Origin of the sequence: Pseudomonas sp. BIGb0558, from assembly GCF_024807515.1 — a bacterium.
In the GTDB taxonomy this organism is placed as follows: Bacteria; Pseudomonadota; Gammaproteobacteria; order Pseudomonadales; family Pseudomonadaceae; genus Aquipseudomonas; species Aquipseudomonas yamanorum_A.
The window spans coordinates 57,169-113,714 of sequence record NZ_JANUEW010000001.1 but is presented as its reverse complement, the minus strand read 5'-3'; the positions used below and the strand labels follow the sequence as shown (position 1 = coordinate 113,714).

The window sequence follows — 56,546 nt, the reverse complement described above, 5'->3', positions numbered from 1 at the left end:
CCGGCGCGATGCTGGGCCTGGCCAAGAACAAATTGGGTGGTGGTGATTACTCGCAACTGACCAAAAGCGTACCGGGCCTGGACCAGCTCTCCGGCAGCAATTCCCTGGGCAGCCTCGGCGCCCTCAGCGGCATGCTCGGCCAGAGCGGCGGCAGCAAGACTTCGGGCCTGGACGGCGTGTTGGGTAACGTGAAGAACACCAACGACCTGAACACTGCGTTCAGCGCGCTGGGCATGGACAGTGGGATGGTTGGCCAGTTTGCGCCGGTCATCCTGAAATACCTGGGCGGCCAGGGCGCCAGCGAATCGGTGCTGGGCAAGCTGGCCTCGGCCTGGGGCACAGGCGGCTAAGGTCGCTCTGCGCGCAGTTGTTCGATGCGCGCATCCTTCTCCCTCCAGAGCTGGTTGACCCAGTTCTGGACGGTTTGGCGAAACGCCGGATCGTTCTCGTAATCCCCCTGCCACAACGCCGGGTCCAGCTCTCGGGTGCGGATATCCACGATCACTTTCGGCACCGCGCCGCTGATCAAGTCCCAGAAGCCGGGAATCTTTTCCTGTGGATAAACCACGGTGACGTCGAGCACCGCGTCCAGCTGTTCGCCCATTGCGGCCAACACGAACGCCACACCGCCGGCCTTGGGTTTGAGCAGGCGCTCGTAGGGTGAGTCCTGCTGTTTGCGCTTGGCCTGAGTGAACCGCGTACCTTCCAGGTAGTTGACTACCGTGACCGGCTGGCGCTTGAACAGCTCGCAGGCCTCTTGGGTGATCTTCAGGTCCTGGCCCGCCAGTTCCGGGTGCTTGGCCAGGAACGCCTTGGTGTAGCGCTTCATGAACGGGTAGTCCAGCGCCCACCACGCCAGGCCCAGGAACGGTACCCAGATCAGTTCCTTTTTCAGGAAGAATTTGAAGAACGGCGTGCGCCGGTTGAGGGTCTGGATCAGCGCCGGGATGTCGACCCAGGATTGGTGGTTGCTGATCACCAGATAAGAAGTGTCGCCCCGCAGGTCGTCACCGCCGCGAATGTCCCATTGGGTGGGAATGCACAGGGCGAAGATCAGCTTGTCGATCTCGGCCCAGGTTTCCGCGATCCACATCACCGCCCAGGAGGCATAGTCGCGAAACCGGCCAGGGGCCACCAGCTTGAGCAGGGCAAACACCATCAACGGCCCGAACAGTACCAGGGTGTTGAGCAATAGCAGGAATGTGACGAAACAGCCGGTGAGCAGGCGGCGCATAAGTAACTCTTGGAATCATTTTTGGCCCGCCATAATAAGCAGCTTGGGTCTAGAGGCCAAATCGCAGATGTGATGATGAATGTTTCACTTAAGGCCCGGTATGCTTAGGCGCCCAACTAAGCAGCGGTTTTGCGGTCTAGAATTCGCCCACTTATTTCAAGGAAACCTCCTACGTGAAATCCATCCTTGCCCTGCTAACGCTTGTAGCCTTGCCTGTCATGGCTGCCGAGCCGACCCTGTACGGTCGCTACGAATACATTCAATTGCCGGAAATCGGCGAGACCTTCAAGGCCAAGATGGACACCGGCGCGCTGACCGCCTCGCTGTCGGCCCGGGACATCGAGACCTTCACCCGTGACGGCGACGACTGGGTACGCTTCCGCCTCGGCGGCAAGGACGCCACCAACAAAGTGTACGAGCACAAGGTCTCGCGCATCAGCAAAATCAAAAGCCGCGCCGACGAAGATGACGACAAGGACGAAGCCACGGTAGCCAAGCGCCCGGTGATCGACCTGGAAATGTGCCTGGGCAACGTCAAGCGCACCGTCGAGGTCAACCTCACCGACCGCAGCAGCTTCAACTACCCGCTGCTGATCGGCGCCAAGGCCCTGCGTGAATTTGGCGCTGCGGTAAACCCGGCACGTCGCTACACTGCCGACAAACCGGACTGCTGATTGAGACCATGCCGCACATCCTGATTGTCGAAGACGAAGCGGCCATCGCCGACACGCTGATTTTCGCCCTGCAAGGCGAGGGCTTCACCACCACCTGGCTGAGCCTCGGCCAGGCGGCGCTGGCCCATCAGCGGCAAACCCCGGCGGACCTGATCATCCTCGACATCGGCCTGCCGGACATCACCGGCTTTGAAACCTGCAAGCAACTGCGGCGCTTCAGCGAAGTGCCGGTAATGTTCCTCAGTGCCCGGGATGGCGAGATCGACCGTGTGGTGGGCCTGGAGATCGGCGCCGACGACTATGTGGTCAAGCCGTTCAGCCCGCGTGAAGTGGCGGCGCGGGTGCGGGCGATCCTCAAGCGTGTGGGCCCCGGTGCGGCTCCGGCCGTGTTTCAGGTGGACCTGGAGCGCATGCAGATCAGTTATCGCGGCCAGGCCCTGAGCCTTACGCGCCATGAATTTCGCCTGCTGCAAAGCCTGTTGGAGCAGCCTGAGCGGGTGTTCAGCCGCGAACAGCTGCTGGACGCCGTGGGCGTGGCCGCCGACGCGGGCTATGAGCGAAACATCGACAGCCACATCAAAAGCGTCCGTGGCAAATTGCGCACCGTAGCCCCCGACGCCGAACCGATCCAGACCCATCGCGGCCTCGGCTACAGCTACAGCCCAGGCAACAGCTGATGCGCCTGGGGATCCGGTTCTTCCTGGTGTACGCGCTGTTTATCGGCCTGACCGGCTACTTCGTGCTCAGCACTGTAATGAAGGAAATCCGCCCCGGCGTGCGCCAGTCCACCGAAGAAACCCTGGTGGACACCGCCAACCTGCTGGCAGAAATCCTGCGCGATGATGTGAAGAACGGCACCCTCGGCCAGAGCCACTGGCCCGAATTGCTCAAGGCGTACGGCGAACGCCAGCCTGGCGCCAACATCTGGGGCCTGCCGAAAAACCAGGTCAACCACCGCATCTACGTCACCGACGCCAAGGGCATCGTGCTGCTGGATTCCACCGGCGAAGCCGTGGGCGAGGACTACTCGAAGTGGAACGACGTGTACCTGACCCTGCGCGGTGAATACGGTGCGCGCTCCACCCGCAGCGAACTGGATGACCCGGCCTCATCGGTGATGCACGTGGGCGCGCCGATCCGCGATAACGGCCAGATCATCGGCGTGGTCACCGTGGCCAAGCCCAACAGCTCGCTGCAACCGTATGTGGACCGCACCGAAGACCGACTGCTGTGGTACGGCGCCGGGCTGGTGGGCCTGGGCCTGCTGTTTGGCGCGCTGTTGTCGTGGTGGTTGAGTGTTGCGCTGCGCCGGCTCACGGCGTATGCCCAGGCGGTCAGCGAAGGCCGGCGTGCCGAGTTGCCGCACTATCGCGGCGGCGAGCTGGAGCAGTTGTCCACCGCCGTGGAACACATGCGCACCCAACTGGAAGGCAAGGCGTATGTCGAGCGGTATGTGCACACCCTGACCCACGAATTGAAAAGCCCGCTGGCGGCGATTCGCGGCGCGGCGGAGCTGTTGCAGGGCGACATGTCCCGTGACCAGCAGCAGCGTTTCGTGGGCAATATCGACAGTGAAAGTGCACGCTTGCAGCAGTTGATCGAACGCCTGCTGAACCTGGCCCAGGTGGAGCAGCGCCAGGGCCTCGAAGACCAAAGCAGCATGTCCCTTGCGACGCTGGTGGACGAAGTGCTCAAGGCCCAATGCGCGCGTATCGAAGGCAACAGGTTGCAGGTCGAGCAGTCGATTGCCGCAGAGGTGCAGGTGTACGGCGAGCCGTTCCTTTTGCGCCAGGCCCTGGGCAACCTGCTGGAAAATGCCTTGGATTTCACTCCGCCTGGCGGCACATTGCGGTTCAGCGCCAAGGCCTTGAATGACGGCGTCGAATTCAGCCTGTTCAACCAGGCCGAGCCGATTCCCGAGTACGCCTTGCCGCGCCTCAGCGAGCGCTTCTATTCGCTGCCGCGCCCGGCCAGCGGGCGCAAGAGCACTGGCCTTGGGCTGAACTTTGTCGAGGAAGTGATGAAGCTGCACGGCGGCTCATTGCAGATCGGCAACGTGCCGGGCGGTGTGCAGGTCAGACTGCATCTCCACACAGTCTCCACATTCCCTTCATAAATCCCCCTTAAGCGCCCGCCAGACTCTCCCCCATCAAAACAGGGAGAGCTTCATGAACCGCAATCTGCTTTTCAAACTGGGCGCCATCGCGCTGCTGATCGTGCTGTTGTTGATTCCGTTGCTGATGATCCACGGGGTGATTACCGACCGTCAGCAGCTGCGCGACGACGTGTTGCAGGACATCGCCCGCAGTTCCAGTTACAGCCAGCGCCTCAGTGGGCCGGTGTTGGTGGTGCCGTATCGCAAGACCGTCCGGGAGTGGAAGCTCAATGAAAAGCTCAACGAACGCTACGAAGAAACCCGTGAGGTGCGCGGTCGTCTGTATTTCCTGCCGGAGCAGTTTGCCCTCGACGGCCAGGTGCAAACCGAAGTGCGGGCCCGGGGCATCTACCAGGCGCGGCTGTTCCACGCCGACAGCCGTATCAGCGGGCGGTTTGTGTTGCCGGAGCAATGGGGCATCAAGGAAAACTTTGCCGATTACCGCTTTGACCCGGCGTATCTGGCGGTGGGTATCAGCGACATTCGCGGCATTGAAAATGCGCTGAAGCTGGAACTGGGCAGCCAGCAACTGGCGTTTTCGCCGGGCACCCAAGTGGCATGGCTGGGGGAGGGCGTTCACGTGATGTTGCCCGAGCAGGACAGCAAGAAACCCGCGCCCCTGGACTTCGCCTTCGACCTGCGCCTGCAAGGCACCGAGCAGTTGCAAGTGGTGCCGGTGGGCAAGACCAGTCAGGTCAAGCTGGCCTCCAACTGGCCGCATCCAAGTTTCATCGGCAACTTCCTGCCGGCCCAGCGTGAGGTCACCGCCCAAGGCTTTACCGCCAGTTGGCAGACCACGTTCTTCTCCACCAACCTGGAAGAAGCCCTTGCCGGTTGCCTGACGGAGCGCGGGTGCGACGACTTCAATGGACGCAGCTTCGGCGTGAGTTTTATCGACCCGGTGGACCAGTACCTCAAGAGCGACCGGGCGATCAAATATGCGCTGCTGTTTATCGCCCTGACGTTTGCCGGCTTCTTCCTGTTCGAGGTGCTCAAGAGCCTGGCGGTGCACCCGATCCAGTACGCGTTGGTGGGGGTTGCCCTGGCGTTTTTCTACCTGCTGCTGTTGTCATTGTCCGAGCATATCGGCTTTGCGTTGGCGTACCTGGTGTCGGCCAGTGCGTGTGTGTTGCTGATCGGGTTTTACGTGTGCCATGTGCTGCGCAGCGTCGCTCATGGGCTGGGGTTTTCGGCGGGATTGGCGGCGTTGTATGGGTTGTTGTACGGGTTGCTGAGTGCGGAGGATTACGCGTTGTTGATGGGCTCGCTGCTGCTGTTCGGGTTGCTGGGTACGGTGATGGTGCTGACCCGGAAACTGGATTGGTATGGAGTGGGCAAGCGATGAGCCGGTCGTTGGGGTTGCGGGAGGATCAGCAGGATGGGGCCCGATTGGTGGCGAGGATCAACGCGCTATTTCCTGCGGATCGAGTGCTTTTTGTGGCGAGGGAGCTTGCTGTGGTGAGGGAGCTTGCTGTGGCGAGGGAGCTTGCTCCCGCTGGGCTGCGCAGCGGCCCTAAAAATCGTGGGAGCGCTTCGCACTCCAGCGGGAGCAAGCTCCCTCGCCACAGCAAGCTCCCTCACCACTAGGAAGCCTTGCAGCAGGTCAGGCCGGTGGCTGGGTCTGGAGCATCGACGGGCGCTGACTCACCTCGGCATACCAGGCAGCCAGTCGTGGATGGCTCGACCGCCACTGCATGTCCGGGTGGCGGAAATCCAGGTAAGCCAGCGCACAGGCCACGCTGATTGCAGCCACGTCAAACGGCCCGGCCAGTTCGGCGATGGCGTCCTGTTCCAGCATGTCGAGCGCGCGGCGGATCTTGTCGCGCTGGCCTTCCAGCCACAGGTCCCAGTGTTTTTCCACCGGGCGCATGGCAGTTTCATAACGCACCAGCACGGCGGCATCCATGATCCCGTCGGCCGTCGAGGCCAGGGTCAGGCGGCGCCAGCGAGCCGGGCCGTCGCGGGGGATCAGCGGGGTGCCGGTGTGTTGGTAGTCGAGGTAATCGAGGATCACCCGGCTGTCATGCAACGCATTGCCGTCGGCCAGGCGCAGCGCGGGGATCTTGCCCAGTGCGTTGTCCAGGATCACATCGGCGTCGGGCGCGACCGGCGTCGGCACGCACGCATGCAGGGTCACGCGGTCCAGTTGGCCGGTCTCGTGCAACAGCACCCGTACTTTGCGCACAAACGGCGAGGCAGGGTTGTGGAACAACGTCATGCTGGGGGTGGACATGGGCATTCCTCTGTAGGAGCGAGCTTGCTCGCGAAAGGCGTCAACGATAACGCAGCGCGCCGGGTTTAACGCGGTGTTCTCAAGTTTTTCGCGAGCAAGCTCGCTCCTACAGCAGTGCCCATATTCCAATGACCGCCGGAATACCCAGCCCGACCCAGCTCAACGAATCCCACAACCCGTCCCCCAGCAACGCCGCAAACAACCCGGCCGCGCTCAGCAGCCCGATGGCCAGCGGAATGCCGAAGACCTTCCAGAAACTCGACTGTCTCGGCTTCATGACTTGCCCGCCTTGCGCCGCACCCGCCACAGGTACACGCCGCTGCCCAGGACGATGATGGTCAGCACGTCCAGCACCGCCCAGAGGATCTTCATCGGCATGCCGCCGTAGTCACCGAAGTGCAGCGGCTGCGACATGCCCATGGCGTCCATGTACCACGGGCGTTCGGCGATGGCGGTGACCTGCAGGTTGCTGGCGTCGATCAACACCGGTGTCAGCAGGTGCGACGTCAGGTGGGTGCTGCCTTTCATGAACACCGCGTAGTGATGCTCGCTGGAAAAGCGCGTGCCGGGGAACGCGATAAAGTCCGGCTCCATGCTCGGCGCGGCCTTGGCGGCAATCGTCAGCAGGTCGGTGGCGGGCGCACGCAAGGTCAGCGGCGGGGCGTTCTTGTAGGGTTCGATCATCGCGCTGAGGCTGTCGGTGCGCCAGGCGGCGATGATCAGGTCGGCGCAGGCGCTGATCACGCCGGTTACGCCGACCACCAAGGCCCAGGTCAGGGTCACCACGCCGATCAGGTTGTGCAGGTCGAGCCAGCGCAGGCGCGTGGATTTGTCCTGGCGCACCGTGGCGAACTTCAACCGGCGCATGAACGGCAGGTACAGCACCGTGCCGGAGATGATCGCCAGCACAAACAGAATGCCCATGAACGCCAGCAGCAACTTGCCCGGCAGCCCGGCGAACATGTCGACGTGCAGGCGCAGCAGGAACATCGTCAGCCCGCCGTTGGCCGCGGGTGTTTCCACGGCTTCGCCGGTGCGGGCGTCGAGCATGAAGGTGTGGGAGGCGTTGGGTTCGGTGCCGGCGGTGGCGGCCATGATTGCGATCACGCCGTTCTTGTCGTCTTCGTCCCAGGCCAGGTATTGCATGGCTTCGCCGGGGCGATGGGCCTGGGCCTTGGCCACCAGCTGTTCGAGGTTCAACTGTGGGGTGTCGGCGGGCATCTGTGCCAGCTCGGGCTCGTTGCCCAGCAGGTGATCGATCTCGTGGTGGAAGATCAACGGCAGGCCGGTGAGGGCGAGCAGCAGCAGGAATACGGTGCAGACGAGGCTGGTCCAGGTGTGGATGAAGGACCAGCGGCGGATGGTTTTGCTTTTCATTTTCTAGCCTTCAGACACACCGAAGCCGCCCACGGGGGCGGCCTGGTTGTTAGCTCAGTCGATTACCACTGGTAGGTGGCACTGGCGACTACGCTGCGTTGGTCGCCGTAGTAGCAGTAGGACGCATCACAGGTGGAAATGTAGTCCTTGTCGAACAGGTTGGTGGCGTTGAGTTTCACCGATGCGCCTTTGAGGCTGTTGTCCAGGCGGCCGAGGTCGTAGTGCACGGAGGCGTCGAACACGGTGTAGGCGTTGGCCTTGCCCAGCCAGGTATTGCCCTGGTCTCCATAGGTGTTGCCGGTGTAACGGGCGCCCGCGCCAATGCCGAAACCGTCGAGCACGCCGGCGTGCCAGGTGTAGTCGGTCCACAGGGACGCTTGCTGGTTGGGCATCAGTTGCAGGCGGTTGCCTTTGTATTGGCCTTTTTGTACTTCGGATTTGGCCAGGGTGTAAGCGGCGATCACCTTGAGGTTCTCGGTCACATCAGACACCGCTTCAAGCTCCAGGCCCTTGACCTTCACTTCGCCGGTCTGGTTGGTGATCGACTGGCCACCGGCCCCGAAGCTGGTAACCAGCACGTTCTTTTGGGTCAGGTCATACACCGCAGCACTCAGCAGGGTATTTGAGCCGGGCGGCTGATACTTGACCCCCATTTCCCATTGCTTGCCTTCAGTGGGTTTGTACGACTCGGTCGGCGAGACGCTGGCGTTGCTCGCGGGCTGGAACGACTCGGCGTAGGAGAGGTACGGAACGAAGCCCGAATCGAACACGTAACTCAGCGCAGCGTTACCGCTGAAATTCTTGCTGCGGTCGGTATTGGTCGCGTCGTTCTTGTTGAAGTACGTGGTGCCTTGGTGCACCCAGTCTTCACGGCCACCGAGGGTCAGGCGCCACTTGTCCAGGGCCATCTGGTCCTGGGCGTAGAGGCCAGTCTGGATGGTTTTCTGGTTGTAGTCGTAATAAGCGGTGGAGCGCGCCGGGCGCACCACCGGCTGGGTGTTGACCGGGTTGTAGAGGTTGACCGTCCCGCCGTCACCGAAGATCGACAGGTACGAGGTGTCGGTGCGCTGATGGTCCAGGCCGAGCAGCACGGTGTGGGTGATGTCGCCGGTGGCGAAGTCAGCCTGAAAATTGTTGTCGACGGCGAACTGGCCGATGTTTTCGTCCACATTGGTCGACGAGCGGCTGGTGTTGCCCTCGGCATCAATGGTCGAGAAACCGTAGGACCCCACGGTCAATTGCTGGAAGGACAACTCCGATTTGGTGTAGCGCAGGTTCTGCTTGAACTGCCAGGTATCGTTGAAGCGATGCTCAAAGGCATAGCCCAGCGCGTAGTAGGTGCGGTCGTAGTACTCGTAGTCGGGATCGCCCAGGTTCTTGTGATGAGACACGTCGCCCAGCGGCGATTTGATCTTGGTGCCGACAATCGGCAGGAACTGGCTGGTGGCGCCGGTATCGTCACGAGTGAACTGCGACAGGAACGTCAGCTTGGTGTCGGTATCAATATTCCAGGTCAGGCTGGGGGCGATGTTGTAGCGCTTGTTGTCGATGTGATCGACCTGGGTACCGGCATCGCGCACCACACCGCTGAGGCCGTAGAGAAACTTACCTTCATCATCAATCTTGCCGGTGCTGGCGAAGTTGATCTGACGATAGTTGTCGCTGCCGTACTGCACCTGAATGGCGTTGCTCGATTCAGCGCTTGGGCGGCGGCTGACCATGTCCAGCAGGCCGCCCGGTGGCGTCTGGCCGTAGACCGACGAGGCCGGGCCACGCAGCAGGGCGAGGCGGTCGAGGTTCCAGGTTTCCGCCTTCGGGTTGGCGTACACGCCGCGCGGTAGTGGCAGGCCGTCGAGGAATTGCGTGGGTTCGAAGCCGCGCACACGCATCCAGTCGTAGCGGGTGTCGCTGCCGTAGCTGGCGGACACAATGCCGGGCATGTACTTCACGGCGTCATCCAGGTTCTGGACGTTGCGGTCCTGCATTTGCTGACGGGTGGCGACAGAAATCGAGCGCGGCGCTTCCACCAGCGCGGTATCGGTCTTGGTACCGGCGGCGGTGCGAGACGCCAGGTATCCATCAACCGGCCCCCAGGCACTTTCCGCATCGGCTTGCCCGGTAATACTGGTCTCCGGCAACGCCACAACCCCATCCGGAATCGCTACCAGGCTGAACGTGCCTGCACTGCTCTGCTCCAGTTGCAGCCCGGTCCCACGCAACGCCTCGCGCAACGCGCCCTGTGCATCGAATTGGCCCTTCACCGGTGCGGAAGTCTTACCCGACGCCAACCCAGGATTCAGCGTCAGCGCCAAACCCGCCTGGCTGGCGATCTGGTTCAGCGTGGTGGCCAATGGTGCTGCCGGCAGGTTGTAGGCGCGCACGCTGGAGGCCTGTTCGGCGGCGATCAGCTGGGTGCTGGCCAGCGGGGCGCTGAGGGCTATGGCCACGGCTAACAGGCTGGGGCGCAACAAGGTGTCTAGCGTGCGGGACATACGGCGGCTCCTGAATGGAAATATTTCTCAATTGCCTATGTGCCGAACGAGATGCAAAAAGTGATAGGGCCCAATGAAAATAATTTCTATTTGGTCCGCATCGGTGGCTCCAGGCGCTATTTCCCGTAGCAGCTGTCGAGCCTGAGCGAGGCTGCGTTGGCAGCGCTGCCGAACCTTCGCCTGGCATCGCACTGAGTCGCGCCCGACGCAGCCTCGCTTAGGCTCGACAGCTGCTACGTGGCTATTGCGTGGGCGGCTTGGCCTTTACGGTGACCCACCACGGCGTGTGCTGCTCGATTTGCACCGGCAAGGTCGGCAGCAACGCGTTCAGCGCCAGGTTGGTGTCGTGCAGCGGGAAGCTGCCGGTGATCCGCAGGTCGGCCACCTGTTTATCCACACCCAGGTACCCGGTGCGGTAGCGGCTCAGTTCCTCAACCACATCGCCGAGGCGGGCGTTGTCCACCACCAGCATGCCGCGGGTCCAGGCGTCGGTGCCGGGGTTTACGGCCAGCATCGGGCCGAGGCCGTCGCGGCGCATCAGCACTTGCTGGCCTTCCTTGAAGACCTGCTCCTGGTGCAGCGCCTCGGGCTGCGCGCCGACGGCAGACTGCAACACGCTCAGGCGCGTGCCGTCGTCTTCGCGCTTGACGATAAACCGCGTGCCCAGGGCCCGCAGGCTGCCTTCGCGGGTTTCGACAAAAAACGGGCGGGCGTCGTTGTGGCCGGTCTCGACGAGGATCTCGCCTTCCTGCAACACGATCAGCCGGCGTTTCTCGTCGAAGCGTACGTCGATGGCGCTGTGGGTATTGAGGTTGATCACCGTGCCGTCGGCCAGCTTCAGGGTGCGCTGTTCGCCGGTGGCGGTGCGCTGGTCCGCCAGCCAATAGTTGAGCGGCAGGTAGCGCTGGCCGGCGAACAACACCAGGCCGCACACCAGCACCACACTGGCCAGGCCGCTGCCGAGCTTGCGAACACGGCGGCGAATGCCTTCGCGGGACTGCAACAGCGCCGCCCGGGCCGGGCCCGAGGCCACGCTGAAACGCTGATCGAGCATCCCCAACTGGCGCCAGGCCCGGGCATGTTCTTCATCGCTGGCCAGCCATTTGGCGAACTCTTCCTGCTCCACGGCGCTGCCGTCGCCCGAATCGAGGGACAGTTGCCAGGCAATGGCCGCATCGAGCACCCGCGCCGACACCGGCCTGGAACTGACCGGGCTCACAGCGGCTCGCCATACAGGGCGATGTAGCACTGGCGAATGCCCTGGGCCAGGTACTGCCGCACGCGGGGCACGGAAACCCCCAGGCGCTGGGCGATTTCGGCGTGGCCCAGGCCATCGAGGCGGTTATAGAGGAAGGCCGCACGGGCTTTGCTGGAGAGTTTGCCCAACAGGCGGTCGATGGCCTTGAGGTCTTCGAGGATCAGTTGCTGATCTTCCGGGGACGGGTGTTCGCTTTCCGGGATCAGCATCAGTTCGGTGAGGTAGGCCTGTTCCAGCGCAGCGCGGCGGAAGTAATCGAACAGCAGGCCCTTGGCGATGGCCACCAGGAAGGCCCGGGGCTCGCGGGGTTCGCGCAGTTCTTCACGGCCCAGCAGGCGCATGAAGGTGTCCTGGCTCAGGTCTTCGGCACGGCTGGGGCAGGCCACGTTGCGTCGCAGCCACGCCAACAGCCAGCTGCGATGGTCGCGGTACAACGCGCCAACAAGCTCACTGTGGGGACTTTGGATTGACGACAAGGCGACACCGATCGGAAAGTTTAAACTAACGAGAATTATTCGCGATTGTGGCAGAGGCGTCGTACGGGTGCAATTGGCGTTGGTCGGGTGGCGGCGTAATGACATCTTTTATGATGATGCAGCTTGTTGTGGCGAGGGAGCTTGCTCCCGCTCGGCTGCGCAGCGGCCGCAATCCAGGCAATGCATTCACTCAGTAGGAGAGCGGTGGGCTGGTTTTGGGGGCGCTTCGCACCCCAGCGGGAGCAAGCTCCCTCGCCACGATTATAAGGAGGGGGCCTGTTTGCGACGTTTCCATTGGCCAAGGCGCTCCTGCAAGGCCTTGGGGCTGTCGATCTGCTGCTGCCGGGCCCGGCTGAACAGAATCAACATCAACTCTGCCGTCGCCAACGCATCTGCACTCGCATGGTGGCGCTCGCCCACCTGCAGTTTGAAATGCCCGATCCAGTCATCCAGCCCGGCCTCGCGGATGTTCGCGTCGGGGCACAGCAGCGGGGCGATGTCGGCCACGTCCAGGAATGGGTGGTTCAGGCGATAGCCCAGGCTGTCCTTGAGGGCCCGGCACAGCATGTGTTGATCGAAGGGCGCATGGAACGCCAGCAACGGGCTGTCGCCGACAAACTCCATAAAGTCCATCAACGCTTCAGCCGGATCACTGCCCGCGGCAATGGCGCTGGGGCCCAGGCCGTGGATCAGCACGCTGGGGCTGAGCTTGGTCTCGGCCCGGTGCAGGGTGCGTTCGAACAGTTGGGAGAAGTCCACCGCGCCGTCCTCGATCACCACGGCGCCAATCGACAACACCAGGTCGCGATTGAGGTTCAGGCCGCTGGTTTCCAGGTCCACCACCACCCAGCGCTGGGCCCGTAGCGATCCGCCTGCCAGTTCCCGTGGCTTGGGCAGTTGCTCGACGCGCCGCTGTTGAGCCGCGTCCAGGCCCGGTTTGGCTTTGCGCAACCAGCCAAACAAACTCACAGCTGATACCGCAGGGTCAGGCTGCTTTGCAGGCGTTGGGCCTGGCGCAGGGATTCGCGCAGGATGCGGCGGTCGAGGTGGTTGAGGCTGTCGGGGTCGACGCGGTTGGAGTAGGGCAGGTTCTCGCGGGTTTGCAGTTGGTGCTGCTGCATGCGGGTTTGCTGGATGAAGTGGTAGGCCTCTTCGTAGGCCGCACCGTCGAGACGTTCGATGACTTCCCTGGCCACCAGTTGGCGCAGGCGCTCCAGGGTGTTGTTGGCGTGGATGCCATTGGCCAGGGCCAGCAGCCGGGCACCGTCGACAAAGGGCGTGAGGCCTTGCACCTTGAGGTCGAGTGTCGCCTTGTCGGCGCCTTTGCGCGTCAGCACGAAATCGCGGAAACGCCCCACCGGCGGGCGCTGGCGCAACGCGTTCTCGGCCAGCATGCGCTGGAACAGGCGGTTGTCTGCGACTTGATCGAGAATGCCCTGGCGCAATTGCTCGCACCCTTGTTCGTCGCCCCACACCACCCGCAAATCGAAATAGATGCTCGAGCCCAGCAGATTCTCCGGCGTGGCCTCACGAATAAACCCGGCAAACCGGCGCGCCCATTCGGCCCGGGACAGGCACAGCTCCGGGTTGCCGGCCATGATGTTGCCCTTGCACAGGGTAAAGCCGCACAGCGCCAGGCTCTGGTTGATCTGTTGCGCCAGGGGCAGCAGGCGGCCACGAATCTCGGCAGCCTCAGCGGCGTCTTTGGCTTCAAACAGAATGCCGTTGTCCTGGTCGGTATACAGCGTTTGCTCGCGGCGGCCTTCGCTGCCGAAGCACAGCCAGCTGAACGGCACGCCGGGGTCGCCCTTGTCGGCCAGGGTCAGCTCGATGACGCGGCACACGGTGTGGTCGTTGAGCAAGGTGATGATGTGAGTGATCTGAGTGGACGACGCCCCGTGGGCCAACATGCGCTCCACCAACTGGCCGATCTCCCCGCGGATCGCCACCAGGTTGTCCACCCGTGGCGCATTGCGGATGGTGCGGGCCAGGTGCACCAGGTCGACCCGTTGCAGGGAAAACAGGTCACGTTCGGACACCACCCCACACAGGCGCTGATCCTTGACCAGGCACACGTGGGCAATATGCCGTTCGGTCATGGCAATCGCAGCATCAAAGGCACTGTGGTCCGGCGTGAGGAAGAACGGCGCCTGGGTCATGTGACGCTCAATGCCCTGGCTGAAATCGCTGGTGCCGTCGGCCACCACCTGGCGCAGGTCCCGCAGGGTGAAAATCCCCAGGGGTGCCTTGTGCTCATCGACGATCACGATGCTGCCCACTTGCTGCTCGTGCATCTGCGTGACCGCTTCGCGCAGCGGCGTCAGCGGGCTGCAGGTCACCGGGTGACGCATGGCCAACTCGCCCAGGCGGGTGTTGAGCGAATACTGGGTGCCGAGGGTTTCCACGGCTTTTTGCTGGACCTGCTGGTTGACCTGATCCAGCAGGCTGCTCACCCCGCGCAGGGCAAAGTCGCGAAACGCGCTGGAAAGGGCGAACAGCTTGATAAAGGCCGGCTTGTTCAATTGCAGGCAGAAGGTGTCTTCGGCGGCTTTGTGCTCGGTGCGGGTCGCCCGCTCGCCCAGCAGCGCCGCCAGCGGGAAACATTCACCGGTGGTGATTTCAAAGGTGGTTTCTGCTGAATCCGGCCGCTCGCCCACCACGCGGCCCTGCTTGACGATGTAAAAGTGTTCCACCGGCCCGCCCGACGGCTTGAGGATGCTCTCGCCGGGGCCGTAGAAGCGCAATTGGCACTGCTCTACCAGAAAGGCCAGGTGGGCGTTTTCCATCTGGTTGAACGGCGGGAAACGTTGCAGGAATTGCAGGGTGCCGTGGATGTTCTGCAACACAGCGGTTTTCCCCGCTTGTGTGAAAGCATCAGCTTTACTCATACCTATGACCGCAGTTTTTTTGTCGTTATCGTGCCTCATGGTCGACTCCTGCGCTGCAGGTGCCCATTGGACGTAAGTCTAGGTAGCGAATTGCCCTCAACTACTAGGGAAAAACCTTACATGAATATCGTCCAAACCCCGTAGAACGCCCACTAGGCAAACTTTCCGACGAAGTGCACATTGTTCGCCCTTCCGGCGATGTCTGACTTCTGTGCTGGGAGATTGATTAGAACTGCCGAGAAACGTATGTCCGACCACGATATTTTGAGTGATGCCGAGCGCGAGGCCCTGAGCGCTGTTATGCAGGAGCCGGATTTGCCGCCACAACGTGTACTGATCGTGGATGACGACAAGGACGCGCGCGAACTGCTGGCGGAAATTCTTGGCCTGGACGGCATTCGCTGCATGACCGCCGACAGCGGCGAGGCGGCGTGGGACTTGTTGAGCTCCAGCAGCTCCATCGGCTTGCTGATCACCGACCTGCGCATGACGCCGAGCAACGGGCTGCAACTGATTCGCCAGGTGCGCGGGTCTACCCGGGCGGCGCTGCCGATCATCATCATGTCGGGAGACGCTGAGGCGCCGGACGTGATTGATGCGATGCATTTGAGCGTGGTGGACTTTTTGCTCAAGCCGATTGATAGCGTGAAGCTGGCGAAGATGGTGAAGCGGGAGTTGGGGATGGTGCAGTAACGGATCCTCTCGATGATGAGCCAGGCACCGAACCGAGTCGCGCCCGACGCAGCCTCGCTGGCGCTCGTCAGCTGCTACGAGATGCAAAAAAAGCCCTGATCATTTATTGATCAGGGCTTTTTCGTTTTCAGCGGTTAGTTACAAGCCATTCTTGGCCTTGAACTCCCGACGCCGACGGTGCAACACCGGCTCGGTATAACCATTTGGCTGCTTGGTCCCTTCAATCACCAACTCCACCGCCGCCTGGAACGCGATGTTGCTGTCGAAATCCGGTGCCAGCGGACGGTACAGCGCGTCCCCGGCGTTCTGGCGGTCTACCACCGGCGCCATGCGCTTGAGGCTTTCCATCACCTGGGCCTCATTGACGATGCCATGGCGCAACCAGTTGGCGATGTGCTGGCTGGAGATACGCAGGGTGGCGCGGTCTTCCATCAGGCCGACGTCGTTGATGTCCGGCACTTTCGAGCAACCCACGCCCTGGTCGATCCAGCGCACCACGTAACCGAGGATGCCCTGGGCGTTGTTGTCCAGTTCGTTGCGGATTTCTTCGTCAGACCAATCGGTATTTTGGGCCAGGGGAATGGTCAGGATGTCGTCCACCGAAGCGCGCTCGCGCTTGGCCAGTTCGGCCTGGCGGGCGAAGACGTCAACCTTGTGGTAATGCAGCGCGTGCAGCGCAGCTGCCGTCGGTGACGGAACCCACGCCGTGTTGGCGCCGGCCAGCGGGTGAGCAATCTTCTGCTCCAGCATGGCGGCCATCAGATCGGGCATCGCCCACATGCCTTTACCGATTTGCGCGCGACCTTGCAGGCCGGTGCTCAAGCCGATATCGACGTTCCAGTTTTCGTAGGCGCCGATCCATTTTTCAGCCTTCATCGCGGCCTTGCGCACCATCGCGCCGGCTTCCATGGAGGTGTGGATTTCGTCGCCGGTACGGTCGAGGAAGCCGGTGTTGATAAACACCACGCGCTCGCTGGCCGCCTGGATGCAGGCCTTGAGGTTGACCGTGGTGCGGCGCTCCTCGTCCATGATCCCGACTTTGAGGGTGTTGCGCGGCAGCTTCAGCACGTCTTCGATGCGGCCGAACAGCTCGTTGGTGAACGCGGCTTCTTCCGGGCCGTGCATCTTCGGTTTAACGATGTAGACCGAACCGGTGCGGCTGTTCTTGCGGCTGGTGTTGCCGTTGAGGCTGTGAATCGCCGACAGGCTGGTGAGCAGGCCGTCGAGAATGCCTTCCGGCACTTCGTTGCCGTCTTTGTCGAGAATCGCGTCGATGGTCATCAAGTGGCCAACGTTGCGCACGAACAGCAGCGAACGACCGTGCAGGGTCACTTCCTTACCGTCGGCGCCGGTGTAAACGCGGTCGGCGTTCATGGTACGGGTAAAGGTCTTGCCACCCTTGGCGACTTCTTCCGACAGGTCGCCCTTCATCAGGCCGAGCCAGTTGCGGTAGATCACCACTTTGTCATCGGCATCGACGGCGGCGACGGAGTCTTCGCAGTCCATGATGGTGGTCAGGGCGGCTTCCATCAGCACGTCCTTCACGCCGGCGGCATCGGTCTGGCCGACCGGGGTGCTGGCGTCGATCTGGATTTCGAAGTGCAGGCCGTTGTGCTTGAGCAGAATTGCGGTCGGCTTGGCGGCATCGCCCTGGTAGCCGATCAACTGTGCATCGCTGCGCAGGCCGCTGTTGCTGCCGCCTTTAAGGCTGACCACGAGCTTGCCGTCGACGATCTTGTAGCCGGTGGAATCCACATGGCTGCCGGCAGCCAGTGGCGCGGCTTCGTCGAGGAAGGCGCGGGCGAAGGCAATGACCTTGTCGCCACGGACCTTGTTGTAGCCTTTACCCTTTTCGGCACCGTCGGCTTCGCTGATGGCGTCGGTGCCATACAGCGCGTCATACAGCGAGCCCCAACGTGCATTCGAGGCGTTGAGGGCGAAACGGGCGTTCATCACCGGCACTACCAGCTGCGGGCCGGCCATGTGGGCAATTTCTTCGTCGACGTTTTGGGTCGATGCCTGGAAATCCGCGGCTTCTGGCAGCAGGTATCCGATATCTTGAAGGAAGGCTTTGTAGGCCACCGCGTCGTGGGCCTGGCCGGCGTGTGCCTGGTGCCAGGTGTCGATCCGCGCTTGAAAATCGTCGCGTTTGGCGAGTAGGGCTTTGTTCTTCGGCGCCAGGTCGTGGATGACCTTGTCGGCACCGGCCCAGAACTGGTCGGCGGTGATGCCGGTACCAGGAATGGCTTCGTTGTTCACGAAGTCGAACAGGACTTTGGCGACCTGCAGGCCACCGACTTGAACGTGTTCAGTCATTGCTTGCCTCACTCTGCGGAGCTTATGCGCTTTTCAGCTTTTCAATTTACCAATGAAGCCTCTGGCCATGTAAACCGCGAACACGCCGCACCAGTACATGCCGTTGAAGGCGGCTGGGCGGGCTGCGTCGCGGTGCGTGGTTGCCTTGGCAGACATCGACCTAACGTTATGTAGTGCGCGATTGGGCATACTACATGATGAGTTGCGGTTGTGAAAATTAGACTAAATACGTCGTTTAGCGACCCACTTTGGTCGTACGGTCACAGTGGGGTACAGGATGTTCTCAAAAAACTATTAGATTGTTCCAGATAAATATAAAAATGGTACACGATTTGTTTTCGTGCCTACCTGAGTCCACCTTGGTAGGTGCGAGGGGAACGCCGGGTTCCTACCTGATTTTCATAAGAAGAGGACGACACCATGGACCATCTCGTACTGACTGTCATCGCCCCGGATAAACCCGGCGTGGTTGAACGCATCGCCCAATGCATCGCCTCACACGGGGGCAACTGGCTGGAAAGCCGCATGGCGCACATGGCCGGGCAGTTTGCCGGGATCTTGCGCGTGAGCGTGCCGGCGGAAAATCGTCTGGATCTGATTGGGGCGCTGGAGGACTTGTCCACCCATGGCATTCGCGTGCTGCTGGGGGAAAGCAGTTCGGTGGCGGCCAGCGAGTCGCAACCGATCGCGATGGCGCTGGTGGGCAATGACCGGCCGGGGATTGTCCGTGACATCACCGCGCTGCTGAGCAAGCAGGGCGTCAACCTGGAGCGCTTGATAACCGACGTGCGCCCTGCGCCCATGAGCAGCGACCCGCTGTTCCACGCTGACGCCCTGCTGGCGGTGCCACTGACGCTGCCGTTGGAGACCTTGCAGGCCGCCCTGGAAACCCTGGCGGATGACTTGATGGTGGAACTGGAGCTACGCAGCGAGGAATAGTTGCCCACAAGGTTATGCATGGAAATCTTGCATGGGCCTGTGGATAACCTGTAGAGACCCGCGTCCAGCCCAAGCGGGCCGTGGTTCTTCGCCGGCTGGCTAAAAAACGAACAGTTTCAAGGGCTTGTGCACAAACGCCGGGGATCAGGCTGTGGATAACCTTGGGGTTAATGCCTGCAAGCCACGCCGGCTGTGGCTTGCAGAGGTTTGTACGTTATTTGATCAGCTTTTGCGCACGGTCAGCCAGGCGTCGAGGCTGTAAACCACCAGGCCGGCCCAGATAAAGCAGAAGGCGATCAAAGTGGCGGGCGCCAGGTGTTCGTTGAACAGCAGCACGGCCTCCAGCAGCACCAGGGTGGGCGCCACGTATTGCAGGAAGCCCAGGGCGGTGTAGGGCAAATGCCGCGCGGCGGCGTTGAAACATACCAGCGGGATCAGCGTCACCGGGCCTGCGGCCACCAGCCACCAGGCTTCGGAAGTGCTCCAGAATTCCATCTGTGCGCTGTGGGCGGACGGGTTGAACAGCAGCCACGCGATGGCAATCGGCACCAGCATCCAGGTTTCCACCACCAGCCCGGGCAGCGCCTTGACCGGCGCCTGCTTGCGGATCAAACCGTAGAAACCAAAGGTGGCCGCCAGTACCAGAGACACCCACGGCAAGCTGCCGACCTGCCACACCTGTTGCGCCACACCCACTGCCGCCAGGCCCACGGCCACCCATTGCAGGCGGCGCAGGCGCTCGCCCAGGATCACCATGCCCAGCAGCACGTTCACCAGCGGGTTGATGTAGTAACCCAGGCTGGCCTCCAGCATGCGGCCGCTGTTCACCGACCACACATAGGTCAGCCAGTTACCTGCGATCAAGGTACCGCTCAGGGCCAGGATCGCCAGGCGCTTGGGGTTGTCCCGCAGTTCCTGGAACCAGCCGGGGTGCTTCCAGACCATCAGCAGCAAACTGCCGAACAGCGCCGACCACAGCACGCGGTTGACGATGATTTCTGCGGCGGGAACGCTGGCGATGGCTTTGAAATACAGCGGGAACAGGCCCCAGATGACGTAGGCGCTCAGGCCCAATATGTACCCGCGACGCGGGTTGGCGGCTTGCATGCAGAATCCTTGCTTGGGCAGCTGACAAAGGCGCGATTGTAAGGATATTTGTCAGCCAGTGGGATCTGCTTTTCTGTAGGAGCTGGCTTGCCGGCGATGCAGGCGCCTCGGTTCTGCAGGAATACCGAGGTGATGCTATCGCGGGCAAGCCCGGCTCCTACAAGGGTGGTGGTGTGGGTTAGAACAGTTTCAAGGGTTCTTCATTGAGCGCCGACAACTGCTCGCGCAGCGCCAGCACCTGGTCGCCCCAATAACGTTCGCTGCCAAACCACGGGAAGCTGTGGGGGAACGCCGGGTCGTCCCAGCGGCGTGCAAGCCAGGCGCTGTAGTGCATCAGGCGCAGGGCGCGCAGTGGTTCGATCAACGCCAGTTCGCGCGGGTCGAAGTCGTGGAACTCCTGGTAGCCGTCCATCAATTCCGACAACTGGCCCAGGCATTCCTGACGGTCACCGGCGAGCATCATCCACAGGTCCTGAACGGCGGGGCCCATGCGGCAGTCGTCGAGGTCGACGATGTGGAACATCTCGTCGCGGCACATCATGTTGCCGGGGTGGCAATCGCCGTGCATGCGGATGTTCTTGTGGGGCGTGGCCTTGTAGACCTCTTCCACCCGCTTGAGCAGGTCGCGGGCCACGGACTCGTAGGCCGGCAGCAGGCTCTTGGGAATGAAATTACCTTCCAGCAGGGTGTTCAGGGAATCGTGACCGAAGTTCTTCACGCCCAGGGCTTCGCGGTGTTCGAAGGGGCGAGTAGAGCCCACCGCGTGCAAACGGCCGAGCAGTTGGCCCAGGCGATACAACTGGTCGAGGTTACCCGGCTCCGGCGCGCGGCCACCGCGGCGTGGGAACAGGGTGAAGCGGAAACCCGCGTGTTCGAACAGGCTTTCGCCGTTGTGAATCATCGGCGCCACCACGGGCACTTCGCACTCGGCCAATTCGAAGGTGAAGCTGTGTTCTTCGAGGATCGCTTCGTTGGTCCAGCGCTGGGGCCGGTAGAACTTGGCGATCAGGGGCTCGGAGTCTTCGATGCCGACCTGGTAGACACGGTTTTCGTAGCTGTTGAGCGCGAGGATGCGGGCGTCGCTGAGGAAACCGATGCTTTCGACAGCGTCGAGCACCAGATCAGGGGTCAGTGTTTCAAACGGGTGTGCCATGCGAACTCCTGCGCGCAGCAGGGCGCCGCGTCCGGCCGGGTATGGTAACGCACCGGGGTCGAGATAGGTGGTGGCTGATAGTCCGCCATCGCGGGCAAGCCCGGCTCCCACGGTAATACTCGGTCAACTGTGGGAGCCGGGCTTGCCCGCGATGAGGCCCTGTCAGGCGCCGACGATCCCGCCATCATCCCGACGAATCGCCATCACCGATGAGCGTGGCTTGCCATTCGGCAGATGTTCCGGCCAGGTCGAGCCACCGGTTTCCCCCGGATGCTGAATCCCTACAAACAGGGTTTTCTGGTCTGGCGAGAAGCTGATCCCGGTCACTTCACAGGCCACCGGCCCTACCATGAACCGGCGAATTTCCCCGGTCGCCGGGTCGGCGCACAGCATCTGGTTGTTGCCCATGCCGGCAAAGTCGCCGCCGTTGCTGTAGTCGCCATCGGTGAGGATCCACAACCGCCCGGCCTTGTCGAAGCCCAGGCCGTCCGGGCTGTTGAACATGTTCTGCGGGTTGATGTTGGATGAGCCGCCCTTGGGCGTCCCGGCGTGCACGGTCGGATTGCCGGCCACCACGAACAAATCCCAACTGAAGTCCGGCGCGCCATGGTCGTTGGCATTGGCCTTCCAGCGCAGGATCTGCCCGTAGACGTTCTTCTCCCGCGGGTTCGGGCCGCCCACCGGCTGGCCGTCTTCGCCGCGCTTGGCGTTGTTGGTCAGGGTGCAATACACCTGGCCGTCGGCAGGGCTGACCACGATCCATTCCGGGCGGTCCATGCGGGTGGCTTTCACCACGCTGGCCGCCAGGCGTGCGTGGATCAGCACTTCGGCCTGGCTGGCGAAACCGCTGTTGACGTCGATGCCGTTCTTGCCGTAGGTCAGTTCGACCCATTGGCCCTGGCCCTTGGGATGGTCGGCATTGCCGTCGCCCGCGTCGAAGATCGCCACGTACAAGGTGCCGTGGTCCAGCAGGTCCTTGTTGGCCTTGGGGCTCTTGTGGTTGATCTTGTCGCGGCTGATGAACTTGTAGATGAACTCGCCGCGCTCGTCGTCGCCCATGTACACCACGGCGCGGCCGTCGCGAGTTTCCGCCAGGGCAGCGTTTTCGTGCTTGAAGCGGCCCAGGGCGGTGCGCTTGACCGGCGTGGATTGCGGGTCGAACGGGTCGATTTCCACCACCCAGCCATGGCGGTTGAGTTCGTTGGGGTTCTTGGCCATGTCGAAGCGCGGGTCATGCGGGTGCCAGTTGATGTCTTTGCTGGCGGCCACCACGCCGTAGCGTTTCTGCCCGGCGTCGAAGGTTTGTTGCGGATTGCTGCTGCCGAAGCAGTCGGTGAAGTTTTCTTCGCAGGTGAGATAGGTGCCCCACGGCGTCTTGCCGTTGGCGCAGTTCTGGAAGGTGCCGAGGACTTTCTTGCCGGTTTTGTCGGCACTGGTTTTCAGCCAGGCATGGCCCGCCGCAGGTCCGCCAAAGCGGATCGGTGAGTTGCCGTGGATGCGTCGGTTGTATTTCGAGTCCTGGACGAACTGCCAGGTATCACCTTTGCGGCGCACTTCGATCACCGACACGCCTTCGCTGGCCTGGGCCTTGCGCACGTCTTCGGCCGATTGCGGCGCGCCGCCGTGGGCGTAGAGGTAGCGGTAGTTGGTGTATTCGTTGTTGATCGCCATCAGCGCGCGGTTGTCGTCACCGGGGAAGGCGAACAGGCTCATGCCGTCGTTGTTGTCGCCGAACTGCTGTTCCTGGGCCTTGGCGGTGCCGTTGCCGCTGGGGTCGAAGGCCGGCGCGTTCTTGTGCAGCGGCTGGCCCCAGCTGATCAGCACCGAGGCGCTGTAGCCGGGCGGCAGGGTGATGGCGTCGCTGGTGGCTGAGGCGATGCTGGCGAAACCCAGCAATGGGCTGTTGGAGGCGGCGTTCACGGCCAGGGCGCTGCGGGTCAGCAGGTTGCCGCCGAGGAACATCGCCGCACCGCACAGGGCGCCGGCGCCGATAAAACGCCGACGGGTGAGGCCGACCATCTGTTCCAGGTCGGTGGCTTGGTTTTCTTCTAATAGGCTCATTTCAGGCTCCCTGCGGGTTTTTGCAGACACCTTAGGGAGCGGTCGTGACGAAATTGTTGCAGTTTGAAGCGCTACACCGGTGTGCCCAGCAGCACGTTGCTGGGGGAGAACTGCACCTTCACCGGGTGGCCTTCGGCGGCATTCATCTGCGCAAGCGCCTCGGGCCGGGCCAGGGCACACAAAACCTGGCCGTTGGGCAGGGTGATACGCACCTCGCTGGGACCATCCTCGGCGTCGAGAATGGCCTCGATTTTCCCTTCCAGGCAATTGTGTCCAGGTGTTGCTGGCTGCGAGACGGCCAGCACTTCAAGCCAGCCGGCCTTGATCAGGGCGACGACTTCGGTGCCGATCTCCAGCTCCAGGCGCAACGTGCTGTCGTGGGTAATCTGCGCCTCCAGGCTCAACCCGGCGGCCAGCTCCAGGCGAATCAGATCGTTGCGACCGTGGCTGTCGATGGCAATCACCCGGCCGTGCAATTGGTTGCGGGCGCTGGTGCGCAGCATCAGGCGGCCCAGCAGGTTGAAGTCGCTGGCGTCTTCGGCGGAGTCCAGCACCTGGGCTTGCAGCACCTGCAGGCGTTGGTAAAGGCGCAATACCCGTTCGCCTTCGGCCGTCAGCTTGGCGCCGCCGCCGCCCTTACCGCCCACGCTGCGTTCTACCAGGGGCTTTTGCGCCAGGTTGTTCAGCTCGTCGATGGCGTCCCACGCGGCCTTGTAACTCAAGCCCGCGCTTTTTGCGGCGCGGGTGATGGAGCCCTGTTCGGCAATGTGTTGCAGCAACGCAATACGCTGGGGGCGACGGACGATGTGTTGGCTCAAGAGGGTTGGCAGGGACATGGCTACACGCTTCGATGGAATGGGCAGACGTTGCGGGCAGGGCGGCCCTGAGTCAAGTCATGTGCCCGGTTTGGGCGTGCGCGCCAGGCAATACACGTCGACTTGCCGGGCGCCGGCGTCCATCAGCAGTCGGGCGAGGCTGTTGGCGGTGGCGCCGGTGGTGAGCACGTCGTCGATCAGCGCCAGGTGCCGGCCTTTGACTTGGGCACCTTCTGCCAGGGCGAAGGCCTGGAGCAGGTTGCGCTGGCGGGTTTTGGCGTCCAGATCCTGCTGCGCCACGGTTTCATGAGGCCGTAACAGCAGGTGCTCATCGTAAGGGATATTCAGGTCATTGCTCAGCCAGCGGGCGAGCATCGCCGCCTGGTTGAAACCCCGTTCCCGCAGGCGTTTGCGGGCCAAAGGCACGGGCAGCAGGCAGTCGGGGCGCATGAGTTCGGCATCGTCATACCGGTGTTGCAGAAATTGCCCCAGCAGATGCGCGAGCAAATGCCCCAGCGGCCAGCGGGCCTGATGCTTGAAACGGCTGATCAGGCTGTCGACGGGAAAACTGTAGGTCCAGGGCGCAACGACGTGTTTAAACGCCGGCGGTCGCTTCAGGCATTGGCCGCACACCAGGCCCGCCATGGGCAACGGCAGCGCGCACACTTCGCAGTGGTCCATCAGCCAGGGCAGCTCGGTTTCGCAGACGTTGCAGACAGGATGGGCGGTTTCGCTGAGTTCATCGCAGACCAAACAGGGCTGGTTGCTTTTTAACCAGATGTAAACCTCGTGCTTGTTATCAAGTTGACAGTGCATGAATCTTCCTTAAATATGCCGAGCATCCGTGTCGTGCCTGTGGGTATTACTCCCCGCAGGGCTTGCCAAAGCATAATCAAGGAATCGCCCATGAGCGCCAGCATCACTGCCAACCTGCGTCACGATTGGTCTTTAGCCGAAGTCAAAGCGCTGTTTGTGCAGCCCTTCAATGACCTGTTGTTCCAGGCGCAGACCGTGCACCGCGCGCATTTCGACGCCAACCGCGTCCAGGTTTCCACGCTGCTGTCGATCAAGACCGGCGCCTGCCCGGAAGATTGCAAATATTGTCCGCAGTCGGGCCACTACAACACGGGCCTGGAAAAAGAAAAGCTGATGGAAGTGCAGAAGGTCCTCGAAGAGGCCGCCCGCGCCAAGGCCATCGGTTCGACCCGTTTCTGCATGGGCGCCGCCTGGAAGCATCCGTCGGCCAAAGACATGCCCTACGTGCTGGAGATGGTCAAAGGCGTGAAAGCCATGGGCCTGGAAACCTGCATGACCCTCGGCCGCCTCGACCAGGACCAGACCGAAGCCCTGGCCCAGGCCGGCCTCGACTACTACAACCACAACCTCGACACCTCGCCGGAGTTCTACGGTTCGATCATCACCACCCGCACCTACGGCGAGCGCCTGCAAACCCTGGCGTACGTGCGTGATTCGGGGATGAAGATCTGCTCCGGCGGCATCCTCGGCATGGGCGAGTCCCTGGACGATCGCGCCAACCTGCTGATCCAGCTGGCCAACCTGCCGGAGCATCCGGAATCGGTGCCGATCAACATGCTGGTGAAAGTGGTGGGTACGCCGCTGGAAAACGCCGAAGACATCGACCCGTTCGACTTCATCCGCATGCTGGCGGTGGCGCGCATCCTGATGCCGCAGTCCCATGTGCGGCTGTCGGCCGGGCGTGAGGCGATGAACGAGCAGATGCAGGCCCTGGCGTTTTTTGCCGGTGCCAACTCGATTTTCTACGGCGACAAACTGCTGACCACCGCCAACCCGCAGGCGGATAAAGACATGCAGCTGTTCTCGCGCCTGGGCATCTTGCCGGAGGCCCGTGAAGAGCATGCCGATGAAGTGCACCAGGCGGCGATCGAGCAGGCGCTGGTAGAACAGAAAAGTAGCGAGCAGTTCTACAACGCGGCTGTTTAAGCCATATCTCTTGTCGAAGTGCGGTCCAGTGTGGGAGCTGGCTTGCCTGCGATAGCGGTCTGTCAGGCACATTGATGCTGAATGTGCCGCCGTCATCGCAGGCAAGCCAGCTCCCACAGGGTTGAGCGCTAATCGAGGTCTGCATGCCTTTCGATCTCGCCGCGCGTCTTGCGGCCCGTCGTGCCGAGCACCTGTACCGCCAACGTCCACTGCTGCAGAGCCCTCAAGGACCTGAAGTGGTGGTCGATGGCCAGCCGTTACTGGCGTTCTGCAACAACGATTACCTGGGCCTGGCCAATCACCCGCAAGTGATTGAAGCCTGGCGCGCTGGCGCGGCACGCTGGGGTGTGGGCGGTGGCGCTTCACACCTGGTGATCGGCCACAGCACGCCGCACCATGAACTGGAAGAAGCCCTGGCCGACCTGACCGGCCGCCCGCGGGCGCTGCTGTTCACCACCGGTTACATGGCCAACCTCGGCGCGGTCACGGCGCTGGTGGGGCAGGGCGATACGGTGCTGGAAGACCGTCTCAACCACGCTTCGTTGCTGGATGCCGGTTTGCTCTCGGGAGCGCGCTTTAATCGTTATCTGCACAACGACGCGGCCAGCCTGGCCAAGCGCCTGGAGAAGGCCACCGGCAATACGCTGGTAGTGACCGATGGCGTGTTCAGCATGGACGGCGACCTGGCCGACCTGCCGGCGCTGGCCCGTGAAACCCGGGCCCGGGGCGCGTGGCTGATGGTGGATGACGCCCATGGCTTCGGGCCTCTGGGCGCCAATGGTGGCGGGATCGTCGAGCACTTTGGTTTGAGCCAGGAAGACGTGCCGGTATTGGTGGGCACCCTGGGCAAGGCCTTCGGTACTGCCGGGGCATTTGTGGCGGGTAGTGAGGAACTGATCGAAAGCCTGATCCAGTTTGCCCGCCCGTATATCTACACCACCAGCCAACCGCCCGCGCTGGCCTGCGCCACGTTGAAGAGCCTGGAACTGCTGCGCACCGAGCATTGGCGGCGTGAGCATCTCAACGGGCTGATCCGCCAGTTCCGCCAAGGCGCCGAGCAGATCGGCCTGGAACTGATGGACAGCTTCACGCCGATCCAGCCGATCATGATTGGCGACAGCGCCCGTGCCGTGCGTTTGTCGCAGATGCTCCGCGAGCGCGGGCTGATGGTAACGGCGATCCGCCCGCCAACCGTGCCCGCCGGCAGCGCCCGCCTGCGGGTGACCCTGACGGCGGCCCACAGCGAAGCTCAGGTGCAGCTATTGTTAAACGCATTGGAAGAGTGTTTCCGCTTGTTAGGCCAGGAGCCCGACCATGCGTGATCGACTGATACTGCTGCCCGGTTGGGGCCTTGGCATCTCGCCGCTGGAACCGCTGGCGGCGGCGCTGCAAGGGCTGGATGAACACCTGCGGGTGCATATCGAACCCTTGCCGGTGCTGGCTTCCGGCAACCTCGACGAATGGCTGGACGAGCTGGACGCCAGCCTGCCGGACAACGCCTGGCTGGGCGGCTGGTCCCTCGGCGGGATGCTGGCTTCTGAGCTGGCAGCGCGCCGCAGCGATCGTTGCTGTGGCCTGGTGACCCTGGCCAGCAATCCGTGTTTTGTCGCCCATGACGCCTGGCCGAGCGCAATGCCCGGTGAAACCTTCGATGCGTTTCTCGCCGGGTGCAATGCCGATTCCCAGGTCACGCTCAAGCGCTTCGGCCTGCTGTGTGCCAAGGGCGCGGAAGACCCTCGCGGGCTGGCGCGCTTGTTGGTCAGTGGGGCGCCGAATACGCCTTCTCCGGTCCTGATGAATGGCCTTGAATTACTCGCTCAATTGGATACCCGTGAGGCGTTGCTGGCCTTTCGTGGCCCACAGTTGCACCTGTTTGCCGGCATGGACGGCCTGGTGCCCGCCGAGGCGGCCAGCGACTTGCTGACGTTGCTGCCCGATGTTGAAATCGGCCTGATTGAACAGGCCGGTCACGCTTTTCTACTGGAGGACCCCCACGGTGTGGCGGGGGCCATCCAGGCTTTTTTGCATGAGTGCGGTGATGACTGATTTATCCCTTCCGGTGCTGCCGGGCGGCTTGCCAGACAAGCGCCAGGTAGCGGCCTCCTTTTCCCGCGCAGCCGCCAGTTACGACAGCGTTGCCGAGTTGCAGCGTACGGTGGGCAGTGAGCTGCTGCGGCGTGTGCCGGCAGATATCTCGCCGCAACGCTGGCTGGACCTGGGCTGCGGCACGGGTTATTTCAGTCGTGTGCTGGGCCAGTCATTTCCGGACAGCCAAGGCGTGGCCCTGGATATTGCCGAAGGCATGCTCAACCACGCCCGGCCGTTGGGTGGTGCGCAACATTTTATCGCTGGCGATGCCGAGCGCTTGCCGTTGCAGGACGCCAGTTGCGGGCTGATCTATTCGAGCCTTGCTGTGCAGTGGTGTTCGGACTTTGCCGCCGTACTCAGCGAGGCGCGGCGGGTGTTGCAGCCTGGCGGCGTGCTGGCGTTTGCCAGCCTGTGCGTGGGTACGCTGGATGAGTTGCGCGAAAGCTGGCGTGCGGCGGATGGCATGGTCCACGTCAATCGCTTCCGACCATTCAGTGCTTATCAGCAACTTTGCGCCGCCAGTGGCTTGCGGGTGCGCAGCCTGGAGCAGCGTCCCCAGGTGCTGCATTACCCCGACGTGCGCAGCCTGACCCACGAATTGAAAGCCTTGGGTGCACACAATCTGAACCCGGGGCGCCCCGGAGGCTTGACGGGCCGGGCGCGGATTGTTGCACTGGTGCAAGCCTACGAGCAGTTCCGGCAGGCCCAGGGCCTGCCGGCAACTTATCAAGTGGTGTACGCCGTCCTGGAGAAACCTCTATGAGTGCTGCTTACTTCATCACGGGGACCGACACCGACGTCGGCAAGACCACCATCGCCGCCGGCTTACTGCATGCCGCGCGTCAAGCCGGCAAAAGCACCGCGGCGGGCAAGCCGGTGGCCTCGGGCTGCCAGCTGACGCCCAAGGGCCTGCGCAATTCGGATGCCCTGGCGTTGCTGGCCGAGTGTTCTTTGCCCTTGACCTATGCCGAGGTCAACCCGGTGGCGTTCGAGCCGGCCATCGCACCGCATCTGGCGGCCCGTGAAGCCGGAGTGGCGCTGACGGTGCAGTCGTTGCTCAAACCCATGCAGCATATTCTGGCCAAGCAGGCCGACTTCACCCTGATTGAAGGTGCGGGCGGCTGGCGTGTGCCCTTGGCGGATCAGGACAACCTGTCGGACCTGGCCCAGGCGCTGAAGCTGCCGGTGATCCTGGTGGTGGGCGTGCGGCTGGGTTGCATCAGCCACGCGCTGCTGACCGCCGAAGCCATCGCCCGGGACGGTTTGCCGTTGGCAGGTTGGGTGGCGAATATCATCGACCCCAAGACCTCTCGTCTGGAAGAAAACCTCGCCACCCTGGCTGAACGGCTGCCCGCGCCATGCCTGGGCAGGGTGCCAAAGCTCAAGCATCCCGGCGCTGAAGCGGTGGCGGAGTACTTGCAACTGGACCTGCTTGACTAGTTTTGCCTATCAATAAGGCATTATGCCATTAGTGTTTTTGACGGGCGTTTTGCCGGTATGTCTGCTTCAATAACGGTTCACGATTCTCTTATAGGCAGGTTCACGCCATGGAAATCTCTGGTAGCAGTGCGTTTTACTCGGGGCTGAGCGCGATTCAGACCGGGCAGAACCGTGTCGACCAGGCCGCCGGCAAGATCGCCAGCGCCGCCACTACCCAGCCTTCGGATGCGCAGAACGATCGCTTGCGTGCAGCCGATGCCAATCAGGCGTCGAACTCGGCCAGCAATATGGTCGAGATGGCCCAAGGCAAGTTCCAGGTCGAACTGGGCGCCAAAGTCGCCAAGGCTTCCGACGAAATGCTCGGCACGTTGATCGATACCTACGCCTGAATGTTGCGCTCTCCAGCTTCTCTGTAGGAGCTGGCTTGCCTGCGATAGCATCACCTCAGCCCTCCTGATACACCGCGGCGCCTGCATCGCAGGCAAGCCAGCGCCCACATTGATCTCCATCTCCCTCAGGTTTTGAATCTTCATGCGGCATTTCGCTGCAGGCCTTGCCGTGCCTGACGTTGACCCACGTCATGACAAACGGCATTTGCGCGACGCTTGACAAGGATTGGTCGTAAACGTATGTTTCAAACAACTGTTTGACCGCCATAACACATCCACGCGGTTGTTCATCCCAGATACATCAGCAGAGGTTTATCGCTATGCCTGACTACAAGGCCCCCTTGCGTGATATTCGCTTCGTTCGTGACGAACTGCTTGGCTATGAAGCGCACTATCAGAGCCTGCCGGCTTGCCAGGACGCTACCCCGGACATGGTTGACGCCATTCTCGAAGAAGGCGCCAAGTTCTGTGAGCAGGTACTGGCACCGCTGAACCGCGTGGGTGACATCGAAGGTTGCACCTGGAGCGAGTCAGGCGTTAAGACCCCTACCGGTTTCAAAGAAGCCTACAAACAATTCGTTGAAGGCGGCTGGCCAAGCCTGGCCCACGACGTGGCGCACGGTGGCCAAGGCTTGCCGGAGTCCCTGGGCCTGGCCGTCAGCGAAATGGTTGGCGAAGCCAACTGGTCGTGGGGCATGTACCCGGGCCTGTCCCATGGCGCGATGAACACCATTTCCGAGCACGGCACTCCCGAGCAGCAAGAGGCTTACCTGACCAAACTGGTGTCGGGCGAGTGGACCGGCACCATGTGCCTGACCGAGCCGCACTGCGGCACCGACCTGGGCATGCTGCGCACCAAGGCCGAACCTCAGGCTGATGGTTCCTACAAGGTTTCCGGCACCAAGATCTTCATCTCGGCCGGTGAACACGACATGGCCGACAACATCGTCCACATCGTGCTGGCCCGCCTGCCGGACGCACCGGCTGGCACCAAAGGCATTTCGCTGTTTATCGTTCCCAAGTTCGTACCGAACGCCGACGGTTCGATTGGCGAGCGCAACGCGGTGTCCTGCGGTTCCCTGGAACACAAGATGGGTATCCACGGCAACGCCACCTGCGTGATGAACTTCGACGCGGCCACCGGTTTCCTGATCGGCCCGGCGAACAAAGGCCTGAACTGCATGTTCACCTTTATGAACACCGCTCGCCTGGGTACCGCGCTGCAAGGCCTGTCCCACGCTGAAATCGGCTTCCAGGGCGGCCTGAAATATGCCCGTGACCGCCTGCAAATGCGCTCCCTGACTGGCCCGAAAGCGCCGGACAAGGCAGCCGACCCGATCATCGTGCACCCTGACGTGCGCCGCATGCTGCTGACCATGAAAGCCTTCGCCGAAGGCAACCGCGCGATGGTGTACTTCACCGCCAAGCAGGTTGACGTGGTCAAGTACGGCACCGACGACGAAGCCAAGAAACAGGCTGACGCACTGCTGGCCTTCATGACCCCGATCGCCAAGGCGTTCATGACCGAAGTCGGTTTTGAATCCGCCAACCACGGCGTGCAAATCTACGGCGGCCACGGCTTCATCGCCGAGTGGGGCATGGAGCAGAACGTTCGCGACAGCCGCATTTCGATGCTGTACGAAGGCACCACCGGCATCCAGGCCCTCGACCTGCTGGGCCGTAAAGTGCTGATGACTCAAGGCGAAGCGCTGAAGTGCTTCACCAAGATCGTCCACAAGTTCTGCCAGGCCAACGAGGGCAACGCAGCCGTGCAAGAGTTTGTTGCACCGCTGGCTGCACTGAACAAAGAGTGGGGCGAGTTGACCATGAAGGTCGGCATGGCAGCCATGAAAGACCGTGAAGAAGTCGGTGCCGCTTCGGTGGATTACCTGATGTACTCCGGTTATGCCTGCCTGGCCTACTTCTGGGCCGACATGGCCCGCCTGGCCGCCGAGAAACTGGCTGCCGGCACTACCGAAGAAGGCTTCTACACCGCCAAACTGCAGACCGCGCGCTTCTACTTCCAGCGCATCCTGCCGCGCACCCGCACCCACGTTGCAACCATGCTGTCGGGCGCCAACAACCTGATGGACATGAAAGAAGAGAACTTCGACCTGGGCTACTAAGCCTCGGCGGGTTCATTTCAAAAGCCGCCGCTTCTTCGGGAGCGGCGGTTTTTTTATGCGCGATAAAAAACCACAGCGCAGCACTCAGGGATTGCGCCGCGCGGCCGTTAAAGTGATGGCAATGTGATACGCATCACATCGAATGTGCTTAACTGTGATCAGTGAAGGCACTGTGCCATCTTTTTTTAGTGGGTCGGAGCTTTACCCTTGTCTCGCGCGTCTGCTGTACGTTTCAGTCATTTTTTACCTTCACTGCTGTTGTTGCTGGCGGGGCTGTCGGCTGCGTACGTGAAGGATCTCAATGTGTTCTTCACTTCACTGTTCAACGTGCTGCCAACCCTGGTGTTGCTATTGGGCGGCTCGTACTGCGCGGTCTACCGCAGGCAGCGCGAGCTGTTCCTGATGATTACGGTGTACGTCGTCTATTTCCTGCTGGACACCCAGACCGATTACTACCGCGACCACGGCCGTGTTCGTGAAGACGCCGCCGTGGTCTTCCATCTGTGTTGCCTGTTGTTGCCGCTGCTGTTCAGCATCTATGCGCTCTGGCAGGAAAAAACCCACCTGTTTCGCGACTTTGTCGCACGGTGCGCGGTGCTGTTTGCGGTGGGCTGCGTGGCGCTGGCCCTTGAACAAAGTTTCCCACAGGCCTTGTTGAGCTGGCTCGCCGAGATTCGCTGGCCTGCCTTGCATGGCCGTTGGATGAGCCTGATCCAGCTGTCGTATCCGATGTTCCTGATCGGCTTTGTCACCCTGGCCGCGCAGTACTGGTACCAGCCCAGGCCGCTGCACGCCGCGCAACTGGTGGGGCTGCTTGGGTTGTTCTGGATGTTGCCGCAAACGTTCATCCTGCCGTTTACCCTGAACATCATGTGCAGCCAGGTGATGCTGATGATTGCTGCCGGTGTGGCCCACGAGGCCTATCAAATGGCCTTCCGTGATGAGCTGACCGGGCTGCCGGGCCGCCGCGCGCTCAACGAGCGCATGCAGCGCCTGGGGCGCAACTACGTACTGGCCATGAGCGACGTCGATCACTTCAAACGCTTCAACGATACCCACGGCCATGATGTGGGCGATCAGGTACTGCGCCTGGTGGCCAGCAAGCTGTCCAAGGTCAATGGCGGTGGCCGGGCCTACCGCTACGGCGGTGAAGAGTTTGCCGTGGTGTTTGCCGGCAAGACCCTGGATGAATGCCTGCCGCACCTGGAAGAGATCCGCGAAATCATCGCCAACTACGACATCAAGCTGCGTAACCTGGACCGTCCCCAGGACGACCAGCAAGGTCGCCAGCGTCGCACGGGCAGTGGAGCGTCCAGCGTGTCGGTGACCGTCAGCATCGGCGTGGCCGAGCGCCAGGCCGAGCAGCGCAGCCCTGAAGAGGTGCTCAAGTCTGCCGACCAGGCGCTTTACAGCGCCAAGGGCGCCGGGCGTAACTGCGTGGTGGCCTCCGGGCAAACCCGCCGGGGCGCGGTACGGGAAAGCGCTGCCGGTTGAGTGATGGCGCTGTATTCAGCGGCCCTACAATGATTGTCCGGCGGGCCCTGCGGCAGTAGGTTGAAGGCATCTGCTGCCGGAGACATTGCCATGCCTGACTACAAAGCTCCCCTGCGCGACATGCGCTTTCTGATCGATCACGTCTTTGATTTCCACGGCCACTACGCGGCACTCGGGGCGAACGACGCCAGCCCGGACATGGTCGGCGCGATCCTCGAAGAAGGCGCCAGGTTCTGCGAAAACGTGCTGTCGCCGTTGAATCGCTCCGGTGATGAAGAAGGCTGCCATTTCGACAACGGTGTGGTGACCACGCCCAAAGGCTTCAAGGAAGCCTTCGCCCAGTACGTGGAGGGCGGCTGGCACGGTCTGGCGGCAGACCCGGCCTACGGCGGGCAAGGTTTGCCGCTGTCCCTGGGCCTGGTGCTGGCCGAGATGATTGCCTCCAGCAACACGTCCTGGGGCATGTACCCGGGCCTGACCCACGGCGCGATGTCGGCGATCCATGCCCACGGCACCGAAGAACAGAAAAACACCTACCTGAGCAAGCTCACGGCAGGCCAGTGGACCGGCACCATGTGCCTGACCGAAGCCCATTGCGGCACTGACCTGGGGCTGATCAAGACCCGCGCCGTGCCTCAGGCTGACGGCAGCTATGCGGTCACCGGCAGCAAGATTTTCATCTCGGCCGGCGAGCACGACATGAGTGAAAACATCATCCACCTGGTGTTGGCCAAGCTGCCGGATGCGCCGGCCGGGACCAAGGGGATTTCGCTGTTTATCGTGCCCAAGTTCCACGCCGATTCTGGCGAGCGCAACGGGGTGAGCTGTGGTTCCATCGAGCACAAGATGGGCATCAAGGCTTCGGCCACCTGTGTGCTGAACTTCGACGGCGCCCGGGGCTTCCTGATCGGGGAGGCGAACAAGGGCCTCAATTGCATGTTCACCATGATGAACCATGCGCGGCTGGGCACCGGCATGCAGGGCCTTTGCCTGGGTGAGGCAAGTTTCCAGGGCGCGATCAAGTACGCCAACGACCGCTTGCAGATGCGCTCGCTGACCGGTGCCAAGGCACCCGAAAAGGCGGCTGACCCGATCATCGTGCACCCCGACGTACGACGCATGCTGTTGACCATGAAGGCCTTCAACGAAGGTAACCGGGCGTTGACCTATTTCTCCGCACAGTTGCTCGATACGGCGCACCTGAGCAGCGACGAAGGCCAACGCCAGGAAGCCGAAGACCTGCTGGCGTTCCTTACGCCGATCTGCAAGGCCTTCATGACCGAAACCGGGCTGGAGGTGACCAACCATGGCATGCAGGTATTCGGTGGTCATGGCTTTATTCGTGAATGGGGCATGGAGCAGTTGGTGCGCGATTGCCGGATTGCGCCGATCTATGAGGGCACCAACGGGATTCAGGCTTTGGATTTGCTGGGGCGCAAGGTGCTCGGCAGCCAGGGCAAGCTGTTGCGGGGCTTTACCAAAATCGTCCACAAATTCTGTGCAGCCAACGCCGAACATCCACAGCTCAAGGCCCATGTGGCTCAGCTCAATGAGTTGAATCAGCAGTGGGGCGACCTGACGATGAAGGTCGGCATGGCCGCCATGAAAAATCCCGACGAAGTCGGTGCTGCCGCGCTGGATTACCTGATGTACAGCGGTTACATAATCCTCGCTTACCTGTGGTTGCGCATGGCGCTGGTGGCACAAGAACAGTTGGAAAGCGGCAGCGGTGATGCCGATTACGCCCGAGGCAAGCTGGCCACCTGCGAGTTCTATTTCAAGCGCCTGCTGCCACGCACGGCAGCCCATCGGGCGGCCGTAGAGGCGGGCAGCGAATGCCTGATGAGTCTGCCGGCGGAGCTGTTTGCGCTTTAATGACCGTAAAATACTTGTTGGTCACAAGCAGACCCTATGTGTCACAAAAGTTGTTCGGTTACACTCGGGGTCTGTAAAACCGACCCCACCCGAATAACGTTAAAGTTCTCACGAGGTTTGCCATGGCTGACTACAAAGCGCCGCTGCGCGATATGCGCTTCGTCCTCAACGAAGTTTTTGAGGTCGCCAAACTCTGGGCCCAACTGCCCGCGCTGGCGGAGACCGTCGACGCAGAGACCGTTGAGGCAATCCTCGAAGAAGCCGGCAAAGTCACCTCCAAGACCGTCGCCCCGCTCAGCCGCGGCGGCGACGAAGAAGGCTGCCGCTGGGAGAATGGCGCGGTCTTCACCCCGGCGGGCTTCAAGGACGCCTACACAACCTACGCCGAAGGCGGTTGGGTGGGTGTAGGCGGCGATCCGGCCTACGGTGGCATGGGCATGCCCAAGGCGGTGTCGGCCCAGGTTGAAGAGATGATCAACTCCTCGGGCCTGGCCTTCGGCCTGTACCCGATGCTGACCTCCGGCGCCTGCGTGTCGATCAACACCCACGCCAGCGAAGAACTCAAAGCCACTTACCTGCCGAATATGTACTCGGGCGTGTGGGCCGGTTCCATGTGTCTGACCGAGCCCCATGCGGGCACCGACCTGGGGATTATCCGCACCAAGGCTGAGCCTCAGGCAGACGGTTCCTACAAGGTCAGTGGTACCAAGATCTTCATCACCGGTGGCGAGCACGACCTCACCGACAACATTATCCACCTGGTGCTGGCCAAGCTGCCGGACGCGCCGGCGGGTCCCAAAGGGATCTCGCTGTTCCTGGTGCCCAAGTTCATGGTCAATGCCGATGGCAGCCTGGGCGCGCGCAACCCGGTGACCTGTGGCTCCATCGAACACAAGATGGGTATCCAGGCGTCCGCGACCTGCGTGATGAACTTCGACGAAGCGGTGGGTTACCTGGTGGGCGAGCCCAACCGTGGCCTGGCGGCGATGTTCACCATGATGAACTACGAGCGCCTGGGCGTTGGCATTCAGGGCCTGGCCTCCGGCGAGCGCTCTTATCAGAACGCTATCGAATATGCCCGCGACCGCCTGCAAAGCCGTTCGCCAACCGGTCCGAAAGCCAAGGACAAAGTGGCCGACCCGATCATCGTCCACCCGGACGTACGGCGCATGCTGCTGACCATGAAAGCCTCGAACGAAGGTGGCCGCGCATTCTCTACCTACGTCGCGATGCAGTTGGATACCGCCAAGTTCAGCGAAGACGCCACCGCCCGCAAACGCGCGGACGACTTGGTGGCCCTGCTGACCCCGGTTGCCAAGGCGTTCCTGACCGACCTGGGCCTGGAAACCACCGTACACGGCCAGCAGATTTTCGGCGGCCACGGCTACATTCGCGAGTGGGGCCAGGAGCAACTGGTGCGTGATGTGCGCATCACCCAGATCTACGAAGGCACCAACGGCATTCAGGCCCTGGACCTGGTGGGACGCAAGATCGTCGGCAGCGGCGGGGCGTTCTACCAGCTGTTTGCCGACGAGATCCGCCATTTCACCCGCACTGCTGGCGCCGAGCTGGCCGAGTTCACCAAGCCGCTGGACGCGGCGGTGGATGACCTGGACGAGCTGACCGCCTGGCTGCTGGATCGCGCCAAGTCCAACCCGAATGAAATCGGCGCGGCGTCGGTGGAGTACCTGCATGCCTTCGGCTACATGGCCTATGCCTACATGTGGGCCCTGATGGCCAAGGCAGCCTTGGGCAAAGAGGCCCAGGAAGACTTCTACGCCAGCAAACTGGGCACCGCACGTTTCTACTTTGCCCGCTTGCTGCCACGGATAGCGTCACTGAGTGCTTCGGTAAAAGCCGGTAGCGAATCGCTGTTTTTGCTGGATGAGGCCCAGTTCTAAGGGCTAGGAGGGCGTGTAAGCATTCTCTTACGTGACGTGCTGCTAATCGTCCTCTATCGCCATATTGGATCCACGGATAATCTACTTCACATGGACGTCGCGCAGGAAGCGCAAAGCAACAACACGGACACGTAGGATTCTGCCAGGAAGGCGGAGTGAAATGGATGTCAGGGAAACAGTCTGCAAAGCCCCGCTTCGGCGGGGTTTTCTTTTGCCTGCGAAAAAGTCAGACAGGCGCGTTCATCACGTCTTCCAGCAGCGTGCGCAACAACTCCAGCGTCGCCTGCTGACGCTGCACATCCCGGCACACCAACCCCACTTTCAACGGCACCCGTGGTTCGCTCAACGGTTTCCACAGCAACGCCTTGCTGTTGTGTTCGTCCTGCGACCGCCCGGGCAGCACTGTCGCGAGCTTGGTGTGGGGCAGGCTGTCGAGAATCCCCACCATCGTATTCAACTCTGCCTGCACTTGCGGGCGTCGGCCCAGGTTGGCCAGTTGACCTTGCCATATCTGGCGCACCTGAAACTCTTCCCCCAGCAGCAACATCGGCAACTCGGCTGCCTGCTTCAAGGAGACTTTCTTGAATTCCCGCAGCGGGTGATCAGACGGGATGACCACCTTCAGTTCATCTTCGTACAGCAGCACGCCGTGCAATCCCGGCTGGCGCGGCGGCAGGTAGCTGATGCCGATGTCGAGCGAGCCGTTGAGCAGCCGGCGTTCGATTTCCATGCCGGTCAACTCGTAGATCTGCACCACCAGATGCGGCTGGGCCTTGCGCACCCGTTCGAGCATCTGCGGCACCAGGCTGGTGTGCACGGTTTGCAGCACACCGATGGCCAAGGTGCGCAACGCCTGGCCCTTGAAGTTGCGCAGCGCTTCTACGGCATGCTGCATGCCGTCGAGCAGGGGCAGGGCATGGTTGTACAAAGTGTGGGCCGCGAGGGTCGGCAGCAGGCGCTTGCTGCTGCGTTCGAACAGGCTCACATCGAGGTTCTGCTCGAGCTGGCGAATCTGCTGCGACAAGGCCGGTTGGGAGATCGACAGGCGCTCTGCAGCCCGCCCGACGTGGCCTTCTTCATACACCGCGACGAAATAACGCAGTTGCTTGAAATCCATAAGTAACGCTTATCGAAAAAGCTGGAAAATCGAAATGGCCGAGTGCCCCCGAGACGCCTAGTCTAGCGCCTATTCACAGGGCTTACAGGGCCGGAAAGTGCGATGAGTAGTGTTTATGTTGACGGCGTTTGCATAGGCAGGGCAAAAAACCTCGGTCATGGGTTGCTCGGTGATATCGACCAAGGTGTGATTGCCAGCGGGGTTCATCCATGAACCTGTTCAACCTGCGTCGCCCGGTCCCCAGTCTGGATGATCTGATTCTCGACGCGAAAACCCCGACACTGCGCGACGACCTTTCCAGCGACTGCTTGATGCCCAGCGTGGCCCGGCCGCCCCAGGTGTTCGTGCGCGGCCAGGGTTCCTGGCTGTGGGACAGCGAAGACCGCGCCTATCTCGACTTCAATCAGGGCGGCGGCGCCAACAGTCTGGGCCACAGCCCGCAGGTATTGACCAAGGCATTGGCCGATCAGGCCCAGTCACTGATCAATCCCGGCCACGGCCTGCACAACCGCGGTCAACTGAACCTCGCCGACCGCCTGTGCCATCGCACCGCCAGCGACCAGGCCTACCTGCTCAACAGCGGCGCCGAAGCCTGCGAAGCGGCGATCAAGCTGGCGCGCAAATGGGGCCAACTGCATCGCGGTGGCGCCTATCGCATCATCACCGCGAGCAACGGTTGCCATGGCCGCAGCTTTGCCGCGATGTCGGCTTCGGCCGCCGTCAGTGAAAACCGCTTCGAGCCGCAACTGCCGGGTTTCAGTCACGTACCGTTTAACGACCTGCCGGCACTGCATGCGGCGGTGGATGCACAAACCGTGGCGATTATGCTGGAGCCGATCCAGAACGATGCCGGCGTAATTCCCGCGACCGAGCATTACCTCAAGGGCGTCGAGCGCCTGTGCCGCGAGCTGGGGATACTGCTGATCCTCGATGAAGTGCAAACCGGCACCGGCCGTTGCGGCACCTTACTCGCCGAACAGCACTATGGCGTGCGCGCCGACATCATCACCCTGGGCAAAGGCCTGGGTGGCGGTGTGCCGCTGGCGGCGTTGCTGGCGCGGGGCAAGGCGTGTTGTTTTGAGCTCGGTGAGCTCGACGGCACCCACCACGGCAATGCGTTGATGGCATCCGCTGGCGTGGCAGTGCTGGATACGGTGCTGAACCATGGCTTTCTTGAGCACGTCTGCGAGGTCGGCGCGTATCTGGGCGAAGGGCTGGCACGTCTGGCGCACCGCTATGACCAGGGTGAACTGCGTGGCCAGGGCCTGCTGTGGGGACTGACCCTGTCGGAAGATTCGGCAGATGCCGTGGTAAAGGCCGCGCTCAGTGAAGGACTGATCCTGAGTGCGCCACAACCCGACTGCCTGCGCTTCACCCCGGCGCTGACGTTGAGCAAAAGCAACGTCGACGAAATGCTCCTGCGCCTGGCGCGTGCCTTCTCCCGGGTGCGCACCGCGCAGTTGCAATGCCGCAAGGGCATTGCCGTTTAACCCCTTATTTCCTGAACCGTCTCGCGGTATACGCGGCGCCTCCAGCCTGATTCTTTTGGCTGGGGGCGTTTTTTTGTCTGCTGATTAGAGGATGGCCTCGTGCCAGATCCCACTGAACCCTCAAGAGCGCCCAAGGTCGATTAGCTTGTACGGCTCACACGAGCCGATTTTCAGGAGCTGAACCCATGGATATCATTCGCATCATCATCGCCATTCTGCTGCCGCCACTGGGTGTGTTCCTGCAAGTGGGTTTCGCCGGCGCGTTCTGGCTGAATATTCTGCTGACCTTGTGCGGTTACATTCCGGGCATCGTGCACGCCGTGTATATCATCGCCAAACGTTAACAGGCCTCAGCCTTTCGCGATCAGCCGAGAGTTGCGCTCATTGCGAAAGGCCAGTTGCTCGATGGTCTGGGTGGCGTGCTCCGCTTCCTCGCGGGCCTGGAGGATCATCCCGTGATGCTCCGATTTGCTGCACACCGGGTCGGCATTGCTGGCGTCTCCGGTCAGCATGAACGCCTGGCAGCGGCAGCCACCGAAGTCCTTTTCCTTCTCGTCGCATGAACGGCATGGCTCGGGCATCCAGTCATAGCCGCGAAAGCGGTTGAAGCCGAACGAGTCGTACCAGATGTGCTGCATGCTGTGTTCGCGCACGTTGGGAAACTGCACCGGCATCTGTCGGGCGCCGTGGCACGGCAGCGCGGTTCCGTCCGGTGTCACCGTCAGAAAGATACTGCCCCAGCCATTCATGCAGGCTTTCGGGCGCTCCTCATAGTAATCCGGCGTGACAAAGATCAGCTTGCACGGATGGCCTTCGGCTTCGAGCTTGGCGCGGTATTCGTTGGTGATGCGTTCGGCGCGCACCAGCTGTTCCTGGGTCGGCAACAGGCCGACCCGATTGAGCTGGGCCCAGCCGTAGAACTGGCAGGTGGCAAGTTCCACAAAGTCCGCTTCCAGCGCAATGCACAGCTCGATGATGCGGTCGATCTTGTCGATATTATGCCGATGGGTAACGAAGTTCAGCACCATCGGATAGCCATGGGCTTTCACCGCCCGGGCCATTTCCAGTTTCTGCGCGAAGGCTTTTTTCGAGCCGGCCAGCAGGTTGTTCACCTGCTCGTCGCTGGCCTGGAAGCTGATCTGGATGTGGTCCAGGCCCGCCTTCTTGAAGTCGCTGATCTTCTGCTCGGTGAGGCCGATGCCGGAGGTGATCAGGTTGGTGTAGAAACCCAGCTTGCGCGCCTCGGCGATCAGTTCGGCGAGGTCCTGGCGCACCAGCGGCTCACCGCCGGAAAACCCCAGCTGCGCAGCGCCCATTTCCCGGGCTTCGCGAAATACCTTGATCCACTGTTCGGTGCTCAGCTCTTTGCCCTGCTCGGCGAAATCCAGCGGATTGGAGCAATACGGGCATTGCAGCGGGCAGCGGTAGGTCAGCTCGGCGAGCAGCCATAGCGGCAGGCCGATTTCCGGCTTGGGTGGCAGGTCAGGCAAGTTCGATCCAGTGCTGAGCACGGGCAACCTCCATGAATTGCTCGATGTCTTCACCGAGTTCGGGTACGCCCGGGAATTGCTGGTCCAGCTCGGCGATGATCGCGCTGACATCGCGCTCGCCATCGATCAGGCCACCGATCAATGCGGCGCTGTCGTTGAGCTTGATCATGCCTTCCGGGTACAGCAGCACATGGCCTTTTTGCGCGGGTTCGTACTGGAAGCGATAGCCCTGGCGCCAGGTCGGTTTTTTGCTGCGATCGAAGCTCATAGGGTGATCCCCTTATGCCATACACGCTGATCAGTCACACTGTGATACGGCGGGCGTTTCAGTTCGTAAGCCATGCTCATGGCATCGAGCATGCTCCAAAGAATGTCCAGTTTGAACTGGAGAATTTCCAGCATGCGCTCCTGGCCTTCGCGGGTGGTGTAGTGCTGCAGGGTGATGGCCAGACCATGCTCCACATCCCGGCGAGCCTGGCCCAGGCGGGTGCGGAAATACTCGTAGCCGGCCGGGTCGATCCATGGGTAATGCTGGGGCCAGCTGTCGAGGCGCGACTGGTGGATCTGTGGGGCGAACAGCTCAGTCAGCGAACTGCTGGCGGCTTCCTGCCAACTGGCGCGGCGGGCGAAGTTGACGTAGGCGTCTACCGCAAATCGTACGCCGGGCAGTACCAATTCCTGGGAGCGCAGTTGGTCCGGGTCCAGGCCAACCGCTTGGCCCAGGCGCAGCCAGGCTTCGATGCCGCCGTCTTCGCCAGGGGCACCGTCGTGATCCAGCAGGCGCTGGATCCACTCACGACGGATTTCCCGGTCCGGGCAGTTGGCCAGGATCGCGGCGTCCTTGAGGGGGATGTTCACCTGATAATAAAAGCGGTTGGCGACCCAGCCCTGGATCTGCTCGCGGGTGGCGCGGCCTTCATACATCGCCACGTGATACGGGTGATGGATATGGTAGAAGGCGCCCTTGGCCCGCAGGGCCTGTTCGAACTCGGCGGTGGTCAGCGGTGTGTCAGTCATTTGGCTCGCTCCTACAATTCAATGCTCATGCCGTCGTACGCCACTTCCACATTGCGCCGCAGCAACTCGGCTCGCTCGGGTGAGTCCTCATCCAGGATCGGGTTGGTGTTGTTGATGTGGATAAGCACCTTGCGCTGCTTGGGCAACTGCTCCAGCACTTCCAGCATGCCGCCGGGGCCGTTCTGCGCCAGGTGGCCCATCTCGCGGCCGGTGCGGGTGCCCACGCCACGGCGCTGCATTTCGTCGTCGTCCCACATCGTGCCGTCCACCAGCAGGCAATCGCTGCCGGCCATGATCTCCAGCAACGGCTCGTCGACCTTGCCCAGGCCCGGCGCATAGAACAGCTTGCCGCCGGTGCGCAGGTCTTCGACGATCAGGCCGATGTTGTCGCCTGGGTGTGGGTCGAATCGGTGAGGCGAGTAGGGCGGCGCCGCGCTGCGCAGAGGCAATGGCGTGAAGCGCAGGTTGGGGCAGGCGGGAATCGTGAAGCTGGCGTCCAGCTCGATGCGGTTCCAGGCCAGGCCGCCGTTCCAGTGGGTCAGCATGGTGAACAGCGGGAAACCGGTGCTCAGGTCTTCATGGACCATGTCGGTGCACCACACCTGGTGCGGGCAGCCTTCGCGCAGGCTCAGCAGGCCGGTGGTGTGGTCGATCTGGCTGTCCATCAGGATGATTGCGCTGATGCCGGTATCCCGCAGGGCGCGGCCGGGTTGCATCGGAGCGAACCCTTGAAGCTGGGCGCGAATGTCTGGCGAGGCGTTGCACAGGACCCAGTTCACGCCGTCATCGGAAATCGCGATGGACGATTGGGTACGCGCCTCGGCCCGCAGGCTGCCATCGCGAAAACCCGCGCAGTTCACGCAGTTGCAGTTCCATTGCGGGAAACCACCGCCCGCGGCGGAACCTAGAATCTGGACAAACATGGCCGCTCCGTTACACACAACTCAAAAATAAAAACGCCCCGGGCGAGCCGAGGCGTTGCATTGCGATACAAAGCCAATCAGCGGCTGGCAAAGTACATGGTGACTTCAAAGCCGATACGCAGATCAGTGTAAGCAGGTTTGGACCAGGTCATATTCTTACTCCTACGAAGGGATGGGACGTTTACTACCGAGTAATACATATAGTCCACCTCCGGGCGCAGATGTTCAGAGGTGTGCATATGAATGTTACGTACTTCTGCGAAAGATAGCGCTGTCCTGTGGGAAAAAGCCTTTTACCGTAGCGGCAATGATCAGGCTGATCACTGCCAGGGCGTCGGGAGGCGCGCGCCATTGGCCACGCAACGCCAGCCGCCCGCGGCAGTGTTGAGTTGCTGTGCAGCTCCCATTAAATCCTCGCGGGTGCGGGCCTGGATGAAATCTTGCAACTGCTGGATGTAATCCGACGGGTGGCCTGCCAAGTGCGCGTGCCAGAGCAGTTCGGCGGCTTGAGCGGTGGGGAGGGTGTCGAGGGAAAATTGCCGGGCCAGATCACCCGGCAGTTCGCTGGAATTGATCAATTCGGGCAGCTGTTTCAGGAACGTTTGCAGGTGATCCAGAATTTGCGCCAGGGACGCGGTGGGAGATTGCACCCCGAACAGCAGGCCGGTTTGTCCGTTGAGTTGTCGGATGCCGCTGAATACCGCGTAGCCCAATTGCAGCTCGACACGCAGGCGCTGGTAGAACGGCGCTTGCATCAGGTGGGCGAGTAAACGCCAGCACGCCTCGTCGGCCAGGGATTGGGTGGGTGTAGGGCAGAACAGCAGCAACGCCGCGTCGCTGGAATCGGTACTCACCTCGTGCCACAGATGCTGGCCGCTGATGGATGGGCATTCGCTGACAGCCGTTTCCGGAAGGCCTGGCAGTTTCGCCGCTGCACTTTTGATCGCCGTCTCGCAGGCGGCGGGGAGTCCGACGGCAAGCCCTTGCCAGCGAGCGGTCAACCATCGGTCTTGCCCGGCAGTCTGGTTTTCAGGAGTGATACCAGCGCAATACCCGGGCAATGCCTTGAGCAATTCCCGGATCGCCATCGTCGGTGCGGTTGCGGGTGCCTGGGCTTGTTCGTCGAGCTGTGTCAGGCAGCGAGCAACTTCCTCCAGCACTGCGGGCATCGGCTCATGGAGCCCGACCATTTTCAGCTGCCAGTGATTGCCAGCCGCCTCGAAGGATAATTCGACGCCCGCCTGGCTGGCGTTCTCCCGCAGCCGTGGGAAAAGGTCTGCGCGCAGAGGCGAATCCAGCTGCCAACGCAGGTAAATCGCACCCTCGTCGGTGTCGCCTGGCAACGCCTGACTGAAGGTCAACGCCGAGAGGTCCTTTCGTCCCCGGGAGCGATCCTGGGCGAAAGTGCGCAAGCCGCGATGTGCGCTGGTCTGGCCACGAATCAGTCCCGGGCGCTCTTCCTTGACGGCCGGGCGCAGGAACGGATTGCTGGGTGGCAGTTGCCAGGCGTGCCGGGACGGCTCCAGGTGCAGGGAGTCCAGCAAGGCCTTGAGGGACGCGGCGCCTTGGTCGGACAGGACTGGCTCGTTTTCCTGCCGGGCCATTGCCAGGGCTCCGCTGACCTGTTGTCTGCGGGCGAGCAGCAGGGCGTACTCTTCCCGTAGCGCTGTCCAATCGCTGTGTGCGAAAAAGCTCAGCCAGTCGTGCAACAGTTCTTCGATTGCTGCCGTCTGCTGTGCACCTTGGGCATCCAGAGTGAAGTCGATATCCAGCAGCATCTGGCCGTTGAACTGGTACAGCGCCGTTGCGCGAATGGCGCTGACCCATTGCCGCGCCTGCAACTCGGCGAGCAGCCCGCCGGGTGCCGAAGCGTTGAGCCACAAGCACAGGAAATCCGCCGCCTCAGGCGACGCGTCGCCTGTCACCACGTGGTGCCAGTGGTGTTTATCGGCATGCTGATAAGTAATCTGGCTGCCAGCCATCAAGGCGGGTGCTGGTGCTTGTGCACGCAGTTGCCCCGGCTTGAGCATTTCACTGAATCGCTGTGCGATGGATTGCAGTTCCTCCAGCGGCTGAGGCCCGGCAAGGCTCAAGGTCATCTGCCCGGTCTGATAGAAGCCTTCATAAAAATCCCGCAACGCCTGCTGAAACGCCTCACGCTCTACCGGCAAACTATCCCGGTTGCCCGCATGAAACGCCCGCAGCGGATGGTCCGCCGCAACGCCTTGCAGTAACGCCTGTTGCTGTTGCGCCACGGCATCCTGCGACCAGGCAATGAACTCCGCCTGCAACACTTCGCGCTCGCGCAACTGATCTTCCAGGGCCAGGCGCGGATGGGCGAGCATATCCCCAAGGCGATCCAGCGCGGCATCAAATGCCGAAACAGGCACTTCAAAGAAAAAGTCGGTAGCACGTTCGCGGGTGCTGGCATTGACCTGTCCACCGTGGCGCTGCACGTAGGCCATCAGCCCTTCGCTTGCAGGAAACCGCTCGGTGCCCAGGAACAACAGATGCTCAAGGAAATGCGCCAGCCCCGGCCACGCCAAGGGCACATCGTGACTGCCCGCTGCCACGCGCAAGGCTGCCGCGCAGCGCTTCAAACGCGGTGCATGACGCAAGGAAACCCGCAGGCCGTTGGCCAGGGTCAATTGAAGGTGATGAGGGTGGGCCGGCGCAGGCATGAGCACTTCCGAAACGTAGGAAGTGCCTATGCTAGCGCAAACCTGCCGGATCAGTGCTTGTGCAACGCACCGTAAAGCTCCGGACGACGGTCCAGCAGGTAGCGGTTGGCCGCACGAGAGTCGACCATCAACTGTCGATCCAGGGTGCCGACAATCAACGCTTCATCGAGACCCGCCTGGGCGATCCGCTGGCCATCCGGCGCGGCGATGCTGCTCTGCCCGCAATACTGGATCTCGCCCTCCTGGCCGCAGTAATTGGCGTAGGCCACGTAACACTGGTTTTCAAAGGCCCGCGCCCGCACGGTGACGTCGGCGACGAAATCGAACGGCACCATGTTGGCGGTCGGTACAAGGATCAACTCCGCACCGGCCAGCGCCAGGCGCCGGGTGTTCTCCGGGAATTCCAGGTCATAGCAAATCAGGAAACCCAGCTTCCAGCCGTTCAATTCCACCAGCGGAAAATCGTCGTCTCCAGCGCTGAACATCGAGTGGTCGAGGTCGCCAAACAGATGCGTCTTGCGGTAGTTGCACAAGCGCTGGCCGTTAGCGTCGATCAACTGTACGGCGTTGTAGATCTGCCCGTCGGCGCCGCGTTCCGGATAGCCGTAGAGGATCGCCACGCCTGAGTTTTTCGCCAAGGCGGCGATGGACTGCGCCGAGGGGCCGTCCTGGGCTTCAGCCAGCGCGCCGACCGCTTCCATGCCGATGTTATAGCCGGTGAGAAACATCTCCGGCAGCACCAGCAGGTCGGCGTCGTTGGCCTCTTGCGCCAACTGATGCAGGCGCTTGAGGTTGCCCGCCACATCCAGCGGCAAAGGCGGGCATTGATACAGGGCGACACGCATGGGCAACTCCTTATTCGGGCAGTGCAATCGGCCCGATTTCATCGAACACATCCCCCGGCCCCGGGTTCTGCGGGTGAGTGCTGCCACCGAAGTGAGTCATGATGCCCCACACCGCATTCAGCGAAGTTTGCACAGCGCCTTCAACCCATGCAGGCGTCCAGGACACGTCGTCACCGGCGATAAAAATCCCGCGTTGTTCAGCCGGCATGTCCTTCTGCATGAAGTGCGCGTACATCCGCTGGTTGTAGCGATAGTGGCCCGGCAGCGCGCCCTTGAAGGCACCGAGGAAATGCGGGTCGGCTTCCCACGACACGGTGATCGGGTCGCCGATGATCCGCGCGGCGATGTCGACTCTCGGGTAGATCTTTTTCAACGCGTCGAGGGCCAGTTTCACGCGCTTCTCGATCGGCTGCGGAAGCATTTTCAAGGCGTCGCTCATCCACGAGTAGGACAGGCAAATCACACCCGGCTTGTCGTCGCCATTGTCGAACAGATAGGTGCCACGGGTCAGGCGATCGGTCAGCGTCATGCTCATCAAGTCGCGGCCGGTTTCCGGATCCTTGTCCTTCCAGAATGGCCGGTCGACCATCACGAAAGTCTTCGACGATTGCATGTAGCGGGTGCGGTCGAGGGCCATCCACATCTTTTGCGAAAACAGGGTTTCGTCGCACTCTATCTGGGTGGTCAGCAACCAGCTCTGGCAGGTGGTCAGCACGGCGGCGTATTCGCGGGTGTCGCCGTAGTTGTCGGTGACGGCGAAACGGCCGTCGGGCGCGTGGGCAATGCGCTTGACCCCGGCCCGTGGCGCGCCGTGGTGCAGGGAGCTGAGGCTGGTGCCTTCGGGCCAGTGAGCGCAACGTTCCGGCACATGACGCCAGATGCCCATGGGCACCTGGGCGACGCCGCCGACCACCAGATGTTGGTGATCGTCGCAGTTGGTCATCACCACGCGGAAGATTTCCAGCATCGAGTTGGGGAAGTCCGAGTCCCAGCCACCGGTGCCGAAGCCGACCTGGCCGAACACTTCGCGATGATGGAACGACAACTTGGCAAACGCCTTGGAGGTGGCGACGAAGTCGTAGAAGGTGCGGTCGTCCCACAACGGAACCAGGGTATTCCACAGCTCTTTAAGGCGCGGTACGTCACGGTCGCGGATGGCTTGCTGGATATCGGCGAACTGCGAGCCGGCTTCCAGGGCGTCGGCCCAGGCGTCAGCCACTTCCTGGAACAGTGCGGGAAGGTCGGCGAGTTTCTGTGCGTAATGAGTTTGGCCTTCGAGGTCGATGACCGTGCTGCCGGAAGCGGGCGTCAGCGGGTTGGGAAACGGTTTGGTCTCCAGCCCGAGCTTGTCCACGTAGTGATAGAACGCAGTGGAGGACACCGGGAAGCGCATGCCGCCGAGTTCCGCGATGATGCCTTCGGCGCCTTCAAAGGCCTGGGAACGCAGGCGGCCACCCATTTTCGAGGCTTCATACACCACCGGTTTCAAGCCCAGCTTCATCAGCTCGTAGGCGGCCACCAGCCCGGCAATCCCGGCGCCGACGATCGCCACTTCGGCGCCGTGGTTGGCCGCCGGAATACTGCCCAGACCCGCCGGGTGCTCGATCCAGTCATCGAAGGCGAACGGGAAGTCCGGGCCAAAGATGGTGATTGGTTTTTTACCGGTGGCAGGGTGGCGGTTGGGCTTGCTGATGGTGCTGGAAGGAATGCTCATGGCTGACCTTGCTGGCGACTCGGCGGGGCGCGACCCGCTGAGTATAGGAAAAGATGGCAGCCATTCTAGGGAGCGTAGCGTTCGTTAATAAGACGCAATGTGTCGTCGGATTGAATTGTTTTTAGTCAGAGTGACGAAGTTGGTGGTCAGATTGGTTGCCCACGATCCAGTTTGTTACTAAGGATGATCGAGGTGGTGGTCTTCTCCACACCGTCGACGCTGCCGATCTGGTCCAGCAGTTGATCCAGCTGTTCCGGCGAATCGGTGCGCAACCAGGCCACGTAGTCGAACTCACCGCTCACCGCACACAGTTGCTGGACCTGCGCCATGGCGCTGATCCGACGCAACACTTCCTTGCCGGAGCGCGGTTGCACGGTAATCCCCACGTAGGCCTGTAAACCACCATCTACCACCCGCTGGCTGAGGCGTACGCCGTAGCCGGTAATCACCTGGGTTTTTTCCAGGCGTGCCAGGCGCGAGGTGACGGTGGTGCGCGCGATGCCGAGTTGCCGGGCAAGCATGGCCACGCTTTCGCGGGCGTTGATCTGCAAAGCGGCGATCAACTGGCGATCGATTTCATCGAGGACGGGAGGGTGAGAGGCGGACAAGGTGTTCTCCGGCACGGGCATCAATGGGCAAGCATGTTACAGGCTCGTTCCCCTTGATGCTCGCGACGCCGCCGCGCTTAGTTGCGCAGGAACTGTTGGTAGTTTTCCGGGGTAACCAGTTGGGTCGGAACCCACACATCGCCTTGCAGGGCGGCGTGCTTGATCAGCATCAGCGCCGCGTCCACCGAGCCGGCACCGATGGCCACCGGGTCGCGGAATACGGTCACTGCCAACTGGCCTTTTTTCAGCGCCTGCAAACCGTCCGGCGTGCCGTCGATGCCGCCTACCAGAATGTCCTGGCGGCCAGTCTGGCGCAAAGCCATGGCGGCGCCGATGCCCATCTCGTCGTTGTTGGAGGCCACGGCGTTGATGGTCTGGCCCTTGGTCAGCCAGTCATTCATCAGGTCCATGCCTTTTTCCCGCTGCCAGTCGCCGGACTGCTCTTCAACGACTTTGATCTCGGGGTACTTGGCCAGCACATCCTTCACCCCGCTGGTGCGCTTGCCGGTATCGCTGTGGGCGAGGCGCCCGAGGATGATCGCCAGGTTGCCCTTGCCGCCCATCTTCTCGGCCAGGTACTCCATCTGCATCCGGCCGATGGCGCGCTCGTCGGTGCCGACGAAGACGACGCCCGGCGGGAAGCTTTCCACCTCTGGGCGGCTGTTCATGTACACCAGCGGGATACCGGCGGCGTTGGCTTTTTCGGTGATCTTGCGGGTGGCCGCGGTGTCGGCCGGGTTGACGATGATCGCGTCGACTTTCTGGCTGATAAAGCTTTCCACCTGGTTCAACTGGCGGACTACATCACTGGCGGAATCTTCCACCTGCAGCTTGACTCCATCGGGCGAGGCCTTGGCCCGGTCCTGCATGGCCTGCACCAGGTAGGACACGTAGTTATCGAACTGCCCGACCGATACCCCGATGCGCAATTCGGCATGGGCGGCGGTGGACAGCAGCAGGGCACAGGCACAGCCAAGCAGGCGCTTCATGGGAGTTTCCTTTTTATTGTTCTGGTGCGACAAAGATTCTGAAGTGGACATTATTGGAAATAAAATTCCACTTCAAGCGAGAGCTGAAATTTATTTTCGCCGCTGATCGAACACATTAGTTTGTGCCAGATTGTTAAAAGTAACTGTTTGGTACATTATTTCTCGTTGGGTATACAGGAAGGACGTTTGCGAGATGAATAACTTTGGGGCTGCCACCGGCAGCAGATGGTTGCTGGTTGGCCTGGGCCTGCTGATCGCCTTGATCGGCCTGGGCCTGGCGGGCGGTGGTGGTTACCTCGTGGCGCTGGGTGGCAGCTGGTATTTCCTGCTGATGGGCCTGGCGATGCTGGTCTCCGGCGTGCTGATCGCCAAGCGCCGGCCTCAGGGTGCATGGCTATACGCCGTGGCGTTGGTGCTGACCGCGATCTGGGCGGTGTGGGACACCGGGCTGGAATACTGGCCGTTGGTATCGCGGGTGCTGACCTTTGCCGTCATCGGCCTGGTGGTCGCGCTGATTTATCCACAGCTCGCCCGTGCGTCGGGCTCGACACCCGGGCGTGGCGCCTATGGTGTGGCCGGGCTGCTGGGCCTGGGCGTGGTCGCCACCCTGGCGTACATGTTTGTGCCGACCCACGTGGTCAAGGCCAGCAGTGAGCCTGCGGTGACGCCGGTGACACCTGGCACCGAGCAAAAGGACTGGGCCCACTGGGGCAACACCACCGCCGGCAACCGTTTTGCCGCGCTGGACCAGATCAACAAAGGCAACATCGACAAGTTGCAGGTGGCCTGGACCTTTCACACCGGCGACATCCCCGAGAGCAACGGCGCCGGCGCCGAAGACCAGAACACCCCGCTGCAGATCGGTGACAGCGTTTACGTGTGCACCGCCTACGGCAAAGTCTTCTCCCTGGATGCCGACACCGGCGCCCAGCGCTGGAAATTCGACCCCCAGGGCAGCGGCCCAAACTGGCAGCGTTGCCGGGGCTTGGGTTACTTCGACAGCAGCGTCAGCGAGCAACCCGCCAGCGCCAAAGCCTGTGTGAAACGTCTGTTCCTGCCGACCGGCGATGCCCGGTTGATTGCGCTCAATGCTGAGACCGGCGCGCCTTGCGAAGACTTCGGCGACCACGGCACCGTCGACCTGAAAACCGACATGGGCGAAGTGAAGCCCGGTTATTACCAGCAAACCTCGACACCCTTGGTGGCGGGCAATGTGGTGATCGTCGGCGGCCGTGTGGCAGACAACTTCTCCACCGGCGAACCGCCAGGCGTGGTGCGCGCTTTTGACGTGCGCAGCGGCGAACTGGTGTGGGCCTGGGACCCGGGCAACCCGAACACCACCAAACGGCCGCCCGCAGGCGAGACCTACACCCGTGGCACGCCGAACGTGTGGTCGGCCATGTCCTACGACGCCAGGCTCGGCCTGGTCTACCTGCCCACCGGTAACGCCACCCCGGACTTTTTCGCCGGTGAACGTACCGCCTATGACGACAAGTGGAGCTCCTCCATCGTCGCCATCGACGTGAAGACCGGCCAGGTGCGCTGGCACTTCCAGACCACTCACCACGACCTGTGGGACTTCGACCTGCCGGCGCAACCGCTGCTCTACGATATTCCTGATGGTAACGGCGGCGTGCAGCCGGCCCTGGCTCAAGTCACCAAGCAAGGTGAAATCTTCCTGCTCAACCGCGAAACCGGCGTACCCATCGCCCGGGTCGAAGAGCGGCCAGTGCCTCAAGGCAATGTGCCCGGCGAGCGCTATTCGCCGACCCAACCGTTCTCGGTAGACATGCCTTCGATCGGTAATCAGCAACTGACCGAATCCGACATGTGGGGCGCCACGCCGTTTGACCAACTGATGTGCCGCATCCAGTTCAAGGGCATGCGTCACCAGGGCGTCTATACGCCGCCAGGCCTGGACCGCGCGCTGCAGTTCCCGGGTTCGCTGGGCGGGATGAACTGGGGCAGCGTGTCGGTGGACCCGAACACCCACTACATGTTCGTCAACGACATGCGCCTGGGTTTGGCCAACTACATGATCCCGCGCGACAAGATCGCCGCCGGTGCCAGCGGCATCGAGATGGGTGTGGTGCCGCAGGCCGGCACGCCGTTTGGCGCCATGCGCGAGCGCTTCCTTTCGGCGGCGGGCATTCCGTGTCAGAAACCGCCGTTTGGCACCATGTCGGCCATCGACCTGAAAACCCACAAGCTGATGTGGCAAGTACCGGTGGGCACGGTTGAAGACACCGGGCCGCTGGGCATCCGCATGCACATGCCGATTCCGATTGGCATGCCGACTCTTGGCGCGTCTCTGGCGACCCAGTCTGGCCTGTTGTTCTTCGCCGGCACCCAGGACTTCTACCTGCGCGCGTTCGATACCGGCAACGGCAACGAAATCTGGAAGTCCCGTTTGCCTGTCGGCAGCCAATCGGGGCCGATGACCTACGTGTCGCCCAAGACGGGCACCCAGTACATCGTGCTCACCGCCGGCGGCGCGCGACAGTCGCCGGACCGCGGGGATTACGTGATTGCCTACGCGTTGCCCAAGAAATAGGGCGTGAAAAAGCCGCACGGATGTGCGGCTTTTTTTGGCGTCTTAGCTCACGTCCGCCAGCAGGCACCGGGCAAAGAGTTGCGGCACCGGAAGGTTGCGTTGGCTGTAGCGGCTCAGCAGGATGATTTCCCGATAAAAGGTCAGCTCGCCCAGCGGGATCACGCGCACCTGCGGGGATCGGTCCAGCCATAGCCCGGCGTGGGGAACCAGTGAAACGCCCAGCCCGCATTCAACCATCTTGACGAGGGCTTCGATCTCATCCAGCTCCAGCGCAACCTGCACGTCCAACCGCTGATCCCGCAGAAAGCGACTGACCAGCCGCCCGCCAAACGAAGCACGGTCGTAACGCACATGGGGATGAGCGGCGAGCAGTTGCAGCGGGTCATCACCCTTGACCGTTTGCGGCACGATCAGCACAAACGGCTCCTTGCGCAGCACCTGCACGTGCAGCTCCTTGGGCAAATCAAAGGGCGGGCGAATGATGATCGCCGAGTCGAGTTCGCCTGAGTCCACCTGGCTGAGCAGCTCCAGGGAAACCCCCGGCACCAACTTGCACTCCACCGTCGGCGCAGCCTGTCGCAGGCGCACCAGGGCTTGCGGTAGCAGGCCGGTCTGGGCGGTGGTGATGGCACCGACTTTCAACTCGCCACGGTATTCATTGGCGTCCACCGGCACAGCCATGCGATTGAACGTCTCGAGAATTTCCTTGGCCAGCGGCAGCGCGCGGATGCCCGCCGCATTCAGCGTGGCCTGGCGCCCGGTGCGGTCGAACAGTTGCACGCCCAGCACCTGCTCCAACTGGCGGATCTGCGCGCTGACCGCCGACTGCGTCAGCCCGATATGCATGCCCGCTGCGGCGAAGGTGCCGTGGCGGGTAACCGCGATAAAGGTTTTCAGTTCCCGCAGCATGGGCTTCTCGATTGATCGAAATAATTTGAGCTCGCTGCGAAAACTATCGTCTTTCCATCGGTTACGGCAAGGCTAGACTCGCAAGGACTTAATACCCATAGAGGTTAGACCTGATGGCACTGGCTCCTTTTCACCTGGCAATTCCGGTATTCGACTTGGCGGCTGCGCGGCAGTTTTACGGTGAAGTGTTTGGCCTGGAGGAGGGGCGGGCCAGTGATCACTGGGTCGACTTCGACTTCTTCGGCCACCAACTGGTGATTCATGAACATCCGAAAACCGCTTCTCAAGAGGCGGCGCACACCAATGCGGTAGACGGCCACGATGTGCCGGTGCCGCATTTTGGCGTGGTGCTGAGTTGGGAGGATTGGCATGCCCTGGCGGAGCGGTTGCAGGCTCGGAATACCCGGTTTGTGTTGGAGCCGCATATTCGTTTCAAAGGTCAGGTGGGTGAGCAGGCGACGTTGTTCCTGTTTGATCCGTGCGGCAATGCGCTGGAGTTCAAGGCGTTCAAGGATATTGGGCAGTTGTTTGCCAAGTGAGGGCGTCGCCGAGGAGACGCCCGTCTGATTCGGAAGCCTAAGACGCTTTGCACACCTTCGCAGCGGCAGGGTCGTTCGGGATAAACGAATCCGGTGCGCCGGGCTTCAACACCACGTACCCGCGCCGCCACGGCTGATCGTCCACCAGATTCCAGCGATGGCCTGTACCGGTGTTGTCTTCGGCGACCAGCACTTCACCCGGATGCAGCGTGAACTTCTCACCGCCGCGGGTAACGAACGCCAGGGTGCCGGACAGCGTCATGACGTACTGGGGTTCTGGGTCGTTATGCCAACTGTAGGAAGAGTGCGCCGCTGTTTGCTTGAAGTGGATGGCGGTCACATCATTGCGCATGCTCTGGTCGATGGTGCCTTCCAGCACGTGGGAGTTGTTGTCGGCGCCCGTGCACAGCTTGAATGCTTTGATGGTGTCAGCGGGGGCGGCGTGAGCGCAGCTTAAGGTGGCGAGGGTGATTGCGGCAGCGGCTGCGGCACGCAGGCCCAGGCGGTGGATTACAGGGCGCGGCGTACGTTTCTTCTGATGCATGGAGCAAGTTTCCCTCGTGTTGGATTGGCGGCGATTGGGAATCATGGTCTTCGCCGTAGCCGTTCGGGACAACTAACTAATGTTTCATTGCGGCACGCCAGAAACGACAAAGCCGCGCAATGCGCGGCTTTCAAGATGGTGGGCCCAGTAGGACTCGAACCTACGACCAAGGGATTATGAGTCCCCTGCTCTAACCAACTGAGCTATAGGCCCTCAGTAGGCCGCGGATTATAGCGATGGTTTCTTCGCTGTGCCATCCGAAAAGTCCGAAACGCTCATACGAAGGAAGGTAGCTGCAAAAAGGTCCGGCGGCAGTGGCAGGCTGACGATGTAGCCTTGCATCTGTTCGCAGCCTTCAGCCGCCAGGAACGCTTGCTGGGCAGGCGTTTCCACGCCTTCGGCGATGATGGTGAATTGCATGCTGTGCCCCAGGGCAATAATGGCGCGCACGATGGCGGCATCGTGCGGATCATCCGGCAGGCCACGCACGAAGGATTGGTCGATCTTCAGGAAATCCAGCGGCAGGCGCTTCAAATAGCTGAGGGACGAATACCCGGTGCCGAAGTCATCAATGGCCAGTTGCACGCCCAGGCGCTTGAGTTGGTGCAGCACCTCCAGCGCTTCTTCGGCCTGGCTCATGATGAAGTTTTCGGTGATCTCCAGTTGCAGGCAGCCGGGCTCCAGGTGGTTGTCCCGCAGCAGTTGTTCGATGCGCGCCAGCAGGTTGGGGTGGCGCAGTTGCGCGCCGGCGAGGTTGACGGACAGCGGCCCGAAGTCATCGAAGACTTCTCTCCAGTCGTGCATTTGCCGGCACGCCTGGTCCAGTACCCAGTCACCAATTTGCAGGATCATGCCGTTCTCTTCGGCCAGGGCGATGAAGTGCTCGGGTGGCACTTCGCCGAAGGTGGGATGTAGCCAGCGGATCAGTGCTTCGGCGCCGATCAGTTGTTGGGTGTCCAGGCTCAGTTTCGGCTGGTAGTAGAGGCGCAATTCGTCGCGCTCGATGGCCCGGCGCAGTTCGTGCTCCAGGGCCACCCGTTCGTTGGCCTGGGCAGTCAGGTCCTGGGTGTAGCTTTCGACGCGGTTGCGGCCTTTGGCCTTGGAGCGGTACATGGCGGCGTCGGCGTTTTTGACCAGGGTGGCGACGTCGACGCCGTCCCGTGGGTACAGGCTGGTGCCGATGCTGGCGCTGATAAAGAACTCGTGCTCGCCCGCCTGGAACGGCGGGGTGAAGCAGGCCAGCAGTTTATTGGCCAGGTGTTCTGCGTCGCTGGCTTGTTGCAGGCCGGGCAGCAGGATGATGAATTCGTCGCCGCCCAGGCGCGCCACGGTGTCGACGTCCCGCAGTTGGTCCTTGAGGCGTACCGCGATGTCCTTGAGCAGCAGGTCGCCAATCGGGTGGCCGAGGCTGTCGTTGATGTGTTTGAAGCGGTCGAGGTCGAGGAACAGCACAGCACCCTGGCTGCCGGTTTCCTGTTGATGGTTGAGGGCAGCCTGCAGGCGGCTTTCAAACAGGGTGCGGTTGGGCAGGCCGGTCAGCGGGTCGTGGTGGGCCTGGTAATCGAGGCGCGCCTGGGCGTGCTTGAGGCTGGAGATGTCGGCAAACACGGCGACAAAGTGGGTGATCGACTGCTCGCGGTTACGCACCGCGCTGATGGTCAGCCAGCTGGGGTACAGCTCGCCGTTCTTGCGCCGGTTGGAGATCTCGCCCTGCCAATGGCCGTTGGCCGTCAGTTGATGCCACATGGCTGCGTAGAAGGCGCTGTCGTGCAGGCCGGAGGCGAGCAGGCGCGGGGTTTGGCCGAGGGCTTCGGCTTCGCTGTAGCCGGTGATCTCGCTGAAGGCGCGGTTCACGGCGCTGATGTTTTGCCGGATATCGGTGATCAGTACGCCTTCGGCAGTGCTCTCGAAGACGGTGGCGGCCTGTTGCAGTTTTTCCTGCATCAGTTGGCGCTCGGTGATGTCCCGCGCGATGGTCAG

The 56,546-nt window shown here is 62.0% G+C and carries 51 protein-coding genes and 1 tRNA gene (2 of these 52 only partly in view); 21 read left to right on the top strand and 31 right to left on the bottom strand.

The window, feature by feature from the left end:
• Positions 1 to 350 carry the 3' portion of a DUF2780 domain-containing protein gene (locus M2400_RS00510; protein WP_177079284.1) on the top strand. 220 nt of this gene lie to the left of the window's left edge, so 350 of the gene's 570 nt are visible here — the last part of the coding sequence; its start codon lies beyond the left edge, outside the window; its stop codon occupies positions 348 to 350.
• On the opposite strand, the gene M2400_RS00505 is transcribed toward M2400_RS00510, so the two are convergent.
• Positions 347 to 1,234: an acyltransferase gene (locus tag M2400_RS00505; protein ID WP_259195633.1), complete on the bottom strand. Its 888-nt coding sequence runs from the start codon at positions 1,232 to 1,234 to the stop codon at positions 347 to 349. The two genes, M2400_RS00510 and M2400_RS00505, sit on opposite strands and share 4 nt — an antisense overlap.
• 173 nt (positions 1,235 to 1,407) lie before the next feature.
• Here M2400_RS00505 and M2400_RS00500 point away from each other — a divergent pair, with 173 nt between their 5' ends.
• The 4 genes from M2400_RS00500 to creD are packed head-to-tail and all read left to right on the top strand — an operon-like array spanning position 1,408 to position 5,408.
• Complete coding sequence (locus M2400_RS00500; protein WP_003209205.1) at positions 1,408 to 1,908, top strand: ATP-dependent zinc protease; 501 nt, start codon at positions 1,408 to 1,410, stop codon at positions 1,906 to 1,908.
• Positions 1,909 to 1,916: 8 nt separating this feature from the next.
• On the top strand, positions 1,917 to 2,585 hold the full coding sequence (gene creB, locus M2400_RS00495; RefSeq protein ID WP_177043200.1) for a two-component system response regulator CreB: 669 nt from the start codon (positions 1,917 to 1,919) through the stop codon (positions 2,583 to 2,585).
• On the top strand, positions 2,585 to 4,024 hold the full coding sequence (gene creC, locus M2400_RS00490) for a two-component system sensor histidine kinase CreC (RefSeq protein ID WP_177112554.1): 1,440 nt from the start codon (positions 2,585 to 2,587) through the stop codon (positions 4,022 to 4,024). Before creB ends, creC begins: the two co-directional genes overlap by 1 nt.
• A 52-nt stretch (positions 4,025 to 4,076) precedes the next feature.
• Complete coding sequence (gene creD / locus M2400_RS00485) at positions 4,077 to 5,408, top strand: cell envelope integrity protein CreD (protein WP_259195634.1); 1,332 nt, start codon at positions 4,077 to 4,079, stop codon at positions 5,406 to 5,408.
• Positions 5,409 to 5,666: 258 nt separating this feature from the next.
• Here creD and M2400_RS00480 read toward each other — a convergent pair whose 3' ends face one another.
• The 8 genes from M2400_RS00480 to M2400_RS00445 all read right to left on the bottom strand — a co-directional run bounded on the left by M2400_RS00480 (position 5,667) and on the right by M2400_RS00445 (position 14,787).
• Positions 5,667 to 6,296 (bottom strand): glutathione S-transferase, encoded by a 630-nt coding sequence (locus M2400_RS00480; RefSeq protein WP_177043203.1) that lies wholly within the window; start codon positions 6,294 to 6,296, stop codon positions 5,667 to 5,669.
• A gap of 106 nt (positions 6,297 to 6,402) precedes the next feature.
• Entirely contained in the window at positions 6,403 to 6,573 is a 171-nt protein-coding gene (locus tag M2400_RS00475) for a hypothetical protein (RefSeq protein WP_177131846.1), read from the bottom strand.
• On the bottom strand, positions 6,570 to 7,673 hold the full coding sequence (locus M2400_RS00470; protein ID WP_177079288.1) for a PepSY domain-containing protein: 1,104 nt from the start codon (positions 7,671 to 7,673) through the stop codon (positions 6,570 to 6,572). Before M2400_RS00470 ends, M2400_RS00475 begins: the two co-directional genes overlap by 4 nt.
• Positions 7,674 to 7,735: 62 nt before the next feature.
• Entirely contained in the window at positions 7,736 to 10,165 is a 2,430-nt protein-coding gene (locus tag M2400_RS00465; RefSeq protein ID WP_177043205.1) for a TonB-dependent siderophore receptor, read from the bottom strand.
• 241 nt (positions 10,166 to 10,406) lie between these two features.
• Positions 10,407 to 11,384 (bottom strand): FecR domain-containing protein, encoded by a 978-nt coding sequence (locus M2400_RS00460; protein ID WP_259198041.1) that lies wholly within the window; start codon positions 11,382 to 11,384, stop codon positions 10,407 to 10,409.
• Positions 11,381 to 11,899, bottom strand: coding sequence for an RNA polymerase sigma factor (locus tag M2400_RS00455; RefSeq protein ID WP_177043207.1), 519 nt, complete (start codon positions 11,897 to 11,899; stop codon positions 11,381 to 11,383). The genes M2400_RS00460 and M2400_RS00455 overlap by 4 nt, the downstream gene beginning before the upstream one ends.
• Positions 11,900 to 12,160: 261 nt before the next feature.
• The gene (locus M2400_RS00450; protein WP_177120073.1) at positions 12,161 to 12,868 is read right to left on the bottom strand and encodes a PolC-type DNA polymerase III; all 708 of its coding nucleotides are present in this window, start codon (positions 12,866 to 12,868) and stop codon (positions 12,161 to 12,163) included.
• Positions 12,865 to 14,787 (bottom strand): putative nucleotidyltransferase substrate binding domain-containing protein, encoded by a 1,923-nt coding sequence (locus M2400_RS00445; RefSeq protein ID WP_177043209.1) that lies wholly within the window; start codon positions 14,785 to 14,787, stop codon positions 12,865 to 12,867. Before M2400_RS00445 ends, M2400_RS00450 begins: the two co-directional genes overlap by 4 nt.
• 246 nt (positions 14,788 to 15,033) lie before the next feature.
• On the opposite strand from M2400_RS00445, the gene M2400_RS00440 reads away from it, so the two are divergent.
• Complete coding sequence (locus tag M2400_RS00440) at positions 15,034 to 15,480, top strand: response regulator (protein ID WP_177079290.1); 447 nt, start codon at positions 15,034 to 15,036, stop codon at positions 15,478 to 15,480.
• A gap of 138 nt (positions 15,481 to 15,618) precedes the next feature.
• On the opposite strand, the gene M2400_RS00435 is transcribed toward M2400_RS00440, so the two are convergent.
• Entirely contained in the window at positions 15,619 to 17,796 is a 2,178-nt protein-coding gene (locus tag M2400_RS00435; protein WP_259198042.1) for a malate synthase G, read from the bottom strand.
• 420 nt (positions 17,797 to 18,216) lie between these two features.
• Here M2400_RS00435 and M2400_RS00430 point away from each other — a divergent pair, with 420 nt between their 5' ends.
• The gene (locus tag M2400_RS00430) at positions 18,217 to 18,735 is read left to right on the top strand and encodes a glycine cleavage system protein R (RefSeq protein ID WP_177120075.1); all 519 of its coding nucleotides are present in this window, start codon (positions 18,217 to 18,219) and stop codon (positions 18,733 to 18,735) included.
• 222 nt (positions 18,736 to 18,957) lie between these two features.
• Here the strand turns inward: M2400_RS00430 and rarD are convergent, their stop codons facing one another.
• The 5 genes from rarD to M2400_RS00405 all read right to left on the bottom strand — a co-directional run bounded on the left by rarD (position 18,958) and on the right by M2400_RS00405 (position 24,687).
• Positions 18,958 to 19,842 carry an EamA family transporter RarD gene (rarD, locus tag M2400_RS00425; RefSeq protein ID WP_177079292.1) on the bottom strand — a complete coding sequence of 295 codons (885 nt, stop codon included), beginning with the start codon at positions 19,840 to 19,842 and terminating at the stop codon, positions 18,958 to 18,960.
• Between the two features lie 178 nt (positions 19,843 to 20,020).
• Positions 20,021 to 20,995 carry a serine/threonine protein kinase gene (locus M2400_RS00420; RefSeq protein ID WP_177043214.1) on the bottom strand — a complete coding sequence of 325 codons (975 nt, stop codon included), beginning with the start codon at positions 20,993 to 20,995 and terminating at the stop codon, positions 20,021 to 20,023.
• Between the two features lie 162 nt (positions 20,996 to 21,157).
• On the bottom strand, positions 21,158 to 23,056 hold the full coding sequence (locus M2400_RS00415; RefSeq protein WP_259198043.1) for a PhoX family phosphatase: 1,899 nt from the start codon (positions 23,054 to 23,056) through the stop codon (positions 21,158 to 21,160).
• A 71-nt stretch (positions 23,057 to 23,127) separates the two neighbouring features.
• On the bottom strand, positions 23,128 to 23,892 hold the full coding sequence (locus tag M2400_RS00410) for a TOBE domain-containing protein (protein ID WP_177079294.1): 765 nt from the start codon (positions 23,890 to 23,892) through the stop codon (positions 23,128 to 23,130).
• A 57-nt stretch (positions 23,893 to 23,949) separates the two neighbouring features.
• A complete protein-coding gene (locus M2400_RS00405) occupies positions 23,950 to 24,687 on the bottom strand; it encodes a ComF family protein (RefSeq protein WP_259198044.1) in 738 nt (245 codons plus the stop codon).
• Between the two features lie 90 nt (positions 24,688 to 24,777).
• On the opposite strand from M2400_RS00405, the gene bioB reads away from it, so the two are divergent.
• From bioB to M2400_RS00375, 6 genes are all read left to right on the top strand, one after another.
• On the top strand, positions 24,778 to 25,833 hold the full coding sequence (gene bioB, locus M2400_RS00400) for a biotin synthase BioB (protein WP_177043218.1): 1,056 nt from the start codon (positions 24,778 to 24,780) through the stop codon (positions 25,831 to 25,833).
• Between the two features lie 143 nt (positions 25,834 to 25,976).
• On the top strand, positions 25,977 to 27,155 hold the full coding sequence (gene bioF / locus M2400_RS00395) for an 8-amino-7-oxononanoate synthase (RefSeq protein WP_259198045.1): 1,179 nt from the start codon (positions 25,977 to 25,979) through the stop codon (positions 27,153 to 27,155).
• Entirely contained in the window at positions 27,148 to 27,879 is a 732-nt protein-coding gene (locus tag M2400_RS00390) for an alpha/beta fold hydrolase (protein WP_259198046.1), read from the top strand. Before bioF ends, M2400_RS00390 begins: the two co-directional genes overlap by 8 nt.
• On the top strand, positions 27,872 to 28,684 hold the full coding sequence (gene bioC, locus M2400_RS00385; RefSeq protein ID WP_259198047.1) for a malonyl-ACP O-methyltransferase BioC: 813 nt from the start codon (positions 27,872 to 27,874) through the stop codon (positions 28,682 to 28,684). Before M2400_RS00390 ends, bioC begins: the two co-directional genes overlap by 8 nt.
• Complete coding sequence (gene bioD, locus M2400_RS00380) at positions 28,681 to 29,361, top strand: dethiobiotin synthase (protein WP_177043222.1); 681 nt, start codon at positions 28,681 to 28,683, stop codon at positions 29,359 to 29,361. Before bioC ends, bioD begins: the two co-directional genes overlap by 4 nt.
• A 107-nt stretch (positions 29,362 to 29,468) precedes the next feature.
• Positions 29,469 to 29,750 (top strand): pyrroloquinoline quinone biosynthesis protein PqqE, encoded by a 282-nt coding sequence (locus tag M2400_RS00375; RefSeq protein ID WP_177043223.1) that lies wholly within the window; start codon positions 29,469 to 29,471, stop codon positions 29,748 to 29,750.
• A 55-nt stretch (positions 29,751 to 29,805) separates the two neighbouring features.
• Here the strand turns inward: M2400_RS00375 and M2400_RS00370 are convergent, their stop codons facing one another.
• Entirely contained in the window at positions 29,806 to 30,018 is a 213-nt protein-coding gene (locus M2400_RS00370) for a hypothetical protein (RefSeq protein WP_259198048.1), read from the bottom strand.
• Positions 30,019 to 30,070: 52 nt separating this feature from the next.
• On the opposite strand from M2400_RS00370, the gene M2400_RS00365 reads away from it, so the two are divergent.
• The 4 genes from M2400_RS00365 to M2400_RS00350 all read left to right on the top strand — a co-directional run bounded on the left by M2400_RS00365 (position 30,071) and on the right by M2400_RS00350 (position 37,146).
• Entirely contained in the window at positions 30,071 to 31,876 is a 1,806-nt protein-coding gene (locus M2400_RS00365; RefSeq protein ID WP_259198049.1) for a phenylacyl-CoA dehydrogenase, read from the top strand.
• Between the two features lie 207 nt (positions 31,877 to 32,083).
• Complete coding sequence (locus M2400_RS00360; protein WP_177043226.1) at positions 32,084 to 33,370, top strand: diguanylate cyclase; 1,287 nt, start codon at positions 32,084 to 32,086, stop codon at positions 33,368 to 33,370.
• Positions 33,371 to 33,460: 90 nt separating this feature from the next.
• A complete protein-coding gene (locus M2400_RS00355) occupies positions 33,461 to 35,245 on the top strand; it encodes an acyl-CoA dehydrogenase C-terminal domain-containing protein (protein WP_259198050.1) in 1,785 nt (594 codons plus the stop codon).
• Between the two features lie 122 nt (positions 35,246 to 35,367).
• Entirely contained in the window at positions 35,368 to 37,146 is a 1,779-nt protein-coding gene (locus M2400_RS00350) for an acyl-CoA dehydrogenase C-terminal domain-containing protein (RefSeq protein ID WP_177079300.1), read from the top strand.
• Positions 37,147 to 37,372: 226 nt separating this feature from the next.
• On the opposite strand, the gene M2400_RS00345 is transcribed toward M2400_RS00350, so the two are convergent.
• Positions 37,373 to 38,263, bottom strand: a complete 891-nt coding sequence (locus M2400_RS00345; RefSeq protein ID WP_177043229.1) for a LysR family transcriptional regulator — start codon at positions 38,261 to 38,263, stop codon at positions 37,373 to 37,375.
• 209 nt (positions 38,264 to 38,472) lie between these two features.
• Here M2400_RS00345 and M2400_RS00340 point away from each other — a divergent pair, with 209 nt between their 5' ends.
• Together M2400_RS00340 and M2400_RS00335 are read left to right on the top strand one after the other, a co-directional pair.
• Positions 38,473 to 39,753: an aspartate aminotransferase family protein gene (locus M2400_RS00340; protein ID WP_259198051.1), complete on the top strand. Its 1,281-nt coding sequence runs from the start codon at positions 38,473 to 38,475 to the stop codon at positions 39,751 to 39,753.
• Positions 39,754 to 39,938: 185 nt separating this feature from the next.
• Positions 39,939 to 40,097, top strand: coding sequence for a YqaE/Pmp3 family membrane protein (locus tag M2400_RS00335; protein WP_003211049.1), 159 nt, complete (start codon positions 39,939 to 39,941; stop codon positions 40,095 to 40,097).
• A gap of 6 nt (positions 40,098 to 40,103) precedes the next feature.
• Here the strand turns inward: M2400_RS00335 and pqqE are convergent, their stop codons facing one another.
• From pqqE to M2400_RS00285, 10 genes are all read right to left on the bottom strand, one after another.
• The gene (gene pqqE, locus M2400_RS00330) at positions 40,104 to 41,243 is read right to left on the bottom strand and encodes a pyrroloquinoline quinone biosynthesis protein PqqE (protein ID WP_259198052.1); all 1,140 of its coding nucleotides are present in this window, start codon (positions 41,241 to 41,243) and stop codon (positions 40,104 to 40,106) included.
• A complete protein-coding gene (gene pqqD, locus M2400_RS00325) occupies positions 41,236 to 41,511 on the bottom strand; it encodes a pyrroloquinoline quinone biosynthesis peptide chaperone PqqD (protein WP_177043234.1) in 276 nt (91 codons plus the stop codon). Before pqqD ends, pqqE begins: the two co-directional genes overlap by 8 nt.
• The gene (gene pqqC, locus M2400_RS00320) at positions 41,508 to 42,260 is read right to left on the bottom strand and encodes a pyrroloquinoline-quinone synthase PqqC (RefSeq protein ID WP_003211042.1); all 753 of its coding nucleotides are present in this window, start codon (positions 42,258 to 42,260) and stop codon (positions 41,508 to 41,510) included. Before pqqC ends, pqqD begins: the two co-directional genes overlap by 4 nt.
• Before the next feature lie 11 nt (positions 42,261 to 42,271).
• On the bottom strand, positions 42,272 to 43,183 hold the full coding sequence (gene pqqB / locus M2400_RS00315) for a pyrroloquinoline quinone biosynthesis protein PqqB (RefSeq protein WP_259198053.1): 912 nt from the start codon (positions 43,181 to 43,183) through the stop codon (positions 42,272 to 42,274).
• Between the two features lie 77 nt (positions 43,184 to 43,260).
• Complete coding sequence (gene pqqA / locus M2400_RS00310; RefSeq protein ID WP_003194766.1) at positions 43,261 to 43,335, bottom strand: pyrroloquinoline quinone precursor peptide PqqA; 75 nt, start codon at positions 43,333 to 43,335, stop codon at positions 43,261 to 43,263.
• 168 nt (positions 43,336 to 43,503) lie between these two features.
• The gene (pqqF, locus tag M2400_RS00305) at positions 43,504 to 45,864 is read right to left on the bottom strand and encodes a pyrroloquinoline quinone biosynthesis protein PqqF (protein ID WP_259198054.1); all 2,361 of its coding nucleotides are present in this window, start codon (positions 45,862 to 45,864) and stop codon (positions 43,504 to 43,506) included.
• Positions 45,865 to 45,914: 50 nt separating this feature from the next.
• On the bottom strand, positions 45,915 to 46,709 hold the full coding sequence (locus tag M2400_RS00300; protein ID WP_177079304.1) for a carbon-nitrogen hydrolase family protein: 795 nt from the start codon (positions 46,707 to 46,709) through the stop codon (positions 45,915 to 45,917).
• A 10-nt stretch (positions 46,710 to 46,719) separates the two neighbouring features.
• Positions 46,720 to 48,402, bottom strand: coding sequence for an NAD(P)/FAD-dependent oxidoreductase (locus M2400_RS00295; RefSeq protein ID WP_177043278.1), 1,683 nt, complete (start codon positions 48,400 to 48,402; stop codon positions 46,720 to 46,722).
• Between the two features lie 167 nt (positions 48,403 to 48,569).
• Complete coding sequence (locus tag M2400_RS00290) at positions 48,570 to 49,052, bottom strand: Lrp/AsnC family transcriptional regulator (protein ID WP_177043237.1); 483 nt, start codon at positions 49,050 to 49,052, stop codon at positions 48,570 to 48,572.
• A gap of 56 nt (positions 49,053 to 49,108) precedes the next feature.
• Complete coding sequence (locus tag M2400_RS00285) at positions 49,109 to 50,020, bottom strand: sugar ABC transporter substrate-binding protein (protein WP_177043238.1); 912 nt, start codon at positions 50,018 to 50,020, stop codon at positions 49,109 to 49,111.
• A 193-nt stretch (positions 50,021 to 50,213) separates the two neighbouring features.
• Between M2400_RS00285 and M2400_RS00280 the strand changes: the two genes are divergently transcribed.
• Entirely contained in the window at positions 50,214 to 52,574 is a 2,361-nt protein-coding gene (locus M2400_RS00280; RefSeq protein ID WP_259198055.1) for a glucose/quinate/shikimate family membrane-bound PQQ-dependent dehydrogenase, read from the top strand.
• Between the two features lie 42 nt (positions 52,575 to 52,616).
• Here M2400_RS00280 and M2400_RS00275 read toward each other — a convergent pair whose 3' ends face one another.
• Positions 52,617 to 53,483 carry a LysR family transcriptional regulator gene (locus M2400_RS00275; protein ID WP_259198056.1) on the bottom strand — a complete coding sequence of 289 codons (867 nt, stop codon included), beginning with the start codon at positions 53,481 to 53,483 and terminating at the stop codon, positions 52,617 to 52,619.
• Between the two features lie 113 nt (positions 53,484 to 53,596).
• Between M2400_RS00275 and M2400_RS00270 the strand changes: the two genes are divergently transcribed.
• Positions 53,597 to 54,022: a VOC family protein gene (locus tag M2400_RS00270; protein WP_177043241.1), complete on the top strand. Its 426-nt coding sequence runs from the start codon at positions 53,597 to 53,599 to the stop codon at positions 54,020 to 54,022.
• 37 nt (positions 54,023 to 54,059) lie between these two features.
• Here the strand turns inward: M2400_RS00270 and M2400_RS00265 are convergent, their stop codons facing one another.
• From M2400_RS00265 to M2400_RS00255, 3 genes are all read right to left on the bottom strand, one after another.
• Positions 54,060 to 54,566, bottom strand: coding sequence for a hypothetical protein (locus M2400_RS00265; RefSeq protein WP_177120085.1), 507 nt, complete (start codon positions 54,564 to 54,566; stop codon positions 54,060 to 54,062).
• Between the two features lie 136 nt (positions 54,567 to 54,702).
• A tRNA-Ile gene (locus tag M2400_RS00260) sits at positions 54,703 to 54,779 on the bottom strand.
• Positions 54,780 to 54,794: 15 nt separating this feature from the next.
• A protein-coding gene (locus M2400_RS00255) for a bifunctional diguanylate cyclase/phosphodiesterase (protein WP_259198057.1) crosses the window boundary here: on the bottom strand, positions 54,795 to 56,546 show its final stretch. 1,992 nt of this gene lie beyond the right edge of the window; the window shows 1,752 of its 3,744 coding nt (coding positions 1,993–3,744); its start codon lies beyond the right edge, outside the window; it ends in the stop codon at positions 54,795 to 54,797.

What these genes read in the sequence shown, in the direction of transcription:
- M2400_RS00505 (WP_259195633.1), bottom strand. Translation starts at nt 1,234, where the DNA reads ATGCGCCGCCTGCTCACCGGCTGTTTCGTCACATTCCTGCTATTGCTC.
- creB (WP_177043200.1), top strand. Translation starts at nt 1,917, where the DNA reads ATGCCGCACATCCTGATTGTCGAAGACGAAGCGGCCATCGCCGACACG.
- creC (WP_177112554.1), top strand. Translation starts at nt 2,585, where the DNA reads ATGCGCCTGGGGATCCGGTTCTTCCTGGTGTACGCGCTGTTTATCGGC.
- creD (WP_259195634.1), top strand. Translation starts at nt 4,077, where the DNA reads ATGAACCGCAATCTGCTTTTCAAACTGGGCGCCATCGCGCTGCTGATC.
- M2400_RS00480 (WP_177043203.1), bottom strand. Translation starts at nt 6,296, where the DNA reads ATGTCCACCCCCAGCATGACGTTGTTCCACAACCCTGCCTCGCCGTTT.
- M2400_RS00475 (WP_177131846.1), bottom strand. Translation starts at nt 6,573, where the DNA reads ATGAAGCCGAGACAGTCGAGTTTCTGGAAGGTCTTCGGCATTCCGCTG.
- M2400_RS00470 (WP_177079288.1), bottom strand. Translation starts at nt 7,673, where the DNA reads ATGAAAAGCAAAACCATCCGCCGCTGGTCCTTCATCCACACCTGGACC.
- M2400_RS00465 (WP_177043205.1), bottom strand. Translation starts at nt 10,165, where the DNA reads ATGTCCCGCACGCTAGACACCTTGTTGCGCCCCAGCCTGTTAGCCGTG.
- M2400_RS00445 (WP_177043209.1), bottom strand. Translation starts at nt 14,787, where the DNA reads ATGAGTAAAGCTGATGCTTTCACACAAGCGGGGAAAACCGCTGTGTTG.
- M2400_RS00440 (WP_177079290.1), top strand. Translation starts at nt 15,034, where the DNA reads ATGTCCGACCACGATATTTTGAGTGATGCCGAGCGCGAGGCCCTGAGC.
- M2400_RS00435 (WP_259198042.1), bottom strand. Translation starts at nt 17,796, where the DNA reads ATGACTGAACACGTTCAAGTCGGTGGCCTGCAGGTCGCCAAAGTCCTG.
- M2400_RS00430 (WP_177120075.1), top strand. Translation starts at nt 18,217, where the DNA reads ATGGACCATCTCGTACTGACTGTCATCGCCCCGGATAAACCCGGCGTG.
- rarD (WP_177079292.1), bottom strand. Translation starts at nt 19,842, where the DNA reads ATGCAAGCCGCCAACCCGCGTCGCGGGTACATATTGGGCCTGAGCGCC.
- M2400_RS00420 (WP_177043214.1), bottom strand. Translation starts at nt 20,995, where the DNA reads ATGGCACACCCGTTTGAAACACTGACCCCTGATCTGGTGCTCGACGCT.
- M2400_RS00415 (WP_259198043.1), bottom strand. Translation starts at nt 23,056, where the DNA reads ATGAGCCTATTAGAAGAAAACCAAGCCACCGACCTGGAACAGATGGTC.
- M2400_RS00410 (WP_177079294.1), bottom strand. Translation starts at nt 23,892, where the DNA reads ATGTCCCTGCCAACCCTCTTGAGCCAACACATCGTCCGTCGCCCCCAG.
- M2400_RS00405 (WP_259198044.1), bottom strand. Translation starts at nt 24,687, where the DNA reads ATGCACTGTCAACTTGATAACAAGCACGAGGTTTACATCTGGTTAAAA.
- bioB (WP_177043218.1), top strand. Translation starts at nt 24,778, where the DNA reads ATGAGCGCCAGCATCACTGCCAACCTGCGTCACGATTGGTCTTTAGCC.
- bioF (WP_259198045.1), top strand. Translation starts at nt 25,977, where the DNA reads ATGCCTTTCGATCTCGCCGCGCGTCTTGCGGCCCGTCGTGCCGAGCAC.
- M2400_RS00390 (WP_259198046.1), top strand. Translation starts at nt 27,148, where the DNA reads ATGCGTGATCGACTGATACTGCTGCCCGGTTGGGGCCTTGGCATCTCG.
- bioC (WP_259198047.1), top strand. Translation starts at nt 27,872, where the DNA reads ATGACTGATTTATCCCTTCCGGTGCTGCCGGGCGGCTTGCCAGACAAG.
- bioD (WP_177043222.1), top strand. Translation starts at nt 28,681, where the DNA reads ATGAGTGCTGCTTACTTCATCACGGGGACCGACACCGACGTCGGCAAG.
- M2400_RS00375 (WP_177043223.1), top strand. Translation starts at nt 29,469, where the DNA reads ATGGAAATCTCTGGTAGCAGTGCGTTTTACTCGGGGCTGAGCGCGATT.
- M2400_RS00370 (WP_259198048.1), bottom strand. Translation starts at nt 30,018, where the DNA reads ATGGCGGTCAAACAGTTGTTTGAAACATACGTTTACGACCAATCCTTG.
- M2400_RS00365 (WP_259198049.1), top strand. Translation starts at nt 30,071, where the DNA reads ATGCCTGACTACAAGGCCCCCTTGCGTGATATTCGCTTCGTTCGTGAC.
- M2400_RS00355 (WP_259198050.1), top strand. Translation starts at nt 33,461, where the DNA reads ATGCCTGACTACAAAGCTCCCCTGCGCGACATGCGCTTTCTGATCGAT.
- M2400_RS00350 (WP_177079300.1), top strand. Translation starts at nt 35,368, where the DNA reads ATGGCTGACTACAAAGCGCCGCTGCGCGATATGCGCTTCGTCCTCAAC.
- M2400_RS00345 (WP_177043229.1), bottom strand. Translation starts at nt 38,263, where the DNA reads ATGGATTTCAAGCAACTGCGTTATTTCGTCGCGGTGTATGAAGAAGGC.
- M2400_RS00340 (WP_259198051.1), top strand. Translation starts at nt 38,473, where the DNA reads ATGAACCTGTTCAACCTGCGTCGCCCGGTCCCCAGTCTGGATGATCTG.
- M2400_RS00335 (WP_003211049.1), top strand. Translation starts at nt 39,939, where the DNA reads ATGGATATCATTCGCATCATCATCGCCATTCTGCTGCCGCCACTGGGT.
- pqqD (WP_177043234.1), bottom strand. Translation starts at nt 41,511, where the DNA reads ATGAGCTTCGATCGCAGCAAAAAACCGACCTGGCGCCAGGGCTATCGC.
- pqqC (WP_003211042.1), bottom strand. Translation starts at nt 42,260, where the DNA reads ATGACTGACACACCGCTGACCACCGCCGAGTTCGAACAGGCCCTGCGG.
- pqqB (WP_259198053.1), bottom strand. Translation starts at nt 43,183, where the DNA reads ATGTTTGTCCAGATTCTAGGTTCCGCCGCGGGCGGTGGTTTCCCGCAA.
- pqqF (WP_259198054.1), bottom strand. Translation starts at nt 45,864, where the DNA reads ATGCCTGCGCCGGCCCACCCTCATCACCTTCAATTGACCCTGGCCAAC.
- M2400_RS00300 (WP_177079304.1), bottom strand. Translation starts at nt 46,709, where the DNA reads ATGCGTGTCGCCCTGTATCAATGCCCGCCTTTGCCGCTGGATGTGGCG.
- M2400_RS00290 (WP_177043237.1), bottom strand. Translation starts at nt 49,052, where the DNA reads ATGCCCGTGCCGGAGAACACCTTGTCCGCCTCTCACCCTCCCGTCCTC.
- M2400_RS00285 (WP_177043238.1), bottom strand. Translation starts at nt 50,020, where the DNA reads ATGAAGCGCCTGCTTGGCTGTGCCTGTGCCCTGCTGCTGTCCACCGCC.
- M2400_RS00280 (WP_259198055.1), top strand. Translation starts at nt 50,214, where the DNA reads ATGAATAACTTTGGGGCTGCCACCGGCAGCAGATGGTTGCTGGTTGGC.
- M2400_RS00275 (WP_259198056.1), bottom strand. Translation starts at nt 53,483, where the DNA reads ATGCTGCGGGAACTGAAAACCTTTATCGCGGTTACCCGCCACGGCACC.
- M2400_RS00270 (WP_177043241.1), top strand. Translation starts at nt 53,597, where the DNA reads ATGGCACTGGCTCCTTTTCACCTGGCAATTCCGGTATTCGACTTGGCG.
- M2400_RS00265 (WP_177120085.1), bottom strand. Translation starts at nt 54,566, where the DNA reads ATGCATCAGAAGAAACGTACGCCGCGCCCTGTAATCCACCGCCTGGGC.